General features: G+C 64.5%; 55 protein-coding genes (1 of these 55 running past the window's edge). 42 read left to right on the forward strand and 13 right to left on the reverse strand.

What is annotated here, in order from left to right; translation table 11 throughout:
- Positions 1–110 precede the first annotated feature (110 nt).
- Together PSET11_RS16920 and PSET11_RS12350 are read right to left on the reverse strand one after the other, a co-directional pair.
- Positions 111–968 carry a hypothetical protein gene (locus PSET11_RS16920; RefSeq protein WP_238989140.1) on the reverse strand — a complete coding sequence of 286 codons (858 nt, stop codon included), beginning with the start codon at positions 966–968 and terminating at the stop codon, positions 111–113.
- Between the two features lie 95 nt (positions 969–1,063).
- The gene (locus PSET11_RS12350) at positions 1,064–1,537 is read right to left on the reverse strand and encodes an Lrp/AsnC family transcriptional regulator (RefSeq protein ID WP_124092626.1); all 474 of its coding nucleotides are present in this window, start codon (positions 1,535–1,537) and stop codon (positions 1,064–1,066) included.
- A 193-nt stretch (positions 1,538–1,730) separates the two neighbouring features.
- On the opposite strand from PSET11_RS12350, the gene pdhA reads away from it, so the two are divergent.
- From pdhA to PSET11_RS12365, 3 genes are read left to right on the forward strand one after another with little or no spacing between them, the layout of a single operon-like run.
- Positions 1,731–2,903 carry a pyruvate dehydrogenase (acetyl-transferring) E1 component subunit alpha gene (pdhA, locus tag PSET11_RS12355; RefSeq protein ID WP_124092627.1) on the forward strand — a complete coding sequence of 391 codons (1,173 nt, stop codon included), beginning with the start codon at positions 1,731–1,733 and terminating at the stop codon, positions 2,901–2,903.
- A complete protein-coding gene (locus PSET11_RS12360; RefSeq protein WP_124092628.1) occupies positions 2,900–3,910 on the forward strand; it encodes an alpha-ketoacid dehydrogenase subunit beta in 1,011 nt (336 codons plus the stop codon). The genes pdhA and PSET11_RS12360 overlap by 4 nt, the downstream gene beginning before the upstream one ends.
- An 8-nt stretch (positions 3,911–3,918) precedes the next feature.
- Positions 3,919–5,253: a dihydrolipoamide acetyltransferase family protein gene (locus PSET11_RS12365; protein ID WP_124092629.1), complete on the forward strand. Its 1,335-nt coding sequence runs from the start codon at positions 3,919–3,921 to the stop codon at positions 5,251–5,253.
- A 24-nt stretch (positions 5,254–5,277) separates the two neighbouring features.
- On the opposite strand, the gene PSET11_RS12370 is transcribed toward PSET11_RS12365, so the two are convergent.
- Positions 5,278–5,994: an SACE_7040 family transcriptional regulator gene (locus PSET11_RS12370; RefSeq protein WP_238989141.1), complete on the reverse strand. Its 717-nt coding sequence runs from the start codon at positions 5,992–5,994 to the stop codon at positions 5,278–5,280.
- Positions 5,995–6,140: 146 nt separating this feature from the next.
- On the opposite strand from PSET11_RS12370, the gene PSET11_RS12375 reads away from it, so the two are divergent.
- The 15 genes from PSET11_RS12375 to PSET11_RS12445 all read left to right on the forward strand — a co-directional run bounded on the left by PSET11_RS12375 (position 6,141) and on the right by PSET11_RS12445 (position 21,260).
- A complete protein-coding gene (locus PSET11_RS12375) occupies positions 6,141–7,748 on the forward strand; it encodes a carboxyl transferase domain-containing protein (protein ID WP_124092726.1) in 1,608 nt (535 codons plus the stop codon).
- A 5-nt stretch (positions 7,749–7,753) separates the two neighbouring features.
- Complete coding sequence (locus PSET11_RS12380; RefSeq protein WP_124092630.1) at positions 7,754–9,961, forward strand: acetyl/propionyl/methylcrotonyl-CoA carboxylase subunit alpha; 2,208 nt, start codon at positions 7,754–7,756, stop codon at positions 9,959–9,961.
- Positions 9,958–11,121 (forward strand): acyl-CoA dehydrogenase family protein, encoded by a 1,164-nt coding sequence (locus PSET11_RS12385; RefSeq protein WP_124092631.1) that lies wholly within the window; start codon positions 9,958–9,960, stop codon positions 11,119–11,121. The genes PSET11_RS12380 and PSET11_RS12385 overlap by 4 nt, the downstream gene beginning before the upstream one ends.
- Before the next feature lie 34 nt (positions 11,122–11,155).
- The gene (locus PSET11_RS12390; protein ID WP_124092632.1) at positions 11,156–11,917 is read left to right on the forward strand and encodes a CoA transferase subunit A; all 762 of its coding nucleotides are present in this window, start codon (positions 11,156–11,158) and stop codon (positions 11,915–11,917) included.
- A gap of 2 nt (positions 11,918–11,919) precedes the next feature.
- Positions 11,920–12,663 (forward strand): CoA transferase subunit B, encoded by a 744-nt coding sequence (locus PSET11_RS12395; RefSeq protein WP_124092633.1) that lies wholly within the window; start codon positions 11,920–11,922, stop codon positions 12,661–12,663.
- Complete coding sequence (locus tag PSET11_RS12400; RefSeq protein WP_124092634.1) at positions 12,660–13,214, forward strand: MaoC family dehydratase; 555 nt, start codon at positions 12,660–12,662, stop codon at positions 13,212–13,214. The genes PSET11_RS12395 and PSET11_RS12400 overlap by 4 nt, the downstream gene beginning before the upstream one ends.
- 14 nt (positions 13,215–13,228) lie before the next feature.
- Complete coding sequence (locus PSET11_RS12405; protein WP_124092635.1) at positions 13,229–14,068, forward strand: HpcH/HpaI aldolase/citrate lyase family protein; 840 nt, start codon at positions 13,229–13,231, stop codon at positions 14,066–14,068.
- Between the two features lie 63 nt (positions 14,069–14,131).
- Positions 14,132–15,316 (forward strand): 1-deoxy-D-xylulose-5-phosphate reductoisomerase, encoded by a 1,185-nt coding sequence (dxr, locus tag PSET11_RS12410; protein ID WP_124092636.1) that lies wholly within the window; start codon positions 14,132–14,134, stop codon positions 15,314–15,316.
- A gap of 17 nt (positions 15,317–15,333) precedes the next feature.
- Positions 15,334–16,665: a M50 family metallopeptidase gene (locus PSET11_RS12415; RefSeq protein ID WP_124092637.1), complete on the forward strand. Its 1,332-nt coding sequence runs from the start codon at positions 15,334–15,336 to the stop codon at positions 16,663–16,665.
- Between the two features lie 88 nt (positions 16,666–16,753).
- Complete coding sequence (locus PSET11_RS12420; protein ID WP_124092638.1) at positions 16,754–17,461, forward strand: MarR family transcriptional regulator; 708 nt, start codon at positions 16,754–16,756, stop codon at positions 17,459–17,461.
- 3 nt (positions 17,462–17,464) lie between these two features.
- The gene (locus PSET11_RS12425; RefSeq protein ID WP_124092639.1) at positions 17,465–18,052 is read left to right on the forward strand and encodes a hypothetical protein; all 588 of its coding nucleotides are present in this window, start codon (positions 17,465–17,467) and stop codon (positions 18,050–18,052) included.
- A gap of 82 nt (positions 18,053–18,134) precedes the next feature.
- On the forward strand, positions 18,135–18,428 hold the full coding sequence (locus tag PSET11_RS12430; RefSeq protein ID WP_124092640.1) for a YciI family protein: 294 nt from the start codon (positions 18,135–18,137) through the stop codon (positions 18,426–18,428).
- A gap of 33 nt (positions 18,429–18,461) precedes the next feature.
- A complete protein-coding gene (gene ispG / locus PSET11_RS12435) occupies positions 18,462–19,628 on the forward strand; it encodes a flavodoxin-dependent (E)-4-hydroxy-3-methylbut-2-enyl-diphosphate synthase (RefSeq protein ID WP_124092641.1) in 1,167 nt (388 codons plus the stop codon).
- The gene (locus tag PSET11_RS12440; protein WP_124092727.1) at positions 19,591–20,481 is read left to right on the forward strand and encodes a GNAT family N-acetyltransferase; all 891 of its coding nucleotides are present in this window, start codon (positions 19,591–19,593) and stop codon (positions 20,479–20,481) included. The genes ispG and PSET11_RS12440 overlap by 38 nt, the downstream gene beginning before the upstream one ends.
- A 38-nt stretch (positions 20,482–20,519) precedes the next feature.
- Positions 20,520–21,260, forward strand: coding sequence for a hypothetical protein (locus PSET11_RS12445; protein ID WP_124092642.1), 741 nt, complete (start codon positions 20,520–20,522; stop codon positions 21,258–21,260).
- Here PSET11_RS12445 and PSET11_RS12450 read toward each other — a convergent pair.
- Genes PSET11_RS12450 through PSET11_RS12460 form a run of 3 tightly spaced genes read right to left on the reverse strand, consistent with a single transcriptional unit; the run spans position 21,253 to position 23,443 of the window.
- The gene (locus PSET11_RS12450) at positions 21,253–21,891 is read right to left on the reverse strand and encodes a TetR/AcrR family transcriptional regulator (RefSeq protein WP_124092643.1); all 639 of its coding nucleotides are present in this window, start codon (positions 21,889–21,891) and stop codon (positions 21,253–21,255) included. The two genes, PSET11_RS12445 and PSET11_RS12450, sit on opposite strands and share 8 nt — an antisense overlap.
- Positions 21,888–22,631 carry an ABC transporter permease gene (locus tag PSET11_RS12455; protein WP_124092728.1) on the reverse strand — a complete coding sequence of 248 codons (744 nt, stop codon included), beginning with the start codon at positions 22,629–22,631 and terminating at the stop codon, positions 21,888–21,890. Before PSET11_RS12455 ends, PSET11_RS12450 begins: the two co-directional genes overlap by 4 nt.
- Before the next feature lie 11 nt (positions 22,632–22,642).
- A complete protein-coding gene (locus PSET11_RS12460; protein ID WP_124092644.1) occupies positions 22,643–23,443 on the reverse strand; it encodes an ABC transporter ATP-binding protein in 801 nt (266 codons plus the stop codon).
- A 419-nt stretch (positions 23,444–23,862) separates the two neighbouring features.
- Here PSET11_RS12460 and PSET11_RS12465 point away from each other — a divergent pair, with 419 nt between their 5' ends.
- Together PSET11_RS12465 and PSET11_RS12470 are read left to right on the forward strand one after the other, a co-directional pair.
- Complete coding sequence (locus PSET11_RS12465) at positions 23,863–25,659, forward strand: proline--tRNA ligase (RefSeq protein ID WP_377946956.1); 1,797 nt, start codon at positions 23,863–23,865, stop codon at positions 25,657–25,659.
- Between the two features lie 15 nt (positions 25,660–25,674).
- Positions 25,675–26,463, forward strand: coding sequence for a sulfite exporter TauE/SafE family protein (locus PSET11_RS12470; protein WP_238989142.1), 789 nt, complete (start codon positions 25,675–25,677; stop codon positions 26,461–26,463).
- A gap of 105 nt (positions 26,464–26,568) precedes the next feature.
- Here the strand turns inward: PSET11_RS12470 and PSET11_RS12475 are convergent, their stop codons facing one another.
- Together PSET11_RS12475 and PSET11_RS12480 are read right to left on the reverse strand one after the other, a co-directional pair.
- A complete protein-coding gene (locus PSET11_RS12475; protein ID WP_124092647.1) occupies positions 26,569–27,615 on the reverse strand; it encodes an aminoglycoside phosphotransferase family protein in 1,047 nt (348 codons plus the stop codon).
- A 139-nt stretch (positions 27,616–27,754) separates the two neighbouring features.
- The gene (locus PSET11_RS12480; protein WP_124092648.1) at positions 27,755–29,014 is read right to left on the reverse strand and encodes a DUF4439 domain-containing protein; all 1,260 of its coding nucleotides are present in this window, start codon (positions 29,012–29,014) and stop codon (positions 27,755–27,757) included.
- Positions 29,015–29,119: 105 nt separating this feature from the next.
- On the opposite strand from PSET11_RS12480, the gene PSET11_RS12485 reads away from it, so the two are divergent.
- The 6 genes from PSET11_RS12485 to PSET11_RS12510 all read left to right on the forward strand — a co-directional run bounded on the left by PSET11_RS12485 (position 29,120) and on the right by PSET11_RS12510 (position 35,741).
- Positions 29,120–29,734 (forward strand): ribosome maturation factor RimP, encoded by a 615-nt coding sequence (locus PSET11_RS12485; RefSeq protein WP_124092649.1) that lies wholly within the window; start codon positions 29,120–29,122, stop codon positions 29,732–29,734.
- Entirely contained in the window at positions 29,734–30,714 is a 981-nt protein-coding gene (gene nusA, locus PSET11_RS12490) for a transcription termination factor NusA (protein WP_124092650.1), read from the forward strand. The genes PSET11_RS12485 and nusA overlap by 1 nt, the downstream gene beginning before the upstream one ends.
- Before the next feature lie 199 nt (positions 30,715–30,913).
- Complete coding sequence (locus PSET11_RS12495; RefSeq protein WP_124092651.1) at positions 30,914–31,276, forward strand: YlxR family protein; 363 nt, start codon at positions 30,914–30,916, stop codon at positions 31,274–31,276.
- A gap of 152 nt (positions 31,277–31,428) precedes the next feature.
- Positions 31,429–34,326 (forward strand): translation initiation factor IF-2, encoded by a 2,898-nt coding sequence (gene infB / locus PSET11_RS12500; protein ID WP_124092652.1) that lies wholly within the window; start codon positions 31,429–31,431, stop codon positions 34,324–34,326.
- 279 nt (positions 34,327–34,605) lie between these two features.
- On the forward strand, positions 34,606–35,106 hold the full coding sequence (rbfA, locus tag PSET11_RS12505) for a 30S ribosome-binding factor RbfA (RefSeq protein ID WP_124092653.1): 501 nt from the start codon (positions 34,606–34,608) through the stop codon (positions 35,104–35,106).
- A 149-nt stretch (positions 35,107–35,255) separates the two neighbouring features.
- A complete protein-coding gene (locus tag PSET11_RS12510) occupies positions 35,256–35,741 on the forward strand; it encodes a nucleoside deaminase (RefSeq protein WP_124092654.1) in 486 nt (161 codons plus the stop codon).
- Positions 35,742–35,756: 15 nt separating this feature from the next.
- Here PSET11_RS12510 and PSET11_RS12515 read toward each other — a convergent pair whose 3' ends face one another.
- On the reverse strand, positions 35,757–36,911 hold the full coding sequence (locus PSET11_RS12515) for a pyridoxal phosphate-dependent aminotransferase (RefSeq protein WP_203415971.1): 1,155 nt from the start codon (positions 36,909–36,911) through the stop codon (positions 35,757–35,759).
- Positions 36,912–36,998: 87 nt separating this feature from the next.
- On the opposite strand from PSET11_RS12515, the gene truB reads away from it, so the two are divergent.
- From truB to PSET11_RS12560, 9 genes are all read left to right on the forward strand, one after another.
- Positions 36,999–37,916, forward strand: a complete 918-nt coding sequence (gene truB / locus PSET11_RS12520; RefSeq protein ID WP_203415972.1) for a tRNA pseudouridine(55) synthase TruB — start codon at positions 36,999–37,001, stop codon at positions 37,914–37,916.
- A 2-nt stretch (positions 37,917–37,918) separates the two neighbouring features.
- Complete coding sequence (locus PSET11_RS12525) at positions 37,919–38,272, forward strand: hypothetical protein (protein ID WP_124092657.1); 354 nt, start codon at positions 37,919–37,921, stop codon at positions 38,270–38,272.
- A 19-nt stretch (positions 38,273–38,291) separates the two neighbouring features.
- A complete protein-coding gene (locus PSET11_RS12530) occupies positions 38,292–38,768 on the forward strand; it encodes a hypothetical protein (RefSeq protein ID WP_124092658.1) in 477 nt (158 codons plus the stop codon).
- Positions 38,769–38,843: 75 nt separating this feature from the next.
- Positions 38,844–39,824, forward strand: a complete 981-nt coding sequence (locus PSET11_RS12535) for a bifunctional riboflavin kinase/FAD synthetase (RefSeq protein ID WP_124092659.1) — start codon at positions 38,844–38,846, stop codon at positions 39,822–39,824.
- An 84-nt stretch (positions 39,825–39,908) separates the two neighbouring features.
- Positions 39,909–40,763, forward strand: coding sequence for a tryptophan 2,3-dioxygenase (kynA, locus tag PSET11_RS12540; protein ID WP_124092660.1), 855 nt, complete (start codon positions 39,909–39,911; stop codon positions 40,761–40,763).
- Positions 40,760–41,992 carry a kynureninase gene (locus PSET11_RS12545; RefSeq protein WP_124092661.1) on the forward strand — a complete coding sequence of 411 codons (1,233 nt, stop codon included), beginning with the start codon at positions 40,760–40,762 and terminating at the stop codon, positions 41,990–41,992. Before kynA ends, PSET11_RS12545 begins: the two co-directional genes overlap by 4 nt.
- A gap of 257 nt (positions 41,993–42,249) precedes the next feature.
- Positions 42,250–42,519 (forward strand): 30S ribosomal protein S15, encoded by a 270-nt coding sequence (gene rpsO / locus PSET11_RS12550; protein ID WP_124092662.1) that lies wholly within the window; start codon positions 42,250–42,252, stop codon positions 42,517–42,519.
- Between the two features lie 240 nt (positions 42,520–42,759).
- The gene (locus PSET11_RS12555) at positions 42,760–45,018 is read left to right on the forward strand and encodes a polyribonucleotide nucleotidyltransferase (protein ID WP_124092729.1); all 2,259 of its coding nucleotides are present in this window, start codon (positions 42,760–42,762) and stop codon (positions 45,016–45,018) included.
- A 109-nt stretch (positions 45,019–45,127) separates the two neighbouring features.
- Positions 45,128–46,471: a M16 family metallopeptidase gene (locus PSET11_RS12560; protein WP_124092663.1), complete on the forward strand. Its 1,344-nt coding sequence runs from the start codon at positions 45,128–45,130 to the stop codon at positions 46,469–46,471.
- 264 nt (positions 46,472–46,735) lie between these two features.
- On the opposite strand, the gene PSET11_RS12565 is transcribed toward PSET11_RS12560, so the two are convergent.
- The 3 genes from PSET11_RS12565 to moaA form a co-directional block, all read right to left on the reverse strand.
- Positions 46,736–48,823 (reverse strand): HNH endonuclease signature motif containing protein, encoded by a 2,088-nt coding sequence (locus tag PSET11_RS12565; protein WP_160118987.1) that lies wholly within the window; start codon positions 48,821–48,823, stop codon positions 46,736–46,738.
- A gap of 301 nt (positions 48,824–49,124) precedes the next feature.
- A complete protein-coding gene (locus PSET11_RS12570; RefSeq protein WP_124092665.1) occupies positions 49,125–49,391 on the reverse strand; it encodes a MoaD/ThiS family protein in 267 nt (88 codons plus the stop codon).
- 5 nt (positions 49,392–49,396) lie between these two features.
- Positions 49,397–50,539: a GTP 3',8-cyclase MoaA gene (gene moaA, locus PSET11_RS12575; protein WP_124092666.1), complete on the reverse strand. Its 1,143-nt coding sequence runs from the start codon at positions 50,537–50,539 to the stop codon at positions 49,397–49,399.
- A 114-nt stretch (positions 50,540–50,653) separates the two neighbouring features.
- Here moaA and PSET11_RS12580 point away from each other — a divergent pair, with 114 nt between their 5' ends.
- From PSET11_RS12580 to PSET11_RS12610, 7 genes are all read left to right on the forward strand, one after another.
- On the forward strand, positions 50,654–52,318 hold the full coding sequence (locus PSET11_RS12580; RefSeq protein ID WP_377946954.1) for a molybdopterin-dependent oxidoreductase: 1,665 nt from the start codon (positions 50,654–50,656) through the stop codon (positions 52,316–52,318).
- Positions 52,318–53,610: a molybdopterin molybdotransferase MoeA gene (locus PSET11_RS12585; protein ID WP_238989143.1), complete on the forward strand. Its 1,293-nt coding sequence runs from the start codon at positions 52,318–52,320 to the stop codon at positions 53,608–53,610. Before PSET11_RS12580 ends, PSET11_RS12585 begins: the two co-directional genes overlap by 1 nt.
- Positions 53,598–54,092, forward strand: a complete 495-nt coding sequence (gene moaC / locus PSET11_RS12590) for a cyclic pyranopterin monophosphate synthase MoaC (RefSeq protein ID WP_124092667.1) — start codon at positions 53,598–53,600, stop codon at positions 54,090–54,092. Before PSET11_RS12585 ends, moaC begins: the two co-directional genes overlap by 13 nt.
- Complete coding sequence (locus PSET11_RS12595; RefSeq protein ID WP_124092668.1) at positions 54,089–54,607, forward strand: MogA/MoaB family molybdenum cofactor biosynthesis protein; 519 nt, start codon at positions 54,089–54,091, stop codon at positions 54,605–54,607. The genes moaC and PSET11_RS12595 overlap by 4 nt, the downstream gene beginning before the upstream one ends.
- Entirely contained in the window at positions 54,597–55,058 is a 462-nt protein-coding gene (locus tag PSET11_RS12600; protein WP_124092669.1) for a molybdenum cofactor biosynthesis protein MoaE, read from the forward strand. Before PSET11_RS12595 ends, PSET11_RS12600 begins: the two co-directional genes overlap by 11 nt.
- Before the next feature lie 61 nt (positions 55,059–55,119).
- Complete coding sequence (gene dapB / locus PSET11_RS12605) at positions 55,120–55,890, forward strand: 4-hydroxy-tetrahydrodipicolinate reductase (RefSeq protein WP_124092670.1); 771 nt, start codon at positions 55,120–55,122, stop codon at positions 55,888–55,890.
- A gap of 3 nt (positions 55,891–55,893) precedes the next feature.
- On the forward strand, positions 55,894–56,373 hold the full coding sequence (locus PSET11_RS12610) for a hypothetical protein (RefSeq protein ID WP_124092671.1): 480 nt from the start codon (positions 55,894–55,896) through the stop codon (positions 56,371–56,373).
- Here PSET11_RS12610 and PSET11_RS12615 read toward each other — a convergent pair.
- A protein-coding gene (locus PSET11_RS12615) for a glycogen debranching N-terminal domain-containing protein (RefSeq protein ID WP_124092672.1) crosses the window boundary here: on the reverse strand, positions 56,347–57,116 show its end. It continues 1,405 nt past the right edge of the window; 770 of the gene's 2,175 nt are visible here — the last part of the coding sequence; its start codon lies beyond the right edge, outside the window; its stop codon occupies positions 56,347–56,349. The genes PSET11_RS12610 and PSET11_RS12615 overlap by 27 nt on opposite strands.

Consider the following 57,116-nt stretch of genomic DNA (forward strand, 5'->3'; position numbering starts at 1 on the left):
GGCGCTTCCTCGCCCCCCCACCACCCCCACACAACAAATACTAAAAACGACCCCCCCCCCCCAACCTCAAATCTTGGGGTGGCCCGCGGCTCTCCTGTTTGTTGAACTGCTCAGCTGGCCGGGCGGAGCTTGATTTCGGTGATCTTCAACTGGTCGGTTCCCTCGAAGCGGTAACCCAGGTCAATCGTCTTGCCGTCACAGGTGATGACCCCGGCGAAGTCCGCTGATTTGGAGTCGTTCTCGTTCGCCACGTTGACGGAGTTGTAAGACTGTTTGCAGGTGTCGTCCATGTCCAGGCTGGCCACCCCTTCAACGAAGGATTCCTTGGAGATCTGTTTCTGCAGGGCCGGGTCCAGGAAGTCGTCGTACGCCTTGGAACTTTCGCCGGCGATGACCAGCTTGGTGAAATCATCCGCCTGGGATTTGGCTTGGCTGGTGGCGTCACCCACGATGTTCACCAGCACGAGAACCCCAACGAGCACCAGAGCCAGGACGGCACCCACTGCCGAGAGGATGATCCACAGTTTCTTGCGGCTCTTGGCCGGCGGCCCACCGGGGAGCCCAAAAGGCGTTTCGGGTGCCTGCGCGTAGGGGTTCTGAGCGTTCGGGGTCGCGTACGCATTGTGGGGCGCCCCGCCGTACTGTGGTTGTCCCGCACCGTCGTGTGGCTGGCCGGCACCGAACTGCGGTTGGCTCGGTCCGCCTTGCGGTTGGCCGGCGCCGTACTGTGGTTGTCCCGCACCGTCGTGTGGCTGGCCGGCACCGAACTGCGGTTGGCCTGCTCCGTAAGGCGGCTGAGGTAGTTGCCCTGCATCGTGAGGGGCCTGCGCGCCGGGAGTACCGGCGTCGTACGCTGCCTGTGGCTCTGCCGGAACGGTAGGCGGTGCAAGCGGCGGCGGTGGAACGGCGGGTTGGCCGGCGCCTGGGGTGGAGGGATCCGGCTGGTGGGGTTCCTGCGGAGAGCTCAAGGTGGAGCCTTTCCAAACATGGTGCGGGCACCGAGTGGCGGAGTCGTGGTGGCTGACCCCAATATCTGCCACCCAGCCTATAACTTGTGCCGATCCTAGGCCTGTTCGGAGCCTCGGTCGAGGAGCGGCTGGACGCGAAAGGGGATGAGTTCGCCCATGGCCAAGGCGGTATCTGTCCGGTCCACGCCCTCGCAGCCCAGGATCTTCCCGTTGATCCGGAACAAATCCTCAGCGTCCAACGCCACCACGCGGAGCAGGAGATCTGCGGATCCGGTGAGGCCGAACCCTTCAAGGATTTCCGGGATATCGGCCAGCTCGCCAGCCAATTTCCCCAGTTTCTGCTGCTGCACATGCACAGAAATGAAGGCCATCAGGGGGTACCCCAACGCCACCGGATTGATCCTGCGCTCAAAGGAGAGGAACACATGGCCCTTCTCCAGGTGAGCCATCCGGGCCTGCACCGTATTCCGGGAGAGCCCCAGCTTTTGAGCCAACGCCACCACTGTCCGCCGCGGGTCCTGCGCCAGCGCAGATAGCAGTCGGGTGTCCGTGCCATCCAAAGCTCGCATAATGCGAAGGATAGCACGGTCCAGGACGTCCAAACAGTGCACATTGTTCAATGAAAGCAGCACTGGTTGTACCCCATGCCACTTGTGAGTAGGGTCACAGTATCTGGGTCGATGATGCCCGGGCGGCCAGCGGTGGGCGGGGCCACAAGCTCCGTAGCTGCAGGTCAACGACGTGAAAGGGTTGCGGGCTATCGTGTCTACAGACGAAGCGGGCCACGGCGGAAGACAAGCCGGAAATACAGCTGGAAACGCCCAGGAAGCGACTCCAGGGCTGATCCAACTGATCACCCCCGGCGGTGAGCGGGTCAGTCACCCGGAATTCGATGTCTGGGTCAATGACGTCACTGACGACCAGCTTGCCGCGCTGTATGAGGACATGAGTGTCATTCGCCGCATCGATGTTGAGGCAACGGCGTTGCAACGGCAGGGCGAGTTGGCTCTCTGGCCGCCGCTCCTGGGACAAGAGGCCGCCCAGATCGGTTCAGGCAGGTCCCTCCGGCAGGAAGATTTTGTCTTCTCCAGCTACCGCGAGAACGGTGTGGCGTACTGCCGCGGCGTTGACCTGACGGACCTGGTCCGGGTGTGGCGCGGCAACGCGTCGTCCGGCTGGGACCCCTACGCCATCAACATGGCCACACCACAGATCATCATCGGGGCGCAGACCCTCCACGCCGCCGGCTACGCCATGGGAATCCAGTTTGACGGCGCAGATGCTGCCTCCGTGGCCTACTTCGGCGACGGCGCCACCAGCGAAGGCGATGTCAACGAGGCAATGGTTTTCGCCGCAAGCTTCCAGATCCCCATGGTCTTCTTCTGCACCAACAATCATTGGGCCATCTCCGAGCCAGTCCGGCTGCAGTCACACATCCACTTGGCCGACCGGGCCGACGGGTTCGGCATCCCCAGCCTCCGGGTCGACGGCAACGATGTCCTGGCGGTGATGGCCGTGACCCGGCTGGCCCTGGACCGCGCCCGGCGAGGTGGCGGGCCTACGTTTATCGAAGCAGTCAGCTACCGGATGGGGCCGCACACCACGGCCGACGATCCCACCCGATACCGCGACGCCAACGAACTCGAAGACTGGGCGGCAAAGGATCCCATCAGCAGGGTTGCCGCCCTGCTCGACCGGAAGGGCCTGTTGACCAGCGCACTGCAGGAGCAAGTCCAACAGAAGTCCGACGCCGTGGCACGCGAGATGCGCCACGGCTGCACCACCATGCCGGAGCCGCAAGCCATGGCTGTCTTTGACAACGTCTACACCGCCCCGAACTCGGCCCTGGAGCGCCAGGCGGACCACTACTCGAGGTATCTGGCCATGTTCGATGAGCCAGCCGCTGCTGCCGCCACGGAAGGTGCACGCCGATGACCACCATGACCTTGGCCCGTGCCATCAACACCGGCCTCCGGAAGTCCCTCGAGAGCGATCCCAAAGTCATCTTGATGGGTGAGGACATCGGCGCCCTGGGCGGTGTCTTCCGGGTAACGGACGGACTGCAGAAGGACTTCGGCACCCACCGCGTGTTGGACACCCCGCTGGCCGAGTCGGCCATTGTGGGCACCGCCGTCGGGCTCGCCTACCGTGGCTACCGGCCCGTCGTCGAAATCCAATTCGATGGCTTCATCTACCCGGCGTTTGACCAGATTGTCAGCCAGGTGGCCAAACTGCACTACCGCACGCGCGGTGCCGTGAAAATGCCCATCACCATCCGGGTTCCCTTCGGCGGCGGTATTGGCTCCCCGGAACATCACTCAGAATCGCCCGAGGCGTACTTCACCCACACCTCTGGCCTGCGTGTGGTGAGCGTCGCCAACCCGCAGGACGCCTACTCGGTGATCCAACAGGCAATTGTCAGCGACGATCCGGTCCTCTTCTTCGAGCCCAAACGCCGCTACCACGACAAGGGCGAAGTGGACGACGCCTCGGCGCTCAGCTCAGCCCTGCCCATGGGGCAGGCGCGGGTCCTCACGCAGGGCGCCGACGTCACGCTGGTGGCTTACGGCCCCATGGTCAAGACCGCGTTGGACGCCGCTGCAGCTGCGGCCGACGAGCAGATCGGCGTCGAAGTCATCGACCTGCGCTCCCTTGCACCCATCGACTACGCGCCGGTAGTGGCGTCCGTGCGTAAGACCGGGCGGCTGGTGGTCACCCACGAAGCCGGGCAATCGGGTGGACTCGGCGCCGAGATTGCCGCCAGCATCACCGAACGGTGCTTCAACTACCTGGAAGCGGCGCCGGTCCGCGTCACCGGTTTCGACATCCCCTACCCCTACTCGAAGGTGGAGATGCACCACCTGCCCAGTCTGGACCGCATTCTCGACGGCGTGGACCGCGCCCTCGGACGGCCTAACTCCCTCAGCGGGTTGGAAGGATGAGCGCCACCATGATCAAAGAATTTCGGCTACCGGACCTGGGGGAGGGGCTCACCGAATCGGAGATCCTCAGCTGGAAGGTCCAGGTAGGGGATACCGTCAAGCTCAACCAGGTCATCGCCGAGGTGGAAACCGCCAAGGCGGTGGTGGAGTTGCCGTCACCCTTCGACGGCGTCATCGCTGCGCTCCATGAGGAACCCGGCACGGTGGTGGAGGTGGGCAAGCCGATCGTCTCGTTCGAGGTGCCTGACGTGGGGGCGGCACCGAAGCGCGAGCCGAACCTCGTGGGGTACGGCGCCGTCGTCGAAAGTTCCGGCCGGCCGGCACGGCGGCTGCGAGCGGCAGGTGTCTTGGCGGCTGACGGTGTGCCCGCCGTTGGTTCGGATTCGGGCGCCGGGGCTGCCGCCGTCGTCGTGCCTGAGGCTGCTGCGCCCACGGTCGCTGCCGCGGCTCCTCGAAGCTCCGAGCTTCCGGAGCGGCCACGCTCCACGCCGCCGGTCCGGAAGCTCGCCAAGGATCTGCACGTCGACCTGGCCCAGGTAACAGGCACGGGTCCGCAGGGCCTCATCACCCGCGCTGACGTTGAAGGTTTCGAGAAGGCGACGTCCGGCGTCGTCGCATCAGCTCCGGCGACGGCGGCGGGGAACCGTGAAACGCGGACGCCCATCAAGGGGGTGCGCAAGTTCACGGCAGCGGCCATGGTGGCCAGTGCCTTCACCGCACCGCACGTGACCGAATTCCTCACCGTGGACGTGACGCCCAGCATGGAGTTGCTCACCCGGTTGCGGACCCGGCGCGACTTCGCCGAACTCCGACTGACGCCGCTCACCCTGGCCGCCAAGGCAGTTTTGCTGGCGCTGCGGCGGAATCCGTCGCTGAACTCCTCGTGGGACGAGGTCAACCAGGAGATCGCCACGTACAACTACGTCAACCTGGGGATCGCGGCCGCCACGCCGCGAGGGTTGCTGGTGCCAAACCTCAAGGACGCTGACGCCCTGACCCTGGCCGAACTCGCCACCGCGCTCGCCGCCTTGGCAGAGACGGCGCGGGCGGGTAAGACGAGTCCGGCTGATTTGTCTGGGGGGACCATCTCGATCACCAACGTTGGCGTCTTTGGGATCGACGCCGGCACGCCCATTCTGAACCCGGGTGAAGCTGCGATTTTGGCGCTCGGCGCTGTCCGGTCCACGCCCTGGGAGTACCGCGGCGAGGTGGCGCTGCGCCAGGTGATGACCTTGAGTTTGTCGTTCGATCACCGTCTGGTCGACGGTGAGCAGGGCGCCCGGTTCCTGGCTGATGTTGGAGCGATCCTGGCGGACCCCAGCTCCGTGATCACCATGGTCTAGTCGTTACCCCGCCGAGGGGTGACGTTACGGTGCCGTGAGGGCGGCCTGGGCCATTGCTTCGAGCAGGGGACGGGCCGTTTTCATGGGGACTTTGCGGCCGAGGCTGCGAACGGAGTGTGGCGTGGAGTTGATCAGCCCGAAGGTGGCGTGAGCTCGGAGCCGGAGCTCGGCCGGGTCTGCAGTCGGGTGGAGCTGGGCCAGGATTTCTACCCACACGTGGACGTAGCTGCGTTGCAGGGCGCGAACGGCTGATTGGTCTGGCTCGGCAAGGTTGGTGAGGTCGCGGTCCTGGACCCGGATGACGTCCGGGTTGCTCAAGGCGAAGTCCACATGGAAGCTCACCAGTTGCTGCAAGGCCGTGAGCGGCGTGGAGTTGTGCGCGGCTACCTGCTGTCCGCCGGCCAGGAGTTCCTCACTCACGCTGACAAGGAGTGCGGCTAGGACAGCTTGCTTGCCGGGGAAGTGCCGGTACACAGCCGGGCCGCTGACACCAGCCGCCGCCCCCAGCTCCTCAAGGGACACGCCGCCGAACCCGCGCGCTGCGAATTGCGATGCTGCTGCAGCCAGCAGTGACTGGCGCCGCGCCTCTTTGGCATCACGTCGTTGGGTCCGGGTGGGCGGTGGCGTGACGTCGGTGGGTTGATGGTGTTCGGTTGGCTGCGCTCGAACAACAGCTGGGCCGCTCACGGCCAGGTAGTCGACGCCGGTTCGCATGCGCGGCGGGATGGGATTGCTGCTCACTTTTCCTCCTCGGACCCGGAGATTCTACCAACGCCCAGCCTGTGTTGGACATCACAGTTAATCCAGACTAACCTGAATTTCAGTTACTGATCACTAACCGAGTCTGCTGTTGCGGGTTCGGTTCGCCTACGGAAATGGACGCGGCGATGGAGACTTTGGCCAGTCGGGTGGACCCTGGCAGTGATGCTTTCGTTGCGAACGAAGAGGGCCAGCTCAAACTTGTGGCCGAGTTGCGGGACCGCTTGGCTGCGGCTGCCTTGGGTGGGCCCGCGAAATCCCGGGCTCGGCACACGGCCCGCGGGAAATTGCTGCCGCGCGAGCGTATCGATCAGTTACTCGATGACGGCAGTCCGTTCCTTGAGATCGCTCCGCTGGCGGCTGACGGTATGTATGACGGCGAAGCTCCCGGAGCAGGAGTTATTGCAGGCATCGGATTGGTCCACGGCCGCCAGGTCCTGGTGATCTCCAACGACGCTACGGTCAAGGGCGGAACGTACTTCCCGCTCACGGTGAAAAAGCACCTGCGGGCCCAGGAAATTGCCCTGGAAAACAGGTTGCCCTGCATCTATCTCGTAGATTCGGGCGGCGCCTTTCTGCCCAAGCAGGATGAGGTGTTTCCGGACCGGGACCACTTTGGCCGCATCTTCTACAACCAGGCGCGGATGTCTGCCGCGAAAATCCCGCAGTTGGCTGCTGTCCTCGGTTCATGCACCGCCGGCGGCGCCTACGTCCCGGCCATGAGCGACGAGACGGTGATCGTCCGCAACCAAGGCACGATCTTCCTCGGCGGCCCACCGCTGGTGAAGGCTGCCATTGGGGAGGAAGTGAGCGCCGAGGACCTCGGCGGCGGCGACGTCCACGCCAAGATCTCCGGTGTCACCGACCACCTCGCCGACAATGACCAGCATGCCCTGCAGATCCTGCGCGACATTGTTGCCACGCTCCCCAGTGCCGCGGACCCGGTGTGGCCGGTGAGCGCCGTCGTCGATCCCGCCGTGGACCCCGGCCAGCTCTACGGCGCGGTACCCACAGACGTGAACGCCGCCTATGACGTTCGAGAAGTGATCGCCCGGCTCGTGGACGGCAGCAGCTTCCATGAGTTCAAGCGCGACTATGGCACCACCCTGGTCACCGGCTTCGCCCGCATCCACGGCCACCAGGTGGGAATCGTCGCCAACAACGGGGTGCTTTTCAGCGAGTCGTCGTTGAAGGGCGCGCACTTCATCGAACTATGTGACCAGCGCGGCATCGCACTGCTTTTCCTGCAGAACATCTCCGGCTTCATGGTGGGCAAAGACGCCGAGCAAGGCGGGATCGCCAAGAATGGCGCCAAAATGGTCACCGCCGTTGCCACGGCCAGGGTCCCCAAACTGACAGTGGTAATCGGTGGCTCCTTCGGCGCAGGAAACTACTCCATGTGCGGACGCGCCTACTCACCCCGGTTCCTCTGGATGTGGCCCGCGGCCCGCATCTCCGTCATGGGCGGGAACCAGGCGGCCAGCGTCCTGGCCACCGTCAAACGTGACCAGTTCCAGGCCGCCGGCGAGGACTGGCCAGCCGCGGAGGAAGAAGCCTTCAAGGCCCCCATCCGGCAACAGTATGAGGACCAGGGGAGCCCCTACTACTCAACTGCCCGACTCTGGGACGACGGCGTCATTGATCCCGCGGACACCCGCACCATTGTGGGGCTCGCCCTCGACGTCGTTTCCCGCACCCCACTGCCGGAGACGTCCTTCGGCCTCTTCCGGATGTGAGCACCATGAACCAAGCACAGACCACGTCCAACGGGCAGCGCCTCTTCGGTACGGTCCTGGTGGCCAACCGCGGCGAAATTGCCTGCCGGGTGATCCGTACGCTCAAAAGCCTGGGCATCCATTCGGTGGCGATCTACAGCGATGCCGACGCCGGCGCTCGGCATGTCCGCGAAGCTGACGCTGCCGTGCGCATCGGCCCGGCCCCTGCCGCCGAGAGCTACCTCAACATCGATGCCGTGCTGGCGGCCTGCCGGCTCTCGGGTGCCGATGCTGTCCATCCCGGTTACGGCTTCCTCAGCGAGAACGTGGAGTTTGCTCGGGCGCTCGAGTCCGCGGGAATCGTCTTCATTGGCCCTGGCGTGGATGCCCTCAACATCATGGGCGACAAGATCCGCTCCAAGCACCAGGTCGCCGGTTACGGCGTGCCGACTGTGCCGGGCGTGGCCGAGCCGGGGATGACCGACGCCGACCTTGTCGCTGCTGCGGACAGCGTGGGCTTCCCCCTGCTGATCAAACCTTCCGCAGGTGGCGGGGGCAAAGGCATGGAAGCTGTAGCTGCCGCCGCTGACCTGCCAGCCGCCCTGGCCACCGCCCGCCGGGTCGCATCCAGTGCGTTTGGTGACGACACCTTGTTCCTGGAACGTTTGGTTCAAACGCCGCGCCACATCGAAGTCCAGGTCCTCGCGGACAACCACGGAAACGTCATCCACCTTGGCGAACGTGAATGCTCCCTGCAACGCCGGCACCAAAAAGTCATCGAAGAAGCACCGTCGCCCCTGCTCAGCGGACTGGCTGACGGTGCGGCACTCCGTGCTCAGCTCGGGGAAGCCGCCTGTAATGCCGCCCGCAGCGTGGCGTATAGCGGCGCCGGGACGGTCGAGTTCCTGGTTTCCGACGCAGCGCCTGGCGAGTTTTTCTTCATGGAGATGAACACCCGGTTGCAGGTGGAACATCCTGTCACGGAGATGGTGACCGGGATTGACCTGGTTGAGTGGCAGATCCGTATTGCCGCCGGAGAACCGCTGACGGTTCAGCAAAGCGACGTCCACCTGTCCGGGCACGCTGTGGAGGCCCGCGTCTATGCAGAGCTTCCACAGAAAAACTTCCTGCCCGTCACGGGAACTGTCCGCGTGCTGGCGGAACCCATTTCCACTCCCGGCTCAGCGGACCGGGTCCGGGTCGACTCTGCCCTGCTGCCTGGATTGGAGCTTTCAGCCAATTACGATCCCATGCTGGCCAAGGTCATCGCCTGGGGTACAGACCGTCCGGCCGCCCTGGCCGCGCTGGACACGGCGCTCGCCGGGTACGTGGCGTTGGGCGTCGACACCAACGTTGAGTACCTGCGCCTCCTCGTTGCAGACCCAGACGTCCAGGCCGGTCACCTGGACACGGGGCTGATTGAGCGTAAGCTCCCCGACTTGGCGTTCCGCGCTGTGGGGCCAAGCGAGACGGCGGCGGCAGCACTGATCGCGCTCGCCGCCGAGGCCGGAGCGGCAGCGGCTGCCCCCGCCGCTGCCGGACCCTGGACGCACCGCGATAACTGGCGGCTTGGAGCAGCCCCGCCACGCCGGTTTACCTTTGCACTGCCCACCGGCGGGACGGCCGCGGTCGACGTAACGGCTCCAACGCCGAACGCCCAGACAGTAGAGGGCCTGATAGCGATCGACGGCGGTCCAGCCGTGGCTGCCTCGCTGCGGATTTCCGGGGCGCAGGCGGTGGTGACGCTGGAAGGAGTAGCCACCACTTACTCCTTCGCCACGGTCTGGCCCGAAACCTCGCCAGCTCACTCCAGCCCGCCGGCGTCGGACGTTCCCCTGCAGATCTTCCTGGGCGATCACGGCTGGGCCTGCCGGCTCGAGAAGTTGACGCGTGAAGCCAGACTGAGCCGGGTCCGGGATGCCATCCAACGGGACGCAGGCGCGGCAGACCCGGACGTGCGTTCGCCCATGACCGGGACTGTGGTGTCCGTCCCGGTGCAGCACGGCGACACCGTGGCAGCCGGCCAGGTGCTGGTGTCCGTCGAGGCCATGAAAATGGAGCACCAACTCGTGGCCCCGTTCGCAGGGACTGTGCACGTGACCGCGCGGACGGGCGACCTGGTCAAGGCTGACCAGATCCTTGCAAGTATCCATCCAGACCCGGCCGTAAACCTGCCTGCAGATTCCGCACCCGCCAGCCCCGAGCTTTCCCCAACAGAAGGAGCCCGGCCATGACCGGTTTCGAACTCACCGACGAATACCAGGACCTGAGCGACACCGTCCGTGACTTCGCAGACTCCGTGGTGGCTCCGGTGTCTGCAAAGCACGACGAAGAACACAGCTTCCCTTACGAGGTTGTCAAACAAATGGCCGAGATGGGTCTCTTCGGATTGCCCTTCCCGGAGGAATTCGGTGGCATGGGCGGGGACTACTTTGCGTTGGCGCTCGCGTTGGAGCAACTGGGCAGGGTGGACCAATCAGTGGCCATTACCTTGGAAGCCGGCGTCTCGCTGGGGGCCATGCCGGTCTATCGGTTTGGTACCGCGGCGCAGAAAGAGGAATGGCTGCCCATGTTGGCCGCAGGAACGGCGCTCGCCGGTTTTGGTCTCACCGAACCTGAGGCTGGCTCTGACGCTGGCGGCACCAAGACCACCGCCAAGCGGGACGGCGGGGACTGGGTGATCAACGGTGCCAAGGAATTCATCACCAACTCTGGCACCGACATCACCAAGCTCGTCACCGTTACCGCCGTGACCAACCAGCACCAACGTGAAGACGGCAGCACCAAGAAAGAGATTTCCACGTTCTTGATCCCCACCAACACCCCGGGCTTTAAGGCTGAGAAAGCGTACAACAAGGTGGGCTGGAACGCCTCGGACACCCATCCGCTCTCCCTCCGGGATGTTCGGGTTCCCGAAGCGAACCTGCTTGGCCAGGAGGGGCGCGGCTACGCCAACTTCCTCTCCATCCTCGACGAGGGCAGGATCGCCATCGCGGCGCTGGCCACGGGCGCAGCCCAAGGGTGCGTTGACCTGTCCGTGAAATACGCCAAGGAACGCAGCGCCTTTGGGACCACCATCGGCAAACACCAGGCGGTGGCGTTCAAGATTGCCCGGATGGAGGCCCGCGCCCACACAGCCCGCCTGGCGTACTACGACGCTGCCGCGCGGATGCTTGCCGGCAAGCCGTTCAAGACCCAGGCGGCCATCGCTAAGATGGTCGCAGGCGAGGCAGCCATGGACAACGCGCGGGATGCCACCCAGGTATTCGGCGGCTATGGCTTCATCAACGAGTTCACCGTGGCTCGCCATTACCGCGACTCCAAGATCCTGGAAGTGGGGGAGGGCACCACGGAAGTCCAGCTGATGCTGATTGCCCGCGAACTGGGGCTTTAGCTTCCGGTTTGTATCAGGCCTGAAAGGATCAACGATGATTGACAAGGTTGTTGCCAACGCGGCAGACGCTGTGGCGGATATCCCCAACGGAGCGTCATTGGCGGTGGGCGGATTCGGGCTGTGCGGGATCCCGGTGGCCCTCATCGACGCCCTCCACCACGCCGGCAGTACCGATCTGGAAACCGTCAGCAACAACTGCGGGGTGGACGACTGGGGACTTGGCCTGCTGTTGCGCGACGGCAGGATTCGCCGGACCATCAGCTCTTATGTGGGCGAAAACAAAGAGTTCGCGCGTCAGTACCTGGCCGGTGAACTGGAGGTAATCCTCACCCCGCAAGGCACCCTCGCCGAAAAGCTACGTGCCGGCGGCGCTGGCATCCCGGCCTTCTACACCAAGGCCGGCGTTGGCACTCAGGTGTCCGACGGCGGCCTGCCGCAAAAGTACGACGCCGACGGTGGCATTGCTGTTGCCTCAGCCGCCAAGGAAGTGCGGCAGTTCGGCGGTGTGGACTACGTCCTCGAGGAGTCACTCACCCCCGATTTCGGCCTGGTCCATGCGTGGAAGGGCGATCGCCACGGCAACCTCGTCTTCCACGCGGCGGCCATGAACTTCAACCCGCTGTGCGCCATGGCCGGCCGGATCACCATCGCTGAGGTGGAGGAACTCGTGGAACCAGGCGAACTCGACCCCGAACACGTCCACGTGCCGGGGATCTTTGTCCAACGGGTTGTCCTGGTGCCGGACGCCGTCAAACGAATAGAGAAGCGCACAGTGGCGCTGCAGGCAGGAGCATAGCCATGGAATCCGCCAGCAACGAACCGCCGCGGCCAGAAGCCGTCCGGCACGAGTACCGCTCGGGCGCCACCGCTGATCACCACAAAGGCTGGTCGCGCAACGACCTGGCCGCCCGGGTGGCCCGCGAGCTCCGCAACGGCCAATACGTGAACCTGGGAATTGGCATGCCCACGCTGATTCCCAACTACATCCCGGCAGGGGTGGAAGTGGTCTTGCATTCAGAGAACGGCATCTTGGGGGTGGGCCCTTACCCAGCCGAGGACGCCGTCGACCCGGACCTGATCAACGCGGGCAAGGAAACAGTGACCGTCAACCGGGGAGCGGCGTTCTTCGACTCGGCAATGTCGTTTGGCATGATCCGCGGCGGACACGTGGACGTCGCTGTCCTCGGCGCCATGGAAGTGGCCGCCAATGGTGACCTGGCTAACTGGATGATCCCCGGCAAAATGGTCAAGGGCATGGGCGGTGCCATGGACCTGGTGTTCGGCGCCAAAACCGTGATCGTGATGATGGAACACGTGGACAGGCTCGGGAACCCCAAGATCGTCCAGGACTGTTCGCTGCCGCTGACCGGCAAAGGCTGCGTTGACAGGATCATTACCGATCTTGCGGTCATCGACGTGGTGCGTGCTGGGACCGGCTCCAGGCTGGTCCTGCGCGAGCTCGCCCCCAACGTCACCCTAGAGGACGTGGTGGCGGCCACTGGCGCAGAGCTCTTCGAAGAAGACCAGGAGCTGACAGTATGAGCGCCGATGGACCCAGAGTGATCGAACAGCGTGGCCTGTACTTCGATGAACTGGAAGACGGCGTGGTGTACGCGCACCGACCAGGCCGCACCCTGACCGAGGCAGACAACGTCCTATTCACCACGTTGACCATGAACACCCAGGCCCTGCACCTCGACGCGGCCTGGAGCGCCAACCAACCGTTTGGCCAACGGCTGGTGAACTCGATGCTGACCCTGGCAACCCTGGTGGGTCAGTCAGTCACCCAGCTGACGCAGGGAACCATCATTGCCCAGTTGGGCCTCACCGACGTATCTTTCCCGCAGCCGCTGTTCCACGGCGACACGCTGTACACGGAGACGGTGATCACCGCCAAGCGCCTGTCCAGTTCGCGGCCGGGTCAGGGAATCGTCACCATGGCCCATACGGGGCGGAACCAGGACGGGGTAGTGGTGGCGCTGGCCACCCGAAGCGCGCTGATGTGGACCCGGGACGCGCACGCCCAGGCCATGCAGGCCCAAGCCATGCCTGCCCAGGGTGCTGAGCGGGCGCAACAAGACCCTGAAGGGTAGGGAAGAATACCGCTATGACGTTCTCCATGGGTCCCGCCCTGCTCTTCTGTCCCGCTGACCGGCCCGAACGGTACCAAAAGGCCGCCAGCCGGGCTGATGCCGTCATCTTGGACCTGGAAGATGCCGTAGCGCCGGCAGACAAGCAGCGGGCCAGGGGTGCCATCCTGGCGCAGGTGGGAACCGCAGGGGGAAGCCCTGAACTCGATCCAAGCCGGACCATCATCCGGATCAATCCCGTGGGCAGCGCGGCGTTCGCCAAAGACCTGCACTGCCTGGCACATACGCCGTACCGAACGGTGATGCTCGCCAAAACTGAGACCGCAGAACAGCTCAGCGCGCTCGCCGACTACCGGGTGATTGCCCTGTGCGAGACGGCCCTTGGCGTGGTGAACGCCCCGGCCATCGCCGCCGCGCCGAATGTGGTGGCCATGATGTGGGGTGCCGAGGATCTGCTCGCCAGCTTGGGCGGCACCGCCAGCAGAACTGACGACGGCCGCTACCGGGCGGTGGCGTTACACGCACGGTCCGCCGTCCTCCTCGCCGCCCGGGCCTACGGGAAACAGGCGGTGGACTCTGTCTACGTCAACATTTCCGACCTCACCGGCCTGGCCGAAGAGAGTGCCGATGCCGTGGCGTCCGGATTCAGCTCCAAGGCCTGCATTCATCCGAGCCAGGCGGCAGTCGTCCGGGCCGCCTATGCGCCAACAGACGCTGACGTAGCCGCTGCTGAAGAACTGCTGGCAGCTGCAGCAGCCGCAGGATCAGGCGTTTTCGCCTACCAGGGGCAGATGATCGATGAACCCATCCTGAAACACGCGGCAGCCACCCTTCGCCGGGCTGGCCAGCGCCGCTGAGCCCGGCACGTGGGGGCTTGCAGGCGTGTCAGCAGGCGGCACCGGGTGCGGGATACTTGAGTCATGCAGGCACGCAGAATCGTCATTCTTGGCTCCACAGGTTCCATTGGCACCCAGGCGATTGACGTCGTCGACGGCGCCCCACACCTCTTCGAAGTCGTGGCGCTCAGCGCCGGCGGAGGACAGTTGGAACTCCTGGCGAAGCAGGCCGTCCATACGGGTGCGGCGGCGGTAGGAATTGCCAGCGGCGACGCGGCGCAGCTCGCCGCGCTGATCGGTGAGTTCGCCGCGGCCGCCCAAAAGCCCGAGTACCGGCCGGAAATATTTGCTGGTCCCGACGCGGCCACGATCATTGCTGGCATCCCGGCAGACGTCGTGCTCAACGGAATCACCGGTTCCATCGGCCTCGCCCCAACGCTGGCGGCATTGCGATCTGGCGCCACCTTGGCACTGGCCAACAAGGAGTCCCTTATTGTTGGCGGCGCGCTGGTTAAAGCTGCGGCCAGGGCAGGCCAAATCGTGCCGGTTGACTCCGAACACTCGGCAATTGCACAGTGCCTGCGCGCCGGAACCGCTGGTGAGGTGGAGAAACTCATCCTCACGGCCTCCGGTGGTCCGTTCCGCGGCCAGAGCCGGGAGGAGCTGCACACCGTCACCCCACGGCAAGCCCTGGCGCATCCCACCTGGGACATGGGCGTCATGGTGACCACCAACTCCGCCACGCTGGTCAACAAGGGCCTCGAAGTCATTGAGGCCCACCTGCTCTTCGACGTTCCACTGGACCGGATCGACGTAGTGGTCCACCCACAATCGGTGGTCCACTCGATGGTCCAGTTCGTTGACGGCTCCATCATCGCCCAGGCCTCCCCGCCGGACATGCGCCTCCCGATCGCCCTCGGTCTGGGCTGGCCTGATCGGGTCCCCAAGGCAGCGCACCCGTGTGATTGGACCAAGGCCGCCACCTGGACCTTTGAGCCGTTGGACGTTGCGGCGTTTCCCGCCGTCGGCATTGCCAAGGACGCAGCGAAGCAGGGCAGCACCTTTCCCGCGGTCTTCAACGCTGCCAACGAAGAAGCGGTCACGGCCTTCCATGCCGGCAAAATCAGGTTCACGGATATCGTGGACACGGTCGAGGCAGTCCTCAGCGAACACTCAGGTTCCTCCGGGCTGACGGTGGAGTCGGTACTGGATGCTGAATCCTGGGCACGAGCGCGCGCCCAGGATCGTTTAGCTCTTCGCAGTCTCTAAGGAAGCGGCATCACCCCATGACCCCCGTTCTACTTTTTATCCTCGGCGTTGTTGTCGTGGCGCTTGGCATTGCCGCGTCGATTGCGCTGCACGAAGTGGGCCACCTGCTGCCCGCCAAGCTGTTCAAGGTCCGCGTCACCAGATACATGATCGGCTTTGGTCCCACGCTTTGGTCGCGCCGTAAAGGCGAGACCGAATACGGCGTCAAGGCGATTCCCTTGGGCGGTTACGTCTCCATGATCGGGATGTATCCGCCCAACAAGGAGGACGGTTCCGTCAGGCCCTCCAGCACCGGAATGTTCCAGACCCTCGCCACCGAAGCCCGATCCGTGGCGCACGAGGAAGTCGGTCCAGAAGACAAAGATCGTGTTTTCTACCGCTTGCCGGTATGGAAGAAAATCATCATCATGCTGGGTGGGCCGGCCATGAACTTCATCCTCGGAATCGTGCTGACCGCTGTATTGCTGATGGGGTTCGGCACGGCCCAAGCCACCACCACCATCTCGGATGTGTCCAAGTGCCAGGTAGCGGCCGGTGAAACTGTCGATCCTAATTCGTCGAATTGCCAACTGACACCGGCTGCGGCTGCGGGACTGCTGCCCAACGACAAGGTCATGTCCTTCGACGGTCAACCCGTGACCAACTGGAACGAGTTCACGGAGAAAATTCGCGCCTCGGCTGGCCGCGAAGTACCCATCACCGTAGAACGAAATGGCGCCGTGGTGGACACCACCGTGACCCCCGTGCTCTCGTCGAGGCCCATCGTGGGCACCGATGGGCGGCAGGCGACGGACAGCTCAGGCACCCTCCAGTACCAGGACGTGGGATTCCTCGGCATTGGTGCGCAGACGGCGTTGGTACCGCAACCGGCGTCGACCGTTCTGCCCATGGCGGGCGAGAACATCCGCCAGGTGGCTGGCGTGATCCTGAACCTGCCCGCCCGCGTGGTGGGCGTGGCCAAGGCTGCCTTCAGTGCGGAGCCGCGAGACCCCAACGGCCCCATCAGTGTGGTGGGTGTGGGGCGTGTGGCCGGTGAAGTCGCCGCTATGGAGGAGATCCCGGTGGAATCCAGGGTTGCCACTCTGATCGGCATCCTGGCCGGCCTGAACTTTGCCCTGGGTGTTTTCAACCTGGTGCCGCTGCTGCCGCTCGATGGCGGCCATGTGGCGGGCGCGCTGTATGAAGGTGCTCGGCGGCGGGTGGCAAAGTTGTTCCACCGACCAGACCCTGGTGCCTTCGACATCGCAAAACTGTTGCCGCTGACCTACGTGGTAGCTGTGCTGTTGATGGGCATGAGCGCGCTGCTGATCTATGCAGACATCGTCAAACCGGTCAACCTCTTCGGCTAGACCTCGTTTAATCAGTCAAATACAGCTGATTTTTTACAATCAGCCAATAATGATTGATTCTTGAAAATGAGACGTATATGGTTGATTCATGTTTGTGATGACCCTTGATCAGCGCGGCAGCACCGGCGACCAGGACCGCGTGCCGGAACTCATCGCGGCCCTCGCTCAACGGAGTGCTACAAACTTTGAGCGTTCCGTAGGCGACGAGTTGCAAGGCGTGGTGGCGTCCGCCGCAGATGTTGTGGACATTGCACTCTTCGCTCTCCGCGCGGGCCACTGGTATGTAGGTATCGGCCTAGGTCCCGTGCAGCTCGCCGCCAGCTCAAGCCCAAGAGAGGGGGCCGGCGCGGGGTTTATCGCTGCCCGACGCGCCGTGGAAGCCGCCAAAGCAGCTGGCCCCTACGTGCCATTGTCGGTGGTCTCCGGCACCATGGGACAAGACAGCAGGAATCGCCACGAGATCCACGAAGGAGTTGGGATGGGTGAGCTCGCCAGTGCCAGTAGCAATGCCGAAGCGGTACTGCGGTTGCTGGGTCGCATTGTCCAGGACCGCACCACCGCCCAGTGGCGTGTTGTGGACGCCTTGGCACGGCACGGGAACAACCCCTACGGCAAACAGAAACAGGTAGCCCAGGAGTTGGGCATCACCGAGCAGACGGTCAGCCGCACCGTGCACCGCTCCGGCTGGCAAGAAGAGCAAGCCGCCCGGCCGGCAGCCCAGATGCTTCTTGACTATGCACATCGACAAAGCGTCGCCACGGGGAGCCTGGCTGCCGGTACCCCCGAGGCGGGCTAGCCGATGGATGCGATCTGGATTGCCGTTGCCTTGGCCGTGGCTGGCTTTGCCGGCTGGCCCGTCACGGCGCTCGTCTTCAAGCTGGCGCGGACTATCGATGAAAAAGCTGACGCTGCCAAGGCCGCCGAGGCAGCACGACGGCGGACCGACGATCCGTCCGCAGATGTCACGGTGGACCAACCGCACAGCCGTGCCGCCCCGGCCGCCAGGGGTGCCGGCGCGCAGGGCCACGGCGACCAAAAGGTCGACGGCGAGCTGACCGCCCAATGGGCGCCGTCGTCGTCCGCCTCTGCGTTACCTGCCGCCGGGACGTCAGCTGCCCCTGCCCCACCCGCCACCTCAGGCAACGGGCAGCGAATCCTGCGTGGCGGGGCGATTATTGGCATCCTGGAGCGGCTGGGAGTGTGCCTGGCGATTCTGACTGCACAACCGGTGGCCATCGCCTACATCGTGGCTATCAAGGGGCTGGGAAGATTCGCCGAACTGAAAGAAACGCCCGTGGCCGCCGAGCGGTTCATCATCGGCACCCTGGCGTCCATGCTGTGGGCGGCTGGAACAGCGGCGGCCATCAAGGTGATGTTCCTTTCCTGACGGCGGAGGCCGGAGCCTGGGACGCACCAGAGCGTGCAGTAGCCGGATGGGTCTAGACCCGGCGGAGGGATAGGGTAGCCGTATGACAGTTTTTGCCGTTGAGTACGTATACACCGCCAATTCCACCGATGCCCGCGGCGAGGCCCGGCCGGCCCACCGCGAATGGACCGGGGAACTGGCCCAGGCCGGAACCATCCTGGCCAGCGGCCCGTACGGCGATGGTGCGGGTGCCCTGCTGATCTTCCAGGCCGCCGACGAACTGGCCTTGAACGGTATTCTCAAACAGGATCCGTTTGCCGCAGCTGGCGTCATCGCCGGCACCAAAATCACCGAATGGTCACCCGTCACCGGCCAACTCGCCGGGTACGTTGCGTAGCCTCTTCACCCCTCTCACCATCAGGAGCCTTTCGTGACCTCGGTCAGCCTTGGAATGCCGTCAGCACCGCCACCCGTCCTCGCCCCGCGCCGCAAAACGCGCCAGATCAAGGTCGGTTCGGTGGGCGTCGGTTCGGACTCGCCGATCAGCGTTCAGTCGATGACCACCACCCCCACCACGGACATCAACGCCACGCTGCAGCAGATCGCAGAGCTGACGGCGTCCGGCTGCGATATTGTCCGGGTTGCCTGCCCGTCTGCCGATGATGCCGAGGCCCTGCCCATCATCGCCAAAAAATCCCAAATTCCGGTGATCGCTGACATCCACTTCCAGCCGAAGTATGTTTTCGCCGCGATCGAAGCTGGCTGCGCCGCGGTCCGCGTGAACCCGGGCAACATCCGCAAATTTGATGACCAGGTCAAGGAAATCGCCCGCGCCGCCAAGGACCACGGAACCTCGATCCGCATCGGCATCAATGCCGGCTCGCTGGAGCCCGGCATCCTTAAAAAGTACGGGAAGGCCACCCCCGAGGCGTTGGTCGAGTCTGCCGTGTGGGAAGCTTCCCTGTTTGAAGAGCACGGCTTCCGCGACTTCAAGATTTCGGTCAAGCACAACGACCCCGTGATCATGGTCGCCGCCTACGAAATGCTCGCAGAGCAGGGCGACTGGCCGCTGCACCTGGGCGTCACCGAGGCCGGCCCCGCATTCCAGGGCACCATCAAGTCAGCCACCGCGTTCGGCGCATTGCTGGCCAAGGGCATCGGTGACACCATCCGGGTCTCGCTCTCCGCCCCGCCGGTAGAGGAAATCAAGGTGGGCAACCAGATCCTGCAGTCGCTGAACCTCCGGCCGCGCAAGCTGGAGATCGTGTCGTGCCCGTCTTGCGGACGCGCCCAGGTGGACGTCTACACGTTGGCCGAACAGGTGACCGCAGGGCTGGAGGGAATGGAGATTCCCCTTCGCGTGGCCGTCATGGGCTGTGTTGTCAACGGTCCCGGCGAGGCCCGCGAAGCAGATCTTGGAGTTGCGTCCGGCAATGGCAAGGGTCAGATTTTTGTGAAGGGCGAAGTCATCAAGACTGTGCCCGAAAGCGAAATTGTTGAGACACTGATCGAGGAAGCCATGCGTATCGCTGAGGAGATGGGGGAGGCTGATGGCGAAGATGCTGTCAAAGGTAGCCCCGTGGTTAGCGTCTCGTAGGGACGCACCAGATCCCCCGGGACTATCGGTACGCACCCTCGACAGTCACGATACTTCCGCGCTTCGCGGCCTGGCGCGCCAGGACCCCATCAGCAACGTCTTCATCCTCGCCCACCTGCGCTCGGCAGGCAGCGCTGCGCCCACCACGGGCGGGGCCGGGATCATTGGGGTGTTCGACGACGGCATGCTGGTGGGTGCCTGCTGGGCGGGCGCCAACCTGGTCCCCATCCAACTCGAGCCGGAGCTGGCCGGTCCAGTAGCCGAGATGGCTGCCAGCTCAGGGCGACGATATGCCTCCGCTTTTGGTCCGGCCAAAGCCGTCCTGGCCCTCCACGGTGAACTCATTCATCGCGGCCACCGGTCCCACGAGGTCCGTGCCGACCAACCCTTGATGATCATCGACACCCCGCCGCTGCTGGAATCCCACCCTGGCCTGAACCGGGGCATCCTCGCTGACTTTGAGCGGATCCTGCCTGCATGCGCCGCCATGTTCGAAGAGGAAGTCGGCTACTCGCCGTTCCTCGGCGGGCGTGAGTTTTACAGCCGCAGGGTAGAGGGGCTGATCCGGCAGGGGCACTCCCTCGTCCACCTCAACCAAGCCGGCCACGTGGTGTTCAAGGCCGAGCTTGGTGCTGTCACGGCAGAGGCAACCCAGGTGCAAGGTGTCTGGATGAACCCGGACTACCGCGGACGTGGCCTGAGCGCCGCCTACATGGCCGGCGTCGTTGAGCACGCGCGCCTGCTGGCGCCCGTGACCAGCCTTTACGTCAACGGCTTCAACAGCCGGGCACGTTCCATGTATGAACGGGTGGGCTTCCGGCAAGTGGGAACCTTCGCTACAGTTCTGTTCTAGCTGGCGACTGCCGGATCACGGACACTATGGGGGACTCGATGAAGACTTTGACGCTGCGCACCTTGGGCGCCACCTCGCTGCTCGCGCTGGCACTGGCTGGTTGCTCGAGCTCCAGCGACACACCGGCTGCCAGCGAGTCGGCACCTGCAGCGGCGTCCGCCGCACCTTCGTCTGCAGCGCCAACAGCCGACACGAAGTATTCCGCAGCTGACCTTTCCGGGATCCTTGAACAAGTTCAGGATTCCACCGGAAACAAACTGCAGGTGCTGCCCACCACCACCATCGAGGGCACCGTGGCGCAGACCAAGGACCTGATCGCCAGCATGGACATCAAGCCCGAAGAATGTAAGACGCTGGCAGCTTCCGGTTCCGTCCCGGATATTGACGGTGCTGTCCTGGCTGTCGGTCAACACACCGACTCAGCCACTGGATCCACGGTTGCCGTGTCCCTCATCTCGGGGTTGGACGCTGCTGCCTTCAGTAAATCTTTGACGCAGTCCACGGACCTGAAGAGCTGCGCGGACATGAGCATGACCGTCGCCGGCATGACCGTGTCCGTCAAGGTCACAGTGCTGGACGGCGTGGGAAGCACTCCGGAAACGTTGGCCTATCAGACGGATACCACGCTCCCCAACGGGACAGTTCAATCTGTGGTGACGGCCCAGCTTCAAAGGAACGGCGTAGTCATTTCGACTGTTGCCTCAGGTGGGGCCAACGTAGCCGCAAATGCTGCGGAGGCCGGCAGCCTGATCGACGCCACGGCAGCATTGATCAAGTAGCATTCGGGCGTGCCACGCCGGTGATGTCGCCGGTGAGATAGCGCTGAATGGTGGGGGCGACACTACGGACCACGTCCTCTGGAGATGCCGATGCGAGTGGCTCAAGCCGCACCACGTAGCGGACCATCATCAGCCCCACCACCTGGCTGGCCGCTAGGCTGCCCCGGAGTGCCACATCTGTGGGAGCTCCGGGCAGCCCAGCAGTAACGCGAGCAATGATCAGCCGGCCCACCACGTCCCGCAGCAGGGCCGTCCGGACGGTTGATCCCAGCGTGCCCCGAGCAAACGCCACCAGCCGTGCCTGGGCGGGACCCTCCCAGAGGCGTAGTACCGCGTTGACCACAAATTCGCCACGGTGTTCCGGCGCCGTCTCCGCGAGGCCAGCAAGCATCACCTCCGGATCCGCGGGCAGCTCCACACTTTGGCTGAAGAGCTCCTCTTTCCCGGCGAAATAGTGGTGAATCATTGCGGGATCAACGCCAGCCAGCCGGGCCACCTGACGCAGGCTGGTGCCATCGTAGCCGTGCTCGGCAAAGAGCCGGCGCGCTGAATCGAGAATGGCGGACTTGGATTCGCCAGCACCAACTCGCCGCCCACGCCTGGGTCTACCGGGATCGTTCGGAAAGCTCACTTGCTCTGCCGACGCAGGGTGAGGGCGGCAAGAACCAAGACACCCAAGGCGATGGCAGCCATGACTCCGGCATCTTGCCAGAGTCGGGCAGTCGCGTCCTGGTTGGCGGCGACTTCCTGCAGCGCATCAACGGAGAAGGTCAGTGGCAGCACATTCGAGATGGCCTCCAGGGCATCATTCATCCGGTCTCGTGCCACAAACAGCCCGCACAGCAGGATCTGCGGAACCACCACCACCGGCATGAACTGAACTGCCTGAAACTCGGTCTTTGCGAAAGCCGAGCACAGCAACCCCAGGGCCACGCCCAACACGGCGTTCAGGACGGCAATCAGCACCACCAGGGCTGGGGAGCCGGAGATCGCCAGGCCGAAGGCCCAATAAGCCACCGCCGTGGCAACCAAAGACTGCAGGGCAGCCATGACGGAGAACGCGAGTCCGTAGCCGAAGAGCAGGTCTGCCTTGTGTACGGGTGTGGTCAGCAACCTCTCCAGAGTGCCGGACGTGCGCTCACGGAGCATGGTGATGGAAGTGACCAGGAACATCACCACGAAGGGAAAGATCACCAACATCATCAGACCAACTCGATCAAAGGTTCTGGGCTGGCCGGGCAGGAGCGTCTCGTTTTCGTATAGGAAGTACACGGCGGTCAGCAGCAGGGCCGGAACAACCAGGATCAGGGCAACGCTGCGGCGGTCATGGCGCAACTGCTCCAGCACCCGGCGTGCCGTCGCCAGCAGCATGGAAACGTCCATCACCGCACCTCCTCGGTGGATGCGGACCTGTCTCCAGAACCGAGTTGATCTTGATCTGTATCACGGATGACGGCGAGGAAGGCTTTCTCCAGATCCGGGCTGCGTCCGCGTCTGCTGAGTTCCGCGGGGCTCAGTTGGGCCAGCAACCGGCCACCGCGGAGCAGGAGCAGGTTCTCGCAGTGACTGGCCTCTTCCATGACATGGCTGGAGACGAGCAGCGTTGTCCCGGCCTGGGCCATGGCCCGGAAACGGTCCCAGAGATCAGCGCGTAGCACGGGGTCCAGCCCTACGGTGGGCTCGTCCAGCACCAGCAATTGTGGCCGAGCAACCAAAGCGCAGGCCAGGGAAACTCGGCTCAGCTGACCTCCGGAAAGGTCCGCCGCCTTGCGTCGGCTCAATTCAGCGAGTCCGACGGCGGAAATCGCCGCATCGACGTCGGCTTTCCCTTTGCGGTGCATGGCGCCGAAGTAGCGCACGTTGGCCTCGACCGTCAGGTCAGGGTAGACGCTGGGGGACTGGGTAACGTATCCCACGCGATGCCGGAGGGCTGGACTACCAGCCGGCTGGCCGAGCACCTGGATGCTTCCCTCGGAAACGATCTGGACTCCCACGACCGCTCGCATGAGGGTGGTTTTCCCGCTGCCGGAAGGCCCCAAAAGCCCTGTGATCTGGCCGACGGGAATCTCGAAGTTGAGCCCATGCAGGACCGGTACTTTGCCGCGGACCACGCTCAACAGGCTCGCGGTGACCGCTGAGCCTGAAGGCGGAGTGCTTGGCTCGATTGCTGCTGAATGTGACATGGCCACTTCCAATCGCCGGCAGGCTTCCTGGTGGAAAGTGCCAAGAATTCATCACCTGATGAATTGAAAGTAGGCCTCTGAGTCTTGAACGTCAAGGGCCCCTGTGGTGGCGAGGCGAACATCAGCGGCCTTGTTATTGTGGCCGGCATCACATAGATTCAAATCTAGCTTCGTGGCAGCGATCTTTGACGGTCTCAGGTGTCGCTGCGCTGCCGCGGTTGGGCGTTGAGCCACGTCCGGATGCAATGACCAGCCCTTAGGCGGCCAGGGGCTTTGCATACTCCGGGCGTGGCTCTACTGCGTCGGCTCTACGGCGTCGGCCCTCCCGCCGGGCAACCGGTAGATTGGTTCTAGAGAAATTTGCCGCGCCTGCTGTTCCAGCACCTGCCCAGAAACGGACACCACCCGTGATCCAAAGAATGTCCCAGCTTTTCCTGCGCACCCTGCGTGAAGATCCTGTCGATGCTGAGGTCGCCAGCCACAAATTGCTGGTCCGCGCCGGGTACATCCGCCGCGCCGCCCCGGGCATCTACACCTGGTTGCCGTTGGGCCTCAGTGTCCTGCGTAAGGTCGAAGAAATCATTCGCCAGGAGATGTCCGCCATCGGCGCCCAGGAAGTCCACTTCCCGGCGTTGTTGCCGCGAGAGCCGTACGAAGCCACCAACCGCTGGACCGAATATGGCGAAGGCCTGTTCCGGCTCCAGGACCGTAAGGGTGCCGACTACCTGCTGGCTCCCACGCATGAGGAAATGTTCACGCTCCTGGTCAAGGACCTGTTCTCCTCGTACAAGGACCTGCCGCTGAGCCTCTACCAGATCCAGAACAAGTACCGTGACGAGGCCCGTCCCCGGGCAGGCCTGCTCCGCGGTCGCGAATTCATCATGAAGGACTCCTACTCCTTCGACATTGACGAAGCTGGCCTGGATGCAAGTTACGCTGCCCACCGCGGCGCGTACCTGAAGATCTTCGCCCGCCTTGGCCTGGAGGTTTTGCCGGTTTCAGCGACTGCCGGTGCCATGGGTGGGTCCAAGAGCGAAGAATTCCTGTTCCCCACGGAAATTGGCGAAGACACGTTTGTGCGTTCTGCAGGTGGCTACGCTGCCAACGTCGAGGCGGTCACCACAGTGGTTCCGGCGGAGATCGACTTCAGCGCGGCCCCTGCCGCACGCGTCCTGGACACCCCGGACACACCCACCATCGAGACGCTGGTGGACGCAGCCAATCAGCTCGCCCCCCGGACGGGCGACGACGGCCCCTGGACTGCCGCCGATACCCTCAAGAACGTGGTCCTTGCCGTTACGCTGCCCACCGGTGAGCGCCAGATTGTGGTCATTGGCGTCCCCGGCGATCGTGCCGTGGACCTCAAGCGCGTCGAAGCCAACATCGGCTCCTACCTCCCCATTGCCGGCGAGATCGGGCTCGAAGCAGCGAACGAAGCAGACCTGAAGAAGCAATCGCTGCTCGTCAAGGGCTACATCGGCCCGGGTCAGTCGCTGGATGCTGCCGTCCTCGGGTCAGAGGGCGCTGCCAAATTGCTCTATCTGGTAGATCCTCGGATCGTTGCGGGTACCAGTTGGATCACGGGAGCCAACGCTGCCGGACAGCACGTCTTCGGCCTGGTGGCTGGACGGGACTTCAGCTGGGACGGCACCATCGAATGCACCGACGTCCGCGCCGGTGATCCCGCTCCGGACGGCTCCGGGCCGCTGGAGACCGCCCGGGGCATCGAAATGGGCCACATCTTCCAGCTCGGCCGGAAATACGCCGAAGCGCTTGAACTGAAGGTGCTGGACCAGAACGGCAAGCAGGTCACCGTCACCATGGGTTCCTACGGTGTAGGTGTCACCAGGGCTGTCGCTGCCCTGGCCGAAGCCAACCACGACGACAAGGGCCTCATCTGGCCGCGCGCCGTCGCGCCTGCCGACATCCATGTTGTCGCCGTCGGCCGTGGCGAGGAGATCTTTGCCACCGCCGCACAGCTTGCCGAGGATCTGAGCGCTGCCGGCCTGAACGTCATTTATGACGACCGGCCCAAGGTGTCCCCGGGCGTCAAGTTTGGCGACGCCGAACTGCTGGGCGTCCCCACCATCCTTGCCGTGGGTCGCGGCCTTGCGGATGGCGTCGTCGAAATCAAGGACCGTCGCAGTGGTGAAGCCGAGAACATCGCTGTGGACAAGGCCGTTGACTACGTGGTCAGCGCTGTCCGCGGACAGTAGCACCGGCGCGCTCTGGTGGGACTGGAATCGCTTGAACTGAGCACACTGCTCCTGTTGGTTCTGGCTGGCTTCGCTGCTGGTTGGGTTGACGCTGTGGTGGGCGGTGGTGGCCTCATTCAGTTGCCGGCGCTGCTCCTGGTGCCCGGCATTTCCCCCGTCCAGGCTTTGGCGACCAACAAGCTGGGTTCAATTTTCGGCACCGCCACGAGCGCAACAACTTACTATCGCAGGGTCCGTCCGGATCTCCGGACGGCCCTGCCCATGGCCGTGATTGCGCTGGCTGGGAGTTTTGCCGGCGCAATCCTGGCAGCGTCACTTCCGTCCAGTGTGTTCAAACCGATCATTCTGGCGGCCCTGGTTGCTGTGGCGCTTTTCACCGCCCTCAAACCAGACGTTGGCGGGATCACGGAGCTACGCCACGACGGCCGGAAGCACTACGTAGTGGCATGCCTGATTGGTGGGATTATCGGTTTTTACGACGGGCTGATCGGGCCCGGCACCGGATCCTTCCTGGTCATCGCGCTCGTGTCCGCCATGGGCTACGCCTTCCTTGAGGCGAGCGCTAAGGCAAAGATCGTCAACATGGCTACCAATGCCGGGGCGTTGCTGTTCTTCATTCCGCATGGATCCATCATCTGGGGCCTTGGCCTGCTTCTAGGAGTCGCCAACATGGCTGGCGGCTACCTCGGGGCGCGAACGGCAGTGAAGCAAGGCAGCAAGTTCGTCCGCATCGTCTTTTTGCTGGTGGTCGCGGCCCTGATCATCAAGCTGGGCTCCGACGTGTGGCAGGACAATTTCGCCTGACACCTTTCAACGTGACCGCAGGATCTCCGGGAGGGCTGGCCGTTTGGCTGCCATAGCTCCGGGAGGCTTGCCCGATTGGTTGCTATAGCTCCGGGAGGGTTGGCTTCAGGAGGCGGGGGACTCGGATGCTGCCGCGCCCGGCTCGGGCAAGGAATGTGCGGCGGGTAGACCCGGCAAGGTTCGGCCAGCAAGAGTGCTGGCCACCCAGAGTGAGCGAGCCAGGTCGCCTTGGTGCCCCGGATTGGCGGCGTACCAGAGGGCATTGTCTACCTCCCGGGCAATAGCCCATTGGCGCGCCACATCGGCGTCCAGCCCAGCGAGCGCGCTGACGTGGTGGCAGCGCTCGAGGAGGCCCACTTCGGGATCGGAAGCCGGCAGGTCGCGTAGTCGGTTCCACAGGAGCGGAGCTACAGCGAATTCTGGTTCACCGATCATGGGCTGGGGATCTATGGCCGCAAAACTTTCTGTGTGGTTCGACGTGGCGGACGAGTTGTCCCTGGCCAGGATGTTGAGGAAGTGGAGGTCGGTATGGACCAAGACGTCCACCCCGGAGCGACGCCCCACGGCCCCTCGCGTCTGGCAGACCTCGAGTGCGGCTTCCAGGAGCCAACGCGGGAAGGGGCGTCCCAGCTGATCCCAGTCGGCTGGGAGAGTATCGCTCCACTGCTCTGCCTGGGCGGCCACATGGATAAACTCACTCCATTCCGGCCTGCCGTCCGGGCGGATGGACAGTTGTGGTACCAAAGCCGCCCATGCTTCAAGGGCTAAGTCCATGGGTTCGGAGCTCAAGGACCGGTCGCCGTCGAGCCGCTCCAACAGCATGGTGCAGGACGCAGGATGTGCGGCCAGCAGCCGAACGGCACCCTGGCCGTTCCATAGCGCCAAAGCATGGCGTTCAACCAAGGCTTCGTCGTGCGGGTAGGCGATTTTCAGGGCCGCGGTGGATCCGTCTGAATCCCTGACGGGAAGCACCATGCCGCCGTGGCCGCTCCAAGGGAGCACCCCCGGAGCGAGATCAATACTCAGTTGCCAGCGTTCCAGGGAGCTGCGAATCAATTCGGGCAGGGAATCCAGCCATCGTCGGCCGGAAGCTTCCCTGGAATACCGGGCAACAAGCCCTGGCGGGATCGTGACGCGTGCGGGCTGACTCATGAGACCACCCTAATCGGGGCTTGAGTCCGGCCCAGACCGAATTCCGTGGCCCTGAACGTCAGGGAACCTACATGCCGTTACGGCGAGCCAGCGGTTTCCGGGTACCGCTGTTCCGCGTGCGGGCTAAGCCGGTAGGTCACTAAGGCGTCGGCGGTGACAGGGCAGGCAGCGCGTTCTCGTCCAGGACGAGACCGGGAAGGTGCCCAACGTTTCCGCCCCAGGCGTTGGTCCGACGCGCCGCAGACAGCAGTCCGGAAACCGCCCATTCCCGTTGCGTTGCAGCGCTGACGGCGATGGCGTCGCCGTACGCTGCGAGGGAACTGCCTTCAAAAGCCGCCAACCCGGCCGCTGGGTCGGCGAGAAACTGCCCTCCGATGGCATAGCCCGGCTGGGGCGACGGTGGAGTACCGCAGTCGAGGCGACTATGTGCCGCGGCCTCTTCCGCACCTCGGCGATGCTCAGCCAGGAACGTCGACGCCGGTCCCCGCTGGGCCGCGTTCAGCCTGGTCAGGGCTACCTGGTAGGCGTAGACGGCTTGGTGCCCACGCTGCGCGAGGACTGAAAAAGCTTGCCCTGCATCCGGGGGAACGGTCAGGGCGGTTCCCGCGTTTGGCGTTCTTGTCGCTGCTGGGCTCGGACTGGCTGTCCCCGTACTCGCCGGTAAACAGGCTAAGGGCGTTGCGCCGGAGGTTGCAGCGGCCTTGCCGGAAGCTGGCGCTGTCCCTGAACCGGCGGGTGGTGCGGCGCTGGAGTCGGTTGGTGCGGTAGGGCTTGTAGCCGTTGGAGGCGCCGGCGCGGCGGCGGCCTCTGGTGCGCCCACGGCGGCAGCGAGTTTCTCGGCTGCCAAGAGTTGCGCCACACCGGCGCTGGCCAGCAGCCTGGCCATTCCGCCGTCGACCGTCCTGGCGTCCTGCAGGCGGGTGCGTGCGCTGGCTGCCAGCGTGCTGGCGAGCGCCGGGGGAGTCGGTGCGGAGCGTGGCGTGGCGGACTGTGTGGGCGTGGGTGTGTGGGACTGCTGGCTGCTTTCGACGGACCCGGCCGGACCCGTCACAGGAACCGCCGTCACAAGGGCAGGCGCGGCCGGATCCTGAAGCGCCCGCGCCTGGAAGGTCAGCAAGGTCACAACGTCGTCCAAGGTGGCGGCAGCAGCGCCGTCGACCGCTCCAGAGTTGGTGAGCCTGAGGCTGTCAGATCGGATCGCGAGGGCCTCGTCGTAGGCATCAGCTCGGGCCAATTCAGTGGCCGACGGTGGCGGTGGAGCCGGTGGATCCGCGGGAATCAGGGTCAAACCGAGGCTGAGGACCACCAAGGTGGCGAGTGCCAACACAGCAACGCGGAAATTCTTCGCCGGCCGGCGCTCGTCTGTGTTCGCAGCCTTGGCCGGTTTTTCCCCATTCACAACAGACCATGCTGCCACGGCGGCCGGGAAACACCATGCTCCCGCTGCCGGTAAAGTAGCTACGCTAGTACACACAACATCATCTATAGGGAGGCGGCCGGTATCGTGAGCAACCCAGAAGCCACGGCTTCAGCAGGTCAGACCGAAACGGACGGGCTGGAGCCCGCCGCCGCACACAACCCGGAAGCCGACCGCCTCCGCGCGCTCCTGGCGCCGGTAGTGCTGGCTAACCGGCTGTACCTGGAGGACGTCGTCATCGTTGCCGGCTCACATCGGGTGGTGCACGTGGTGGTGGACCTGCCCCAGGAGGAGACCGGTGGCGTCAACCTGGACGTCATTGCTGACATCTCCCGGGCGCTGTCCGATGTCCTGGACAACGACCCCGCCGACGACGGCCGCCCGTATGACCTCGAAGTCTCCTCGCCCGGTGTTTCGCGGCCGCTGACCGAACCCCGCCACTGGCACCGCGCCCGCGGACGGATGGTTAAAGTCAACGTCATGCAGGGCGAGAACGTCACAGGCCGCATCCAGGCCGTGGACGATCAGGGCGTCACCCTGGTCCCCGAAATTGCCGTGAAAAAGGGCATGAAGCCCAAGCAGGGCGAGCCACTGACACTTCCCTTCGACAGGATTCGTAACGGAAAAGTCGAGATCGAATTCAGCCATTTCCCCGAGGATGGTCTGGAACCGCAACACAATGGACCTTCTGAGGAGGCCTGATGGATATTGACATGAGCGCACTGAGACTTCTGGAGCGTGAGCGTGAAATTCCGCTGGACCTCCTGATCCCTGCGATTGAGCAGGCACTCCTGGTGGCGTACCACAAGTCACCCGGTGCCTTCGAGCGTGCCCGCGCGGAGTTGGACCGGAAGACCGGCCACGTCACCATCTGGGCAGTAGAAATTGACGACGACGGTGCCCCCATCGGTGAATTCGAGGACACCCCGGCGGGGTTTGGCCGGATCGCGGCCAGCACGGCGCGCCAGATCATCCTGCAGCGCCTGCGCGACGTTGAGGATGACAACATCCTTGGCGAGTTCAAGGGCCGCGAGGGCGAGCTGATCGCCGGTACCATCCAGCAAGGCAACAACCCCAACATGATCCAGGTCCACCTGGGCGCCGTTGAAGCTTTGCTGCCGCCCGCGGAACAGGTTCCGGGCGAGAAATACGTGCACGGCAACCGGCTCCGCGCCTTGGTCATCGATGTCCACCGCGGCACCAAGGGCCCATCGGTCACGCTGTCCCGATCGCACCCCGGCTTGGTACGGAAGCTCTTCGAAATGGAAGTCCCGGAAATCGCCGACCACTCGGTGGAGATTGTGGCACTGGCGCGCGAAGCTGGCCACCGGACCAAGATTGCCGTCCAGGCGAACGTCTCGGGCGTCAACGCCAAGGGTGCTTGCATCGGCGAAATGGGCTCCCGGGTCCGCGCCGTGATGACCGAACTCAACGACGAGAAGATCGACATTGTCGACTTCAGCGAGAACCCGGCAACTTTCATTGCCAGTGCGCTCTCGCCGTCGCGGGTGAATTCGGTCACCATCACTGATGAGGCCACCCGGTCAGCCCGCGTGGTGGTACCCGACTACCAACTGTCGTTGGCGATCGGCAAGGAAGGCCAAAACGCCCGCCTGGCCGCCAAACTCACCGGCTGGCGGATCGACATCGTCTCGGACGCAGCGCCGGCACCGGCGGAATAGTTTCCGGCACACTCACCGGATCAGCCAAGCGCTCCAGAACGGCGTTTGAACTGGGGTGGGGCCGCGCCGCCCCCCCACCCCAGTTCGGGTAGAACGCCCTAAAGGGGCTAGAATAGACAAGTCCGCGCCTAACAGCCGGTAGCCGTGCGCCCCGAGCGTTCCTTGCCATGTGCGGGGAACCATCAGAGGGCCAGCAGATATGAACGTCAGGACGATCAACGTGGTAGAAGTGCTTTCCACTGAAAATCAACCTGAGCGTACCTGCATCGGGTGTCGAAAGAAGGGCCAGCGGGCAGAGTTACTCCGGCTCGTCGCCGACAACAGCGGTTCACCCGCGGTTGTGGTGGATCAACGACGCCGGATGGCTGGCCGGGGTGCATGGCTGCATCCCAGCGAATCGTGCCTTGCTCTGGCGATCAAGCGGAGAGCGTTCGGACGTGCCCTGCCGGGCGCAACCGACGCCACCGCCGTCGAATACTGGATCAAGCAGGGCCCGAACGTTGCCGGTGCCGTGCCGCCTGCAACACCAACCGTCCAACCTGAAAGCGGGTCAGAAAACTGATGGAAACCCGATGAGTTCCCAGCGATGAGTGCGTAACGATGACAACTTTGTTGCGCTCTGCAATGGGCCCTTCAGCAGCATTTGCGGCTGGGGTCCGCAGTAAGAAGTAGACGGTTCGTGCCTGGCTCGGTGCGGACCGAGACAGGAGAAATGTGGCCAAGGTCCGCGTACACGAGCTTGCTAAAGAGCTCGGTATTACTTCCAAAGATGCAGTGACAAAACTGCAGGAACTGGGCGAATTCGTTCGCTCCGCCTCGTCAACAATCGAGGCCCCGGTGGTGCGCAAGCTGCGCAACGCCTTCCCCGACGCCGCCAAGCAGGCAGCACCCGCGGCAGCGCCCCAGGCGTCTGCCCCCGCTGCGCCGGCACGTCCTTCAACTCCGGCACCAGGCCCGGCTGCCCCCAAGCCTCCGGCTCCTGCAGCCCAGGCGCCTGCCGCCGCAGCACCCGCCGCGCCGGCAGCCCCGGCCGCACAGGCACCTGCTGCTCCCGCGACACCGGCACCAGCCGCTGCTGCACCGTCAACCGGTGCAAAGCCTGGCGCCCGGCCAGCACCCAAGGCTGAGACGCCTGCTCCCGCTGCCCGCCAGGGCGGTTCGGGCCAGGGCTCCTCGGCACCACGCCCCGGCGGTCCCCGTCCGGGTAACAACCCGTTCGCCACTTCGCAGGGCATGCCCCGCGGCCGTGGCGGCGACGGCGAGCGTGCTCCCCGTCCGGGTAACAACCCCTTCGCACCTTCGCAGGGCATGCCCCGCGCCGGTGGCCGCAACGACGGCGAACGTCCGGGCGGTCCCCGTCCGGCAGCCGGTGCAGGTGGACCCCGTCCCGGTGGGCCGCGTCCCGCAGCCGGCGCCGGTGGACCCCGCCCTGCAGCTGGTACAGGTGGACCCCGTCCGGGTGCACCGCGTCCCGCCGGTGCTGGCGGAAACCGCCCCACTCCCGGCATGATGCCCAACCGTACCGAACGTCCCGCACCCGCTGGTGCAGGCCGTCCGGGTGCGGGTGGCCGCGGACCCGGACGTCCGGGTGGCGCCCCAGGTACCGGCGGACCCGGTGCAGGCGGCGGCGCTCCGGCCGGCGGTGGCTTCGGCAAGGGTGGCCGCGGACGCGGTGGTACCCAGGGTGCCTTCGGTAAGGGCGGCGCAGGTCGTGGCAAGCAGCGCAAGTCCAAGCGCGCTAAGCGCCAGGAACTTGAGCAGATGAGCGCCCCGTCGCTGGGTGGCGTGAGCGTACCCCGCGGCGACGGCAACACTGTGGTGCGTTTGCGCCGCGGCTCGTCTATCACTGACTTCGCCGACAAGATCGAGGCGAATCCCGCAGCACTGGTGACCGTCCTCTTCCACCTCGGCGAGATGGCCACGGCCACCCAGTCATTGGATGAAGAGACCTTCGCACTGTTGGGTGAGGAGCTTGGCTACAAGCTCCAGGTGGTGTCCCCGGAGGACGAGGAGCGCGAGCTGCTCTCCACCTTCGACATTGACTTCGAAGCCGAACTTGAAGCCGAAGGCGACGACGACCTTGAGGCACGTCCTCCTGTTGTCACCGTCATGGGCCACGTGGACCACGGTAAAACCCGCCTGCTCGATGCCATCCGCAAGTCGGACGTCATGGCCGGCGAGCACGGCGGCATCACCCAGCACATCGGTGCCTACCAGGTCACCCACACCCACGAGGACATTGACCGGAAGATCACCTTCATTGACACCCCGGGCCACGAGGCGTTCACCGCCATGCGTGCACGTGGTGCCAAGGTCACCGACATCGCCATCCTGGTGGTTGCCGCGGACGACGGCGTCATGCCCCAGACCGTTGAAGCCCTCAACCACGCACAGGCAGCAAATGTGCCGATCGTGGTGGCAGTGAACAAGATCGACAAGGAAGGCGCCAACCCGGAGAAGGTCCGCGGCCAGCTGACCGAATACGGCCTGGTTCCCGAGGAATACGGTGGCGACACCATGTTCGTTGAGGTCTCTGCCCGCCAGAACCTCAACATTGACGAACTGCTCGAGGCTGTCCTGCTCACCGCAGACGCAGCCCTGGACATGCGCGCCAACCCGAACAAGGACGCCCGCGGTATTGCGATCGAAGCCAACCTGGACAAGGGCCGCGGTTCGGTTGCCACCGTCCTGGTGCAGTCCGGCTCGCTCCGCGTCGGCGACACGATCGTTGCCGGCACTGCCCACGGCCGTGTCCGTGCAATGTTCGACGACGACGGCAGCGCCCTGACCGAGGCCGGCCCGTCCCGCCCCGTGCAGGTGCTGGGTCTGTCCAACGTGCCGCGCGCAGGCGACACCTTCTTCGTGACCGCTGACGAGCGTACCGCCCGCCAGATCGCCGAGAAGCGTGAAGCAGCCGACCGCAACGCCGCCTTGGCGAAGCGTCGCAAGCGCATCAGCCTCGAAGACTTCGACCAGGCAGTGGCTGATGGCAAGATCGACACCCTCAACCTCATCCTCAAGGGTGACGTATCAGGTGCCGTGGAAGCCCTCGAAGACGCCCTGCTCAAGATCGACGTTGGCGAAGGCGTGCAGCTGCGCGTCATCCACCGCGGCGTGGGTGCCATCACCCAGAACGACGTCAACCTGGCAACAGTGGACAGCGCCGTTATCATCGGCTTCAACGTCAAGCCCGCCGAGCGGGTTGCCGAACTGGCAGACCGCGAAGGCGTGGACATGCGGTTCTACTCCGTCATCTACTCCGCCATCGACGACATCGAGTTGGCCCTCAAGGGCATGCTCAAGCCGGAATACGAAGAATTCCAGCTCGGCACCGCCGAGGTCCGCGAAGTGTTCCGTTCCTCCAAGTTCGGCAACATTGCAGGCTCGATTGTCCGGTCCGGCATCATCCGCCGTAACACCAAGGCACGGATCAGCCGCGACGGCAAGATCATCGGTGAGAACCTCACCGTTGAGACGCTCAAGCGCTTCAAGGATGACGCCACCGAGGTCCGCACGGACTTCGAGTGTGGTATCGGTCTTGGCTCGTTCAACGACATCAACGAAGGCGACATCATCGAAACCTTCGAGATGCGCGAGAAGCCGCGCGCTTAAGGCTCGTTGATTCTCTGGCGGGGCCGTTGGGATTTTCCGGCGGCCCCGCCCCGCACTCCGCGATTGAGGGGGCCCCGCCCCTACGACGGAAGGCCAGCGATCTACGATCGTTGGCCTTCCGTCTCCGGCAGCGGAACTGGCCTTCCCAACTCTCGCAAGCTCGGGTCGGGGCCCGGCCAATTCCTTCGATGCCACTCCCGGGCCCCCTCAATCGCTCCGCGTGCAGGTGCAAGGTCACCGGCCGCGTCCCCGACATTCGATTCAAATTAGGAGTTGTTCATGGCTGATCCAGCACGGGCTGCCAAGTTGGCGCAGCGGATCAAGGTTGTTGTTGCCGAGGCCTTGGGCCGTAAGGTCAAGGATCCCCGGCTTGAGGGCATCACTGTGACAGATGCCCGCGTGACCAATGATCTTCAGCACGCCACCATCTACTACACCGTCCTGGGTGACGAAATCGTCCAAGCTGACGCTGCAAAGGGGCTGGAGAAGGCCAAAGGCGTGCTGCGGCAAGAAGTGGGCCGCAACGTCACTGTCCGGCTGACACCCACCCTCGAATTCGTGGCTGACCAGATTCCGGTCAACGCCTCCAACCTCGAGGAACTGCTCCGCGAAGCCAAGAAGCGTGACGCCGAGGTTGCTGCCTTGGCAGCCAACGCCCGACACGCCGGCGACGCCGATCCTTATAAGAGCGATGCGGCAGACATCGACGAGGACGACTTCGACGAAGAGGAACTGGACGTGGCTCCCGATGGCGAGCCCACCGAGGACAGCAACAAGTAACTTCCTGCTGGACCTGCTGGCCCGGACCGCATGCCCCCAAGGGGTGCGGTCTGGGCCGCTGTCATTTTGGGGGCTACTGTCCTGTGCAGAGGATACCCGCGCATCTGCTGCCAGGAAATGCCGTGGCAGCGTGCGGCTAGGATCGAATCATGACCGTGCCAGAAGTTGATGCCCGCGCCTCGGAGTGCCTTGAGTTGGCCGTGCAATTGGCCACTAGGAATGTTGCCGATGGCGGTGGACCGTTTGGTGCCATCGTGGTTACTTCTGACGGCGCAGTTCACCATGGCGTCAACAGGGTCACCCGCGACAACGATCCCACGGCGCACGCCGAAGTGGTTGCCATCCGGGCAGCGGCTACGGCTATGCGGAACTTCGACCTGCACGGCGCGGTCCTCTACACCAGCTGCGAACCGTGTCCGCTGTGCCTCGCGGCGGCGCTGTGGGCACGGATCGATCGGGTGTATTTCGCTGCTGATCGGCATGGGGCTGCTGCTGCCGGGTTCGACGACGCACTCTTCTACGAGTACTTTGCGGGGAACCAACCAGAACTCTTGCCGGTCGCCCACCGCGGAATCCCGTCGTCGGTCGTTCCCTTCGATGCCTGGCGATCCGCGCAGGGCAAGACCGCATACTAGGCCCGAGCCAGCGGGTCAGTGCCGCGTCGGGAACCGTGAGACGCCCTCGATCAGCTCCGACTGCCGCCCGCACAACGCGATCCTGACCCAGCCCTCGCCGATCGAACCAAACGCCGTTCCCGGTGCTAGGGCTACGCCGGCGTCGGTCAGGAACCGGCGCGTCCATGCGCGGACATCGCCCCCGCTGACATGCGAAACGTCTGCCCACAGGTAGAACGCACCCTGTGCCTGCAGATAGGGGATGCCCTTGCTGTCGAGGACGGCGGAGGCGGCATCGCGGTTCGCGCGGTAATGGTCGTGCGCGTGGATGACGTAGTCCTGTGGGCCGGTCAAGGCGGCCAGGGCTGCATACTGCGACGGCGAGGCGACGCAGGAGACGATCGCTTCCATCACGTTGTCCATGGTGCGCTCCAGGCCAGGCGGGCAGATCAGGGCACCAATGCGCAGCCCCGTCAGGCCGTACGTTTTGGAGAGGGTCAGCGAGGTGAAGACGCGGGCATCCGCTGCTGTCTCGCCGTCGAAGCGAGCGGGACTGACGTGTGGCACGTCGTAGGTAAACGCCTCGTAGCACTCATCAGAGATGACCCACAGATCGTGGCGGCGAGCCATGGCCATGAGCTCCCGGGTCAACGCTTCGCTCAGGACTGCGCCCAGGGGGTTGGACGGCGAATTGAGCACCAACACCCGGGTTTTCGCCGTGATGAGCTCTTCGATGTCCGCGACCCGCGGCATGAAATCGTGGTCCGGGTAGAGCGGATAGCCAACCGGGACGGCATTGAGCAGGTGCGCCGTCATGGCGAACGTGGGGTACCCCGGATTGGGAATCAGGATCTCGTCGCCCGGGGCCAGCAGCAGGCTCATCGCAAAATGCAGGCCCTGCTGCGCGCCGTCCACCACATACACCCGATCCGCACCCACCGGTACGCCTTGCTCAGCGCGGAACCGGGCCGCAAAGGCCTCACGGAGCGCTGGGATGCCCGCATTCGGCGTGTAGTTTGTCTCGTCCCTGTCCAGGCAAGCGATGCCGGCGTCGAGGACGTGCCGGGGGAGCGGAAAGCCCGGCTCGCCGATGCTGAGGACAATAGCGCCGGGTGTCCGCCACGCGGCCTCGGTGATTTCGCGGATCTGGTTGACGGGCACGTCGCGGGCATGGGCGGCTGGCTTCGGCATGCCAGCCATCCTAACGTTCCAAGATGGGACGGCTCCGGGCGCTGGTGCCGGTCAGCGCGTGGTTCCGGCGTCGATATACTGGGAAGCGTGCTTTCTGGACTGGTGATAGTGGACAAACCGCAGGGATGGACCAGCCACGATGTGGTTGGCCGGATGCGGCGCCTTGCAGGTACCCGGAAAGTAGGCCACGCCGGGACCTTGGATCCAATGGCCACCGGCGTTCTGGTGGTTGGCATTAATAAGGCCACCCGCCTGCTCACCTACATCGTGGGCACCTCCAAGACGTATACGGCGACCATTCGGCTGGGCCAGTCCACGGTGACGGACGACGCCGAGGGTGACGTTACCGGCTCGGCGTCCGTTGCCGGGGTGGTAGACCAAGCCATCCACGACGGCGTTGCGGAACTCACCGGCGAGATCCAGCAGGTGCCCAGCAGCGTCAGCGCTATCAAGGTCAACGGCGAGCGGGCCTACGCGCGGGTCCGGTCCGGTGAGGACGTCAAGCTCGCGGCCCGGCCCGTGACCATCCACCGCTTCGAGGTCCACGGTATCTGCCGGAACACGGAATTGGATGTGCTGGACGTTGATGTCACGGTTGAGTGCAGCTCAGGGACCTATATCCGAGCGCTGGCGCGCGACCTGGGGAATACCCTCGGCGTGGGCGGCCACCTGACAGCGCTCCGTCGCACCCATGTGGGTCCCTATTCCCTTGATCAGGCGCGCACCCTGGAGCAACTGGCGGAAGAGCTTGAGGTCTTGGAAATGTCCCAGGCAGCGCGGGCTTTGATGCCCAACCGTGAACTCAGTGCCGAGGAGACGGTCGAGATTTCCTTTGGCCGCCGGGTCGCGGCCGGTGGGACTGGCAGTGATGCCGCCACCGCAGAACGTCCGGTTGCGGCTTTTGCCCCGGACGGCAGCCTGGTCGCGCTGTTGGCCGACGCCGGGAGTTACGCCAAGCCTGTCCTGGTCTTTGCACCCGGCAACGGCTCCACCGAGGCGAGCTGACGTTGGACGCGTTCTTTTACATTGTCCTGGTGGTGGGGCTTGCCTCCACTTTGCTTTGCGTGGGGGCGGCCCTGCTGCGGAAGGTGCCAAACGACGTGACCCTGCTGTCCGTCGTTGCGGTTGAAGTGACCTTGGTGATCTACTTGGTGGGCTCCATTGTCCGGGTCATCGGGGGAGAGGTCATCGCGGGGGAGGCGTGGGAATTCTGGGGTTACCTGGTCACCGCCATGCTGCTGCCGCCTGCTGCGATCTATTGGGCAATCCTTGAAAAAACGCGATGGAGTAACTTTGTCCTCGCGGCCGTGGGCGTCACTGCAGTGGTGATGGCCGCCCGCATGAATCAGATTTGGTACTGAAGTGGAAGAAGCACGGAACATGAATGACCAGCAGCCAGACGCCGTCGGACCCGTGCCGGGAACGCCTGCCGGGAAGTCGCCAGCTGCCCGGAACACCAGGAACACCGGCCCGGGGCGGCTCCTGATTGCCGTCTATGCGGTGTTCGCCATCTCCGCGACGGCCCGCGCCGGCTACCAGATCCTGACGAAGTTCGGCGAAGCGCCCCTGGCCTACCTGCTGTCAGCGTTCGCGGCTCTGGTCTATGTGGTGGCCACAGTGTCCCTGGCCAAGGCCGGCACCACCTGGTTCAAAGTCTCCGTGCTGGCGGTGCTGGTGGAACTCATCGGAGTCCTGGTGGTGGGCGCCCTCAGTGTTTTCGATTCAGTACAGTTCCCGCATGAAACGGTGTGGTCGCTCTTCGGCCGAGGCTATGCGTTCATCCCGCTGCTGCTGCCCATTTTGGGCTTGGTGTGGCTGTATCGCCGGCGGCCGTCGATGGGGACAGCCACCGCGTGATTGCGGGTAACCTAGGAGAGTTCCGCCGCCGGCGTGGCGTCGGAACAGTCAAGTGGTCAGTTTGAGGCGAGGGTGATGGTGTACATCTGGAACGATCCGTCCGAGGTACCGGCGGACTTTGGCCCGTCAGTGGTCACGTTCGGCAACTTCGATGGCGTTCACCGGGGCCACCAACAGGTTTTGTCGGAACTGATCCGCTCAGCTCACCGTTCCGGCGCAAAGGCCGTAGCTGTCACGTTTGATCCACACCCCGCGCAGATCCACCGCCCGGAACAGGCACCGGAACTGATCATGGGCCTGACCGACAAGCTTGTGGCCCTGGGCGAAGTAGGCCTGGACGCTGTCCTGGTGGTTAAGTACTCCCTGGATTTGGCCAGCCTCACCGCCGAGGAGTTCGTCCAGCAGTTCCTGGTGGATTGCCTGCACGCCAGCCGGGTGGTCATAGGCCACGATGCCCGGTTTGGCCGCGGCAATTCCGGCGACCTCGACACCATGAAATCCCTGGGCGGGAAGTTCGGCTTCGACGTCCAGGTCATCAGCGAGTTTGGTTCCGAAGGCTACCCGCTGCACGACGACGGCGGCCTGGGCCGGCGGTGCTCCTCCACCTGGGTGCGGGAAGCACTCCAGGAAGGCGATGTGGCAACGGCCGGGGCCGTCCTGGGCAGGGCTCACCGGATGAGCGGCACGGTGGTCCACGGCGCAGCCCGCGGCAGGGAACTTGGCTTTCCCACCGCTAATCTTTCCGCCGATGCCACAGGACTGATCCCTGCGGACGGTATCTACGCGGGCTGGCTGGTGGACAAGGACGGCAAGCGCTGGCCTGCCGCCATTTCCGTCGGCTCCAATCCAACGTTCGACGGCGTCAGCCGACAGGTGGAAGCCCACGTCATTGATCGGCCCAAGGAAGCCGTGGAGGACTTCGACCTCTACGGCCAGGCAGTGGTGGTGGAGTTCACCCAGCGGCTTCGTGGCATGGTGGCCTATCGTGGGCCCGAAGCCCTGGTGGAGCAGATGCGGCTCGACGTCATCCAAGCCCACGAGATCCTGACGAAGTAGTTTTCCGCGGTCCGGAACGTACCGGGCCGCGTCACCAGGCCACCGGCGGCAGCGCCCGGGGGTGGCCTTACGGAGAGGCAGCCGTTGGCAGTGGAAAAGAACACCCGCGAGTTGGATGCTGGCATTGTCAGTGACTTCAGCTCCCGGATGAGTTACGCGTCCTACTTGCAGCTGCCCACGCTGCTGAGCGCCCAACAGCCCGTCAGTGAACCCCAGCACCATGACGAAATGCTCTTCATCATCCAGCATCAGACGACTGAGCTGTGGCTGAAACTGGTGCTCCACGAGCTTCGCAGCGCCGCGGCCTGGTTGCAGGCAGACAATCTGGGCTCGGCTCTCAAGGCGATCGCCAGGGTCAAGCACATCCAGAAAACCCTCACCGAGCAATGGTCAGTGCTGGCCACCCTGACGCCCACCGAGTACGCACAGTTCCGTGATTTCCTGGGAAACTCGTCGTGCTTCCAGTCCAGCCAGTACCGGGCCGTGGAATTTGTGCTGGGCAACAAGAACGCCAAGATGCTGCCCATCTTCGCCGCAGATGTGGAAGCCCATGCCATGTTGACGGAGGTGCTGGAAGCTCCCAGCATCTACGACGAGTTCCTGGCGTACTTGGCGCGTCAGGGCTTTGCCGTGCCTGCGGAGGTCCTGGACCGGGACGTCACCAAGGCGCACGAATTCACCCCAAGCCTGGTGCCCTTGTTCAAGCATATTTACGAGAACGCTGCCGAGAACTGGGGCGCATACGAGGCTTGCGAGGAACTCGTTGACCTGGAGGACAACTTCCAACTGTGGCGCTTCCGGCACCTGCGTACCGTGCAACGCACCATTGGCATGAAAGCCGGTACTGGCGGTTCGCAAGGCGCATCGTTCCTGCAAAAGGCCCTTGAACTGACGTTCTTCCCCGAACTTTTTGCCGTCCGAACGGAGATTGGCCGATGAGTGTTGTTGACGACCTGCGCGCCCGGGCCGAAGCCCTTGACGCCCAAGACACGTTGGCCAGCTACCGCGGCCTCTTTGAGGGCTCTGACCTGCCGGTTTCCTACCTTGATGGCAACTCGCTGGGACGCCCGTTGCGCCGGACCGCCGACGATGTGGCCGGCTTCATCCGGGACGGGTGGGGCGGCAGGCTGATCCGTGGCTGGGATGAGGAGTGGCTGGAATTGCCCCAACAGATCGGCGACCAGCTGGGCCGGGCCGTGCTGGGCGCAGGGCCCGGGCAAACCATCATCGCCGACTCCACCACCGTGGTGCTCTACAAGCTCATCCGGGCCGCGTTGGCCGCGGTGGCAGACCCCGATCGCAACGAACTCGTCCTCGATACCGAAAACTTCCCCACCGACCGCTACCTGGTAGAAGGAATCGCCCTGGAGGAAGGTCTGACCCTGGTTTGGATTAACGCCGATCCGGCGACCGGGGTCACCGTCGACCAGGTTCGGGCTGCGACGGGGCCGCGCACCGCCGTCGTGCTCCTGAGCCAGATTGCCTACCGGTCCGGCCATCTCGCGGACCTGCCCGCCATCACCGCGGCCGTGCACGACGCCGGCGCGCTGGTCGTGTGGGACCTGTGCCATTCTGCGGGGTCGGTGGAAATTGGACTCGATGATGCCGACGTGGACTTTGCCGCCGGCTGCACTTACAAATACCTCAACGGTGGGCCCGGTTCGCCAGCGTTCGCTTACGTGAATCGCAGGCATCTGGCGGACCTCAACCAGCCGATTTGGGGATGGATGGGCCGCAAGGACGCCTTTGAAATGGCGGCGGGCTATGAACCAACCGCAGGCATCCGGCGGTTCCTGAGCGGCACGCCCGCCATCCTGGGGATGGTGGCCATGCGCGGCACCTTGGACCTCATCGAAGAGGTAGGAATGGCCGCGATCCGCGCCAAGTCCGAGCAGTTGACAGCCTTTGCGGTCGACGTTTTTGACGCGCTCTTGGCACCATCCGGGGCCTCACTTGGCTCACCGCGGGATCCTGGCCAGCGCGGCAGTCACATCACGGTCGACCATCCGAACTTCACCAAGGCCAACGTGGCGGCGTTGTGGGAGGACGATGTGATTCCGGATTTCCGTGCCCCCCACGGCATTCGGGTGGGACTGTCCCCCCTCAGTACCAGCTTTGGCGAGCTGCTTGCCGGGATGAGTGCCATCCATGGTGAGTTGACCGCGTGAGGCGGGGGACGGCGTCGGGCGCTAACGCCTGAGGTGCGCGGCCTGGAGCGGTCAGCGGAAACTGCCGGGAAACAGGGGGTTGTTTCGACAACATTGGGCGCTGACCGGTAAACTGGATGATGGATCCGGCTGCAGTCCGTGGCGGCTGGCTCCTGTTGTGTGCAGCGTCATCGGTTTCGTGCCGAGGATCTTGCCACGATAGACCCGGCAGTAACGATCTGACCTGGGCCCGCACGGCACATTTTCAAGGAGTTATTGTGGCACTTGACGCCGCTGTAAAGCAGTCCATCATCAAGGAATACGCAACTGGCGAAGGCGACACCGGTTCACCGGAGGTCCAGGTTGCAGTCCTGACTCAGCGGATCAAAGATCTGACTGAGCACATGAAGGAGCACAAGCACGATTACCACACCCAGCGCGGCCTGTTGGCCATGGTGGGTCGTCGTAAGCGCATGCTGGGCTACCTCAAGAAGACTGACATCGGCCGCTACCGTTCGCTCATCGAGCGCCTCGGCCTGCGCCGCTAGTCGGACTTTGGGACGGCCCTTTTCCTGACGGATCTGGGCTGTCCCGCCAACCAAAACTAAACAGGAGGATCAACCGCATCACGCATTCGCGGTCCTCGGTAGTGATCCCCGGGAACGGCATCGACTGATCGATGCCACGGCCCGTGGGTCTCGATCGATGACCGGGTGTAGGGCCAGTAGACAGATGCTGGCTGGGTTGATGTGGCTGGACTCCGTCCAACAGAAACGGAGGTGACTCTCTTGGAGGGTCCCGAAATCCAGTTCTCAGAAGCCGTCATTGATAATGGCCGCTTTGGTAAGCGTGTAATCCGCTTTGAAACCGGCCGCCTTGCAAAGCAGGCCGCTGGCGCAGCCATGGTGTACATCGACGATGACACCGCACTGCTGTCCGCCACCACCGCCGGCAAGCACCCGCGTGAAGGTTTTGACTTCTTCCCGCTGACCGTTGATGTCGAAGAGCGCATGTACGCCGCTGGCCGCATCCCGGGTTCGTTCTTCCGCCGCGAAGGCCGCCCCTCCACCGAAGCCATCCTCGCCTGCCGCTTGATGGACCGCCCGCTGCGCCCTGCCTTCGTCAAGGGCCTGCGCAACGAGGTCCAGATCGTGGTGACCGTTCTGGCCATCAACCCTGACGAGCTCTACGACGTGGTAGCCATCAACGCTTCCTCCATGTCCACCCAGCTGTCCGGCCTGCCGTTCTCCGGCCCCATCGGCGGCGTCCGCGTGGCCCTGGTAGCTGACGAGCACGGCTCACAGTGGGTTGCTTTCCCCAAGCACTCCCAGCTGGAAAACTCCGTGTTCAACATGGTTGTTGCTGGCCGCATCGCCGGTGACGACGTCGCCATCATGATGGTCGAAGCCGAAGCAACCGACAACTCCTGGAACCTCATCAAGGAACAGGGCGCCACCGCCCCCACCGAAGAGGTTGTCTCCGAGGGCCTCGAAGCTGCCAAGCCGTTCATCAAGGCACTCTGCGACGCGCAGGCTGACCTTGCCGGCCGCGCTGCCAAGCCCACCGTTGAGTTCCCGGTCTTCCTGGACTACCAGGACGACGTGTACTCGGCGGTTGAAGCTGCTGCAGCCGAGAAGCTTGCCGCTGTCTTCCAGATCGCCGACAAGCAGGAACGCGACACGGCAACCGATTCCTTGAAGGACGAGGTTGTTTCCGGTCTCGCCGGCCAGTTCGAAGGCCGCGAAAAGGAAGTATCCGCAGCGTTCCGTTCGGTCACCAAGCAGGTTGTGCGCCAGCGCATCCTCAAGGACCAGATCCGCATTGACGGCCGTGGCCTGACGGACATCCGCCAGCTCACCGCCGAAGTTGAGGTCCTGCCCCGCGTGCACGGTTCGGCAATCTTCGAGCGCGGTGAAACTCAGATCATGGGTGTCACCACGCTGAACATGCTGAAGATGGAACAGCAGATCGATTCGCTGTCACCCGTTACGCGTAAGCGCTACATGCACAACTACAACTTCCCGCCGTACTCCACCGGTGAGACCGGCCGTGTGGGTTCGCCCAAGCGCCGCGAAATCGGCCACGGTGCCCTGGCAGAGCGCGCCCTGGTGCCCGTCCTGCCGTCCCGCGAGGAATTCCCGTACGCCATCCGTCAGGTATCTGAGGCACTCAGCTCCAACGGTTCGACGTCGATGGGTTCCGTTTGTGCTTCCACCTTGTCGATGCTGAATGCCGGTGTGCCCCTGAAGGCCGCCGTCGCCGGTATCGCCATGGGCCTGGTTTCCGATCAGGTTGACGGCCAGACCCGTTACGCCGCGCTGACCGACATCCTCGGCGCCGAAGATGCTTTCGGCGACATGGACTTCAAGGTTGCCGGTACGTCCGAGTTCGTCACGGCCATCCAGCTCGACACCAAGCTGGACGGCATCCCCGCCTCCGTGCTGGCAGCGGCACTGAAGCAGGCTCGCGAAGCCCGCCTGCACATCCTCGAGGTCATCAACTCGGCCATTGACACCCCGGACGAGCTCTCCGAGTTCGCGCCGCGCGTCATCGCCGTGAAGATCCCCGTGGACAAGATCGGCGAGGTCATTGGCCCCAAGGGCAAGATGATCAACCAGATCCAGGAAGACACCGGCGCCGACATCTCCATCGAAGATGACGGTACGGTCTACATTGGCGCCACCAACGGTCCGTCTGCTGACGCAGCACGCTCCGCGATCAACGCCATAGCGAACCCGCAGGTTCCGGAAATCGGCGAGCGTTACCTGGGTACGGTCGTCAAGACCACCACCTTCGGTGCCTTCGTGTCGCTGACCCCGGGCAAGGACGGCCTCCTGCACATCTCCGAGCTCCGCAAGCTGGCCAATGGCAAGCGCGTGGACAACGTTGATGACGTTGTCTCCGTGGGCCAGAAGGTCCAGGTGGAGATCACCAAGATTGACGACCGCGGAAAGCTCTCGCTTTCGCCGGTAGTAGCCGAGGAAGAAGGCGCAGACGAAACAGTCCGCGCCCACGCCACGGAGCCTGCCGAAGGCGTCGAAATCTAAGCGTTCCACACCCGGAACATCAGCATGAACGGCGGGGCCGGTGGACTTTCCACCGGCCCCGCCGCTGTTACCATGGCAGCTCGTCCGGCTGCCCTTCCGAAAGGCCCCAATGACTGTTGTACCTCTGCCCCTCAAGCAGAATCACCTCGGCGACACCCTAGTCCACGGCGCCGAAGGCGGTTCGGTCGTCAGGCGCTCCGTCCTCCCCGGCGGAGTTCGGGTCCTGACGGAGGCAATGCCTGGTCAACGTTCCGCCACCATTGGCTTCTGGGTCGGCGTGGGCTCCCGTGACGAGGCTGACGGACAGCACGGCTCCACCCACTTCCTGGAACACCTCCTCTTCAAGGGCACCAAGCGTCGCACTGCCCTGGAGATCGCCTCAGCATTCGATGAAGTGGGCGGCGAGTCCAATGCCGCAACCGCCAAGGAAAGTACGTGCTACTTCGCGCGGGTCCTCGATACTGACCTGCCGATGGCTATTGATGTCATCGCCGACATGATTACCGGGGCTGTGCTTGACCCGGCCGAGATGGAGCAGGAGCGCGACGTCATTCTGGAAGAAATCGCCATGGACAGCGATGATCCAACGGACGTGGCGCATGAGCACTTCGTGGCAGCCGTTCTGGGCAGCCATCCGCTGGGTCGGCCCATCGGTGGCACCCCCGATGTCATTCGTGCAGTCGCCCGGGACTCAGTCTGGGAGCACTACCAGCGCTACTACCGGCCGGACGAGCTGGTGATTACTGCCGCGGGTGGGCTCGACCACCAGGAGGTCTGCAACCTCGTGGTGGACGCCCTCGAGTCCGCTGGCTGGAACTTGGACGTTGCGGCCGCCCCTGTTCACCGCCGTTCGACGGAGCGGGCACTCGTCACCGGAACCGCTGGCCTGCAGGTGGTCAAGCGCGCTGTGGAGCAGGCAAACATCATCATGGGGTGCCCCACCATTGTGGCGACTGACCGTCGGCGCTACGTCATGAGTGTCCTCAACGCCGTGCTGGGCGGTGGGATGTCATCCCGACTGTTCCAGGAAATTCGGGAAAAGCGCGGACTGGTGTACTCCACCTACTCCTTCGCGTCCTCCTACGCCGACGCCGGCTACTTCGGTATGTACGCAGGGTGCACGCCGTCGAAAGTCCCGCAGGTCATTGAACTGTTGGGCGTCGAGCTCGACAAACTTGCCGAGCACGGCATCTCCGAGGACGAACTTCGCAAGGCTGTGGGCCAACTCTGCGGTGGGATCGTGCTGGCCCTGGAAGACACCGGTTCGAGGATGTCTCGACTGGGGCGGGCTGAGCTTGTCTCCGGCGAATACCAAGACATCGACGAAACGTTGCGGCTGATCAAGAACGTCACGGCCGAGCAGGTGCAGGAACTCGCGTCCGAGCTTGCCGCCGCGCCGCGGACAGTGACAGTGGTTGGCCCGTTCGAAGAGTCAGAGACTTTCGGACTCTAGCTTGTCACCGGCTGCGGCTACCCATATATGCCGCGATCGGTGGTGGCTCCTCTGGAAGTGCCGCCGCCGATCGACGGGTCGGGTGGCTGGGGATGCGGAGCGGGGAACCGATGTCGCCTGAAGTACGTAACCAGCTTTGAAGGGCTGGGCAGTGCCACGTGGCACCGCCCAGCCTTTTTTGCTGGTTAGTTGTGCACTTCAACGCTGTCTGCTTCAGCCTTGAGCGTAGGTCGGACTCAGTATGTCTTGGGCTTGCCCTGTCACTTACGCGGGTTGGGGTACGAGGAAGCGCGGGGGTGTGGCCGTTGGCTGTGGTGGGTGCCCGTAGGGGGTGGGGTCTTCTGGGTATGGGTGACCCGCCGGGTTCTGGTTCAGTCCGTCCTGCTGCCAGAAATCGTCTGGCTCGGGGGTGGCAAGCATGCCAGGGTGGTGGATTGCTGGGGTTCCCAGCATCGCGTAGACGAGCCCAGGCTCGGTCCAGTTCTCCCTTGCCAGCTGTTCGCTGGAGCCAGGTCTACCTGAGAGTTCTCTGCCATCCTCATGAGTGTTTTGCCTGAACGGTGCAGCAAGGATCGGCTGACTCGGCTGGCTTGGTGAATCGTGTTGGTCGGGCAGCATTGCTGAGTCTGCCTGTTTTTGCTGGGTCCAGTGCGGTGGAAGGTGCGTTGGTTCGTTGAGTGATTGTTCTGCGGGGTAGTAACGGCCGCTGGGCGAGGTCCAGCCTGGTGGGGTGGCGGTAGTTGCCGGGGTGGGAGTCCAAGTGGAGTTGTGTTTGAGGCGGTGGTGTTTGGGGCAGAGTTGCGCGGTGTTGGTGATGCTGGTGGTTCCGTTTTCGTGCCAGGCAGTGAGGTGATCGATGTCGTTGTCGGCGCTGTGGTTGCTGCAGCCGGGAAAGGTGCAGTGGGCATCGCGGAGGGTGAGCCAGCGCCGCATCGCGGTTGTCAGGCGGTACCGGGTCCGGCCGATATCGAGGGGAGCACCGTTCCGGGGGTCGACGAGTACACGATAGAAAGAGCCCGCCCCGTGAGCGAAGAGTTCACGGGCCAGCGATGGTGGGATGGGTCCGTGCCCGTCCAGGACAGCGGGTTCCTCTGTGATGCCGAGAAGCGCCAGAATTGGCACGGTGATCAAGACTTGCGCAGCAGGAGTGGGGACTTTCCCGAGCCCGAGTGCTTCCCGGAACGCGTCGCCCGGCACCCCGTAGCCTGGGTCATCAACCAACCCAGAACCGGCCAGCCCAGAACCGGCCAGCCCAGAACCGGTTCCGCCAGCGGTGCTGCCGATCTGGTTGACCGCGCCGACCATGGCAGTGTCGGTGGTGACTGAGGTGCTGTTGCCTTCGTCGGGGGCCGTGGCCCAGTCTTCGGCGACGCAGTCGTCAGGGCTGGTGGTGGCATGGGGCGAGAGGTGGGTGCTGAGTCCGGCGGTGAGGGCTGCCGTGGCGAGGACGTCGGCACGGAGTTGGGTCAGGGTGCGGGTTTCGCTGGGGTGTTGAAGGGCGCGGGAGATCGCGGTGACGCGGTTGTAGATCGCTTCGGCGGTGTGCGCGGGCAGGTACGCGTTGATCCATGCCATGCCGTCGTGGTCTGGGGTGTGCTCGACTCTGCGGTTGGTGGCGCTGCGGGTGTGGCGTTCCTGGATGGAGTCGGGGTGGTGACGTTCACGCCAAGTCCTGGCCTTGGCTTTGAGTCTGCCGGGAATCAGGTCCCCAGCGGGTGTGCTGGCGGGGTTGAAGAGGTGTTCTTCGAGGGCAGCGGCATGAGTGGGGGCGAGGTCGGTGGTTTCATCGCATAGCGCCCGAGCGTGCTGGTACGAGATGTCCCCGTTGGCCAGGGCCGCGAGGGTCAGGGGTTGCGTTGTGACGAGTTGATGGGCGGTGTTCAGCAAGGTGTTGGACGCCCCTGCGCCGAGAGTCAAGACCCCACTGACTTCCGCGACCAAAGACATCGCCCTCGCCTTCTCATGGGTGGGTGTCGTATTAGGTGGGGTCAGTGCATCATCAATGCTGATGCACTCGGCCAGCGTCAACGTCTTGATCGCCGCGAGATGAGCTTCGAGCCGGCGGATGCACCCCAGCCGTTCCAGCCGGTTCTCTCTGGCTAGTTCCAACACATCCACTGCCGCCCACGGATCGACTTCACGCCCCGAGGGCTGACAGGATCCTTCTTGGTTGCCAGGCCCTGTCGATGAGTGGATCCCATCGGTATCAGGACCTGCCGAGCCAGATTCAGAGGCGTCAGGTTGCACGACCTCGGGATCGACGGTGCGCGGTTCGCTGGCATTGGGTTCGATGGCATTCGGCTCGACGGTCAGGGTGGCGAGTTCCGCGAGAGCTTCGGTCAGAGCCGTCAAGGCTCCGTGCACCGACGCTCCCGGCCTTACAGTAACGCCAGCGCCAGACGCTCCGGCGTCATCCGCGATCCCAGCGCCAAGATCCGCAGCGACGCCAGCGTTAACACCAGCCCCAGCGGTAGGTCCTGGTGCCGAGGTAGAGCTCGCTAAGGCTTCCAGACCAGGTAGCATCCCGGCCTCACCAACCCCAGTCGCAGACCCGAAACCAGGCCCGAAAGCGTCTTCGCCCTTCATGTTTTCAGCATAGAAAGGGGGTACGACAATTCCGGAAGGGCCGCCGCCAGCCAGGAACTAGAGGCAGCTACCCGCCGGCGAAGGGCGGCAGCACGTCAACAGTGTCGTCTGCGCTAAGCAGGAGAGTTCGGTCTCGGACAGCCACCTCGTTCAGCAAGAAACTGGAACGCGAAAGGATCCGGGCGAGCGGCGGCGTTCCGACAGGCGGTTCGTCGCGCGGAACGGCTTCGATCGCGGACACCAGTGAGGCAACAGTGGCGCCAGCGGGCAGGTCAAAAAACTCTTCATCCAGGCCAGCAGCAGCGCGCGCGGCAGCGAAGTAACGTACTTTCACAGCGGTCAGCCCCCGATGGCGCTCATGCTGCGGTCAGGCTGGACGAAATCTGGGGCATCAAGCCCCACATGGTCCATGCCGTGGGCTTTGGGCTTGACCCACATGGCGTCCTGCCAGCGGCAGGCCAGTGCGGCGTCGTCGGCCCCGGATCGGAGCATCCCGAGCAGATCGACTTCTTCGCGTGAAAAGAGGCAACTCATGATTTTGCCCTCGGCGGTGATGCGTGTCCGCCTGCATTCCGAGCAGAACGGCTCCGTCACGGAAGCGATGATTCCCACTGTCCCCAGGACCGGCCCGTCAGTATCGGCAGCGACACCATCCGCAGAGCCAGCCACGCGCCGTCGGACGTCAAAACGCTCGGCAGGCGCCCCGTCGCGTTCCCGCTGATCCGGGGTGAGGATGAACGATTCGCTCAACCGTTCGCGGATCTCGGCTGCGGTGATCATGTCTCGCCGGGTCCAGCCGTGGTCGGCGTCAAGGGGCATCTGTTCAATGAATCGGAGTTCGTAACCGCGGCCCACGGCCCAGTCAAGCAACGAGGCAGCCTCGCCGTCGTTGATTCCGCGCATGAGGACGGCGTTGATCTTGACGGGCCCCAAGCCGGCCGCCCAAGCCGCATCGACCCCCGCCAAAACCTGGTCCAGGAATGGACGGCGCGTCAATTGCGTGAAGGTTTCCTGGTGAAGTGAGTCCAGGGAGACATTGATCCGGGTCAGCCCGGCAGCCTTGAGCGCGGCCGCCCGTTTGGCCAGCCCCACGCCGTTGGTGGTCATGGAGATGGGCAGATCGGGGTGGTTTCGGCGGATCTCAGCGATGATCTCAACGAGGTCGCCGCGCACCAGCGGCTCGCCGCCGGTAAGCCGGAGTTCACGGACCCCCAGGTTTTCCACCCCGATCCGGACGATCCGCACGATCTCTGCGGCGGACATCACTGCCTGTTTCGCCAACCATTCCAAGCCTTCGGCGGGCATGCAGTAGGTGCAGCGAAGGTTGCATTTGTCTGTCAGCGAGAGGCGCATGTCAGTTGCGACGCGACCGTATCGGTCTGCCAAGCCAGCGGGCGCGTCCGAGGGCCGGGTTGCGGGCACGCCGCTGGCCGGCTCATCCGCATTATCCCTGGGCCGCGGGATCCCAAGCTTTACAGTCATCTTGTCAGGCTACGCCACCTTGAGCGGTTGCCCTACCCGGGCTCAAATCTTACCGTTCGCTTTCAATTCGCCAGACGTTGATTCCTTGTCGGGGCCCCGCCATATGCTGGTGGTGTGGACACTTCCAGGCAGCAGATGACGCACGACGACGGCCCGCACCTCGGCGTGCCGCACCGCTCCGAACCGCACGGCGAAGCCCGGCCTCTGACGCAGGGTCGTCGCAGCTGGCTTGCCGCTGCTGCCGGCGTGGTCGCAGTGGGTGGCGCTGTTGTTATTGGCGAACTGCTTGCCGGTTTCGTCAGCCCGTCCCTGTCGCCGTTGACCGCAGTGGGCGGCACCGTCATCGACGCTGTCCCGCCGGGAGTCAAGGACTGGGCCATTTCCCTGTTCGGCACCGGCGATAAGGCCGCTCTCCTGACGGGCATGGCCCTGGTTATTGCCCTCCTGGCTGCCCTGGCAGGCGTAGTGGAAGACCGACGCCGATTCGCTGGTTTCGCTGTAGTGGGAGTTTTTGGCCTGGCGGGCGTAGCCGCGGTTCTGACACGCGCACAGCAAACGGCTGTCGCGGCTGCGCTGCCCGTGCTGGTGGCAGTGCTAGCTGGGCTGCTACTGCGGTTCCTGATCAAACGACTTCAGGCCTGGGCTGGCGGCCCCGCCACGTCAGCACCGGCCACGTTGCAGGACATCCAACGGACCGGGAATCCGGAAACGGCACGACGACGGTTTTTGCAGACCTTAGCCGGCGGTGCTGTGGCTACGGCCGTTGGCGGCGCCCTGGCCGGTGTCTGGCGCGGGGCGGCAGAATCCGTTCGGGCCGCGAGGGCAGCAGTCATCCTGCCCCGACCCATCTCTGCGGCGCCAGCTATCCCCGCCGCCGCCGATCTGGGCGTGGCGGGTGTCACCGCACTGGTCACACCCGCTACGGACTTCTACCGGATCGACACCGCACTGAGCGTGCCCACCGTTAATCCCGAGACCTGGACGCTTAAAGTCACCGGGCTGGTGGATCGCGAGGTGGAATTGAACTTCGCGGACCTGTTGGCGAAGCCCATGATCGAGCGCCACATCACCATCGCCTGCGTGTCCAACAACGTCGGCGGGGACCTGATCGGAAATGCCCGCTGGCAGGGGTGGCCCGTCCGGGAGCTCATGGCCCTCGCCGGACCACTGGCTGGCGCGGACATGGTGCTCTCGCGCAGCGCGGATGGGTGGACGGCTGGTACGCCGCTCGAGGCGCTGACGGACAGTCGGGACGCCATGCTGGTGGTGGGGATGAACGGTGAGCCGCTGCCGGTGGATCACGGCTTCCCGGTCCGCATGGTGGTGCCCGGCCTTTACGGCTATGTGTCGGCAACCAAGTGGCTGACCGAGCTCAAGGTCACCAGGTTCGCTGACGATCAGGGCTACTGGACGCCACGCGGTTGGACGGAACGCGGACCCATCAAGCTCTCGTCCCGGATTGACGTGCCCCGCAGCGGGCGCCAGGTGCCTGCGGGAACAGTGGTGGTGGGCGGCGTCGCGTGGGCCCAGCACACCGGCGTTGGCGCCGTGGAGGTGCGCGTCAACCGCGGTCCTTGGCAGGCAGCGAAACTGGCTGCGGGGATCTCCGTGGATACTTGGTACCAATGGCAGCTGGGCCTGGACCTCAGCCCTGGCCAATATGAGGTGCAGGTCAGGGCCACCGATCTGGCCGGCCTGGTTCAAGACGAAGCATCGCGGCCGCCAGCTCCAGACGGCGCCACCGGATTCCACACCATCCGTGTCGACGTAAAATCCTGATGACCCCAATCGAAGGCGCCGCCATGACCACGTCCCTGCCGCAATCCAGCCACGAGCACGCGAACCGACAGGCCGGGCACCCCCATGCCGCCCGTTCGGTCGCCCAACACGCCGCCGCTGTTCAGAGTCTCCTTGCTCCGCTGCGATCCGTTGACCGCACGGAGGTGTTGCCGCTGGCCCAGGCGCTGGGGCGGGGTCTGGTGCACGCCTTGCGAGCGCCGATCAGTCTGCCGCCGTTCGCCAATTCGCAGATGGACGGCTATGCCATCAGGTCCATGGACGTGCCCGACGGCGGCGCCGAGTTGAGCGTCGCTGCTCCCGTTCCAGCAGGTCAGACACCGCCGGCGCTGGCACCCGGGACCGCGGCACCCATCATGACCGGTGCCGTACTCCCTGAAGGTGCCGACGCCGTTGTTCCCATCGAGCGGGCCGTACCGGACTCCTTCCAGCAGCCGGGAGTGAGCACCACCGTGTGGTTGCCGGCTGCGGCAGCTGGGACCTTTGTGAGGGCCGAGGGGAGCGACCTGTCCGCTGGTGATGTGGCGCTTGCCGCCGGAGCGTTCCTCGGCCCAGCTCAGTTGGGCTTGCTCGCCGGGCTGGGCATCACTGACGTCGAGGTATACCGCGCCGTGTCGGTCCTCCTGGTGACCACCGGCGATGAGGTGGTGGAACCCGGCCAAGATCTGCCCGCGGGAAAAATTTTCGATGCCAACGCCACGTTGTTGGAAGCAGCCATGACCCAGGCGGGGTTGCACGTGCAGCGATCGGCCATCGCCACTGACCATCCCGACGAGTTCCTGGACCTGATCCGGGCCGGCCGTGCCGGCGTCGACCTTCTGGTCACCACCGGCGGCGTCAGCAAGGGCGCCTACGAGGTGGTCCGGCAGGCAATGGCCAGCCAGCCCGTGGAGTTCCTGCACGTGGGCATGCAACCGGGGGGTCCGCAGGGGATTGGGTCCATCGACGGACTGCCCTTCCTCGGCTTCCCCGGCAACCCGGTCAGCGCGCTGGTGTCTTTTGAAATGTTCCTCCGGCCAGCCCTCACGGCACTGCTGGGCGCCCCGCAGTCTCGGCTGCCCCTCCGCGCCACCCTCGGTCACGATCTGACCTCGCCGGCCGGAAAGCACCAGGTCCGGCGCGGATCACTGAAGCCGGGCGGCACAGTCGAGCTGGCTGGCGGTGAAAGCTCGCACCTCATGCACGCGCTGGCCGGCGCCAACGTCCTGGTGCACGTTCCGGTGGGGGTAGCTGCACTGGCCGCGGGCGATGAGGTGGAAGTATGGATGCTGTGAACGCCCAAGAGACCCCCGCCGTACTGACCCACCTGCGCCAGGACGGGAGCGCCCAAATGGTGGACGTGTCTGCCAAGGCAGAGACAACTCGTGAGGCAACTGCAACGGCGACCGTGTGCACCACCACCGACGTGATGGCCCTTCTGGGCTCAGGCGGCCTGCCCAAGGGCGACGCCTTGGCCGTGGCCCGGGTGGCGGGAATCATGGCCGCAAAGAAGACTCCCGAACTGATTCCGCTCTGCCATCCGCTGCCCATTTCGAAGGTCACCGTCGACTTCACCCTCGCAGCGGAAAGCGTCACGGTTGAGGCAACGGTCAAGACCCGCGGTGTCACCGGCGTGGAAATGGAGGCGCTGACGGCAGCCAGTGTTGCGGCCCTCAGCGTGTACGACATGATCAAGGCTGTGGACAAGCACGCGATCCTCACTGACATCAAGGTCCTCGCGAAAAGCGGCGGCAAAAGCGGAGATTGGACCCTATGACCCACCCAGCAGCAGAACCACACACCCACGGCGAGGTCCAGGGACGCAAGGCCGGTGTGGTCATAGCGTCCACCCGTGCGGCGGCCGGTATCTACAGCGACGAGACCGGTCCCGTGATCACTGACTGGTTGACCGAACACGGCTTCGACGTCTTTCCGGCCATGGTGGTACCGGACGGCGAGGCCGTGGGCGCCGCCATCCGGGCGCTGCTGACCCAGCATCCCGCCGTCGTGATTACCAGTGGGGGCACGGGCCTGAGCCCCACCGATCGGACCCCGGAGATGACGCAGCCGCTACTTGACCGGGAGATTCCCGGAATCATGGAAGCGATCCGCAACGCCGGTGCGCAGAAAACTCCCATGGCCGCGCTGAGCCGCGGGCATGCCGGGGCTGCGGGGACCACCTTTATTGTGAACCTGCCGGGTTCCCCCAAGGGCGTCATGGATGGGCTCGGCGTCCTGGACCCCATCCTGAGCCACCTCTGTGACCAGCTGGCTGGCGGCAATGACCACTGAACCGGGCTTCGAGGTGGTCCACGCCGTGCTGAGCGCTGAGCCCATTTCCGTGGCCCAGGCCATTGCCGCTGTGGAGAGTGACACCGCCGGGGCCGTCGTCAGCTTCAGCGGAGTGGTCCGCAACCACGACGGCGGCAAACAGGTTCATCGGCTCAGTTACAGTGCCCATCCCACAGCTCACCATGTGATGGCCGACGTCGTTTCCCGCCTGATCGCAGAACAACCCGAGTCCGATGCGGCCGAGCCGCCGCTCCGGATCTGGGCAGCGCACCGGATTGGCATGCTGGAGATCGGAGACCCCGCCTTGGTCTGCGCCGTCTCTGCAGCCCATCGCGGTCAGGCTTTCGCCCTTTGCACCGAACTGGTGGACCGGATCAAGGACCAGGTGCCTATCTGGAAAGAACAGTTCTTCGCTGATGGGACCGTGGAATGGGTTGGTGCGGGCGGCTGACCTCGCCGTCATCATGCCCGCCGGTTCCGTGCCCCAGCCTGCCCACCGGTAGGGTTGATGCATGACCCCACAACACTCCGATCCCATGCTGGTGGCTGTCCTTGGCGCCAACGGCCGCATGGGTGTAGAAGCCGTCAAAGCCATCACCGCAGCGCCCGATATGGAACTGGTGGCTGCCCTGGGTCGTGGCGATTCACTCGATCAGGTCACGGCATCCGGTGCCCAGTACATCGTGGATCTGACAGTGCCGGAGAGCACGGAGGCCAACGTCCGATTCGCCGTGGAGCACGGAATCCACGCCGTCGTGGGAACCACAGGATGGGACACCGGCCGGTTGGCCAGCCTCGAAGCCTTGCTGGCGGAACATCCCGGGACCGGGGTGCTGATCGCCCCCAACTTTGCCGTCGGTTCAGTCTTGGCTTCTGCGTTTGCCGCGAAGGCCAGCAAGTATTTTGAGTCCGTAGAGATTATCGAGTTGCACCACCCGGACAAGGTGGATGCCCCCTCGGGGACTGCTGTCCGGACCGCGGCACTCATTGCCGCCGAGCGCGCCACCGCGGACGTCCCCGCCAGTCCCGATGCCACCACCAGCGAACTGGCCGGTGCCCGGGGCTGTGACGTTGATGGCGTGAAGGTGCACAGCGTCAGGCTCCGCGGGTTGGTTGCCCACCAAGAGGTGTTGCTCGGTGGAGCAGGGGAGCAATTGACCATTCGTCACGACTCCTTTGACCGCGCATCGTTCATGCCTGGGGTGCTGTTGGGTCTCCGCAATGTTGCTGAAAAGCCGGGGCTGACCCTGGGCTTGGACGGCTACCTGGATCTGGGGTTCTAGGCTGTGACTGGATTCTTCGCCGTTTTCCGAAAAAACCGCACCAAGATCTGGGTGGCAGCCGTGACGCTGCTGCTGGTCTTCTATCTGGTGATCTCGTTCCAGCGCTCCATTCTGCTGCTGACAGACCAGAACCTTGCCGCGAAGGCCATTGGCGCTGCCTACCTGGTGCTGCCCATTATCGGCGCGTGGGCCATGATCCGGGAACTCATGTTTGGGGCTCGGACAGAGCAGATGGCCAAGGTGCTTGAAGCCGAAGGTGGCTTGCCCGTGGACGATTTGCCCCGGACCCCGGGTGGCCGGATTGTCCGGGCTGCCGCCGACGCCGAGTTTGAAAAGTACCGGGTTGAGGCCGAGGCCGCGCCTGAGGACTGGCGCTCTTGGTTCCGGCTCAGTTGCGCGTACGACGCCGCCGGCGACCGTAAGCGTGCCCGTGCCGCCATGCGGGACGCCGGTAAGCTATTCCGCACCAAGGTACCCGACTGAACCTTCGCCAACCCCGCTGACAGTCACGGTGCCGCGGCGGTCGCTGACGCCGCCGCCGCCGTCGTCGACGCGAAGGCCTCTGACGGTCACGGTGCCGGCAATGCCGGCATTGGGGTCCCACGAAATTGGGTCAGGCCCCTGGGCGCCAGTACCTGGTTCTCCGCTGCTGGTGGGCGTGCCGGACTGGCCGACGCCAGTTGCGGCTGCGAGGACGGCGACGGCAGCCGCAGCAGACCAGGCTTGCGGTCGGCAGGCTGCCGGATAAGGCACCGGTGCACCAAAATCAAGAGCGGAATCACCGGAGTGAAGTTCCGGCACCCGGTAGTCAAAAGCTTCGGCGACGGCGAGCAGCCCGTGGGCCAGTACAGCTGCCTCAGCCGGGAAACCCGCTTTGGTCAGTCCGGTGATGGCGATGGCAGTGTCGTGCGTCCAGACCGAACCGCAGTGGTAGGACAGTGACCAATATCCGGCCGCATCGGTGGCCAGCGTCCGGAGCCCAAAACCCGAGTTCAGCCTGGGCGAGACCAGCAACTGAGCAACCCGGGCGCTTTGCGCCGGGGTGAGGATCCCGGTACCCAGGAGATGGCCCATGTTGCTGGCCAGCGTGTCTACCGGCCGCTTGTGGCCGTCCAACGCGATGGCTGGATATCCGCCGTCGGAATCCTCAATCCAGAAGGCGGCCGCGAACCGCGCCTTCAGTGCGGCGGCGTAGCTCAGCCATTCCGCCGCCGGCTGGCCGAAGT

This window comes from Arthrobacter ulcerisalmonis, from assembly GCF_900609065.1.
GTDB lineage: Bacteria > Actinomycetota > Actinomycetes > Actinomycetales > Micrococcaceae > Arthrobacter > Arthrobacter ulcerisalmonis.

Excerpts from the sequence above, each read along its gene's own strand:
- PSET11_RS12350 (WP_124092626.1), bottom strand. The coding sequence starts at position 1,537 with ATGCGAGCTTTGGATGGCACGGACACCCGACTGCTATCTGCGCTGGCG.
- PSET11_RS12360 (WP_124092628.1), top strand. The coding sequence starts at position 2,900 with ATGACCACCATGACCTTGGCCCGTGCCATCAACACCGGCCTCCGGAAG.
- PSET11_RS12365 (WP_124092629.1), top strand. The coding sequence starts at position 3,919 with ATGATCAAAGAATTTCGGCTACCGGACCTGGGGGAGGGGCTCACCGAA.
- PSET11_RS12375 (WP_124092726.1), top strand. The coding sequence starts at position 6,141 with ATGGAGACTTTGGCCAGTCGGGTGGACCCTGGCAGTGATGCTTTCGTT.
- PSET11_RS12380 (WP_124092630.1), top strand. The coding sequence starts at position 7,754 with ATGAACCAAGCACAGACCACGTCCAACGGGCAGCGCCTCTTCGGTACG.
- PSET11_RS12385 (WP_124092631.1), top strand. The coding sequence starts at position 9,958 with ATGACCGGTTTCGAACTCACCGACGAATACCAGGACCTGAGCGACACC.
- PSET11_RS12390 (WP_124092632.1), top strand. The coding sequence starts at position 11,156 with ATGATTGACAAGGTTGTTGCCAACGCGGCAGACGCTGTGGCGGATATC.
- PSET11_RS12395 (WP_124092633.1), top strand. The coding sequence starts at position 11,920 with ATGGAATCCGCCAGCAACGAACCGCCGCGGCCAGAAGCCGTCCGGCAC.
- PSET11_RS12400 (WP_124092634.1), top strand. The coding sequence starts at position 12,660 with ATGAGCGCCGATGGACCCAGAGTGATCGAACAGCGTGGCCTGTACTTC.
- PSET11_RS12405 (WP_124092635.1), top strand. The coding sequence starts at position 13,229 with ATGACGTTCTCCATGGGTCCCGCCCTGCTCTTCTGTCCCGCTGACCGG.
- dxr (WP_124092636.1), top strand. The coding sequence starts at position 14,132 with ATGCAGGCACGCAGAATCGTCATTCTTGGCTCCACAGGTTCCATTGGC.
- PSET11_RS12415 (WP_124092637.1), top strand. The coding sequence starts at position 15,334 with ATGACCCCCGTTCTACTTTTTATCCTCGGCGTTGTTGTCGTGGCGCTT.
- PSET11_RS12420 (WP_124092638.1), top strand. The coding sequence starts at position 16,754 with ATGTTTGTGATGACCCTTGATCAGCGCGGCAGCACCGGCGACCAGGAC.
- PSET11_RS12425 (WP_124092639.1), top strand. The coding sequence starts at position 17,465 with ATGGATGCGATCTGGATTGCCGTTGCCTTGGCCGTGGCTGGCTTTGCC.
- PSET11_RS12430 (WP_124092640.1), top strand. The coding sequence starts at position 18,135 with ATGACAGTTTTTGCCGTTGAGTACGTATACACCGCCAATTCCACCGAT.
- PSET11_RS12440 (WP_124092727.1), top strand. The coding sequence starts at position 19,591 with ATGCTGTCAAAGGTAGCCCCGTGGTTAGCGTCTCGTAGGGACGCACCA.
- PSET11_RS12445 (WP_124092642.1), top strand. The coding sequence starts at position 20,520 with ATGAAGACTTTGACGCTGCGCACCTTGGGCGCCACCTCGCTGCTCGCG.
- PSET11_RS12455 (WP_124092728.1), bottom strand. The coding sequence starts at position 22,631 with ATGCTGCTGGCGACGGCACGCCGGGTGCTGGAGCAGTTGCGCCATGAC.
- PSET11_RS12460 (WP_124092644.1), bottom strand. The coding sequence starts at position 23,443 with ATGTCACATTCAGCAGCAATCGAGCCAAGCACTCCGCCTTCAGGCTCA.
- PSET11_RS12465 (WP_377946956.1), top strand. The coding sequence starts at position 23,863 with ATGTCCCAGCTTTTCCTGCGCACCCTGCGTGAAGATCCTGTCGATGCT.
- PSET11_RS12475 (WP_124092647.1), bottom strand. The coding sequence starts at position 27,615 with ATGAGTCAGCCCGCACGCGTCACGATCCCGCCAGGGCTTGTTGCCCGG.
- nusA (WP_124092650.1), top strand. The coding sequence starts at position 29,734 with ATGGATATTGACATGAGCGCACTGAGACTTCTGGAGCGTGAGCGTGAA.
- PSET11_RS12495 (WP_124092651.1), top strand. The coding sequence starts at position 30,914 with ATGAACGTCAGGACGATCAACGTGGTAGAAGTGCTTTCCACTGAAAAT.
- rbfA (WP_124092653.1), top strand. The coding sequence starts at position 34,606 with ATGGCTGATCCAGCACGGGCTGCCAAGTTGGCGCAGCGGATCAAGGTT.
- PSET11_RS12510 (WP_124092654.1), top strand. The coding sequence starts at position 35,256 with ATGACCGTGCCAGAAGTTGATGCCCGCGCCTCGGAGTGCCTTGAGTTG.
- PSET11_RS12515 (WP_203415971.1), bottom strand. The coding sequence starts at position 36,911 with ATGCCGAAGCCAGCCGCCCATGCCCGCGACGTGCCCGTCAACCAGATC.
- PSET11_RS12530 (WP_124092658.1), top strand. The coding sequence starts at position 38,292 with ATGAATGACCAGCAGCCAGACGCCGTCGGACCCGTGCCGGGAACGCCT.
- PSET11_RS12535 (WP_124092659.1), top strand. The coding sequence starts at position 38,844 with ATGGTGTACATCTGGAACGATCCGTCCGAGGTACCGGCGGACTTTGGC.
- PSET11_RS12545 (WP_124092661.1), top strand. The coding sequence starts at position 40,760 with ATGAGTGTTGTTGACGACCTGCGCGCCCGGGCCGAAGCCCTTGACGCC.
- PSET11_RS12560 (WP_124092663.1), top strand. The coding sequence starts at position 45,128 with ATGACTGTTGTACCTCTGCCCCTCAAGCAGAATCACCTCGGCGACACC.
- moaA (WP_124092666.1), bottom strand. The coding sequence starts at position 50,539 with ATGACTGTAAAGCTTGGGATCCCGCGGCCCAGGGATAATGCGGATGAG.
- PSET11_RS12585 (WP_238989143.1), top strand. The coding sequence starts at position 52,318 with ATGACCCCAATCGAAGGCGCCGCCATGACCACGTCCCTGCCGCAATCC.
- moaC (WP_124092667.1), top strand. The coding sequence starts at position 53,598 with ATGGATGCTGTGAACGCCCAAGAGACCCCCGCCGTACTGACCCACCTG.
- PSET11_RS12595 (WP_124092668.1), top strand. The coding sequence starts at position 54,089 with ATGACCCACCCAGCAGCAGAACCACACACCCACGGCGAGGTCCAGGGA.
- PSET11_RS12600 (WP_124092669.1), top strand. The coding sequence starts at position 54,597 with ATGACCACTGAACCGGGCTTCGAGGTGGTCCACGCCGTGCTGAGCGCT.
- dapB (WP_124092670.1), top strand. The coding sequence starts at position 55,120 with ATGACCCCACAACACTCCGATCCCATGCTGGTGGCTGTCCTTGGCGCC.